The following is a 56647-nucleotide window of genomic DNA, read 5'->3' as shown; positions in this document are numbered from 1 at the left end:
GGCCGTGGCCGTCGAGATCGTGCTGGACGATCTCGACCGCGATATCCGCAAACTCGAGGGTGAGATCGAGGCGGTCCGTAAACGCGAGGACCGCGACCGCGGCGTCCTGGAAGCGGGTTCGGTCGGGGCGAAACAGCTGTCCGAACTACAGCACGAGCTGGCGAGCCTGGAACGGCGCCGCTCGGTGCTCGAGGACGATCTGCTCGAGGTGATGGAACGTCGCGAAGCCTCCGCCGCCGATCACGAACACGCCGGTGCCCGGCTGGACCGCACCGAGACCGAACTCGCCGCCGCCCGTAGTCGCCGCGACGAGGCAGTCGCCGATCTCGACGTCGCCCAGCAGCGCTGCGAAACCGATCGCGCGAAACTGGTCGGCGTGTTCCCGGAGGATCTGCTGGCCGTCTACGACCGGCAGCGCGCCGCGCACGGAATCGGCGCGGCGCTGCTGCAGGCCCGGCGCTGCGGAGCCTGCCGGATCGAACTGGACCGCGGCGAGATCGCCCGGATCACGAAAACCGCGCCCGATCAGGTGGTGCGCTGTCCGGAATGCGGTGCGGTGCTGGTGCGGACCAAAGAATCCGGATTGTGAGACCGCGCCGGACAGCGGGGTCCGAGTAGCGGGAGCGGGAGGCCGAAATGAGCGTGCGCGAGGTCATCGTCGAAGCCGACGGGGGATCCCGGGGTAACCCGGGCCCGGCCGGTTACGGGGCGGTGGTGTTCGACGCCGACCGGGTGCGCGTGCTCGCCGAGCGCCGGGAGGCCCTGGGCGTCACGACCAACAATGTCGCGGAATACCGCGGGCTGATCGCCGGACTGGAAGCGGCCGCCGAACTCGGGGCCCGGGTGGTCGCGGTACGGATGGACTCCAAACTCGTGGTCGAGCAGATGTCGGGCCGCTGGAAGATCAAACACGCGGCGCTGATTCCGCTCGCCGATCGCGCGCGCCGGCTGGCGGCGGACTTCGATCAGGTGAGTTACCGCTGGATCCCGCGCGCGGAGAACTCCCATGCCGACCGGCTGGCCAACGAGGCCATGGACGACGGCAAGCTGGTCGAGGAGGTACACGCCGCCGACCCGGTCGCTACCGCGCGGGCCGCGCCACCCGCCGAGGTCGCCGATCCGGCCGTGGACTCGCAGAGCGCGTCGGCCCGCCTGGCCGGCTCCGGCCCGGGCTGGACCGGCGCGGCCGGTCGCCCGACCCGGCTGCTGCTCCTGCGGCACGGCCAGACCGAATTGTCGGTGCAGCGGCGCTATTCCGGGCGCGGCAACCCGCCGCTCACCGCCGTGGGCCGGGAACAGGCGGCCCGGGCGGCGAAAATGCTGGCCGCCAAGGGCGATATCGCCGCGATCGTGACCTCACCGCTGGGCCGGGCCCGCGAAACCGCCGAGGCGGCCGGCGCGGCGCTCGGTATCGAGGTACGGGTCGTCGAGGGTCTCACCGAAACCGATTTCGGTGACTGGGAGGGGCTGACCTTCCGGGAGGCCGCCGAACGCGATCCGGAACTGCACGCCCGCTGGCTGGGCGATCCGTCGCTGCCGGCCCCCGGCGGCGAGAGCTTCGACGCGGTCCGGGAACGGGTGGAGGCGGTACGCCGCGACCTCGTCGCACGGTATCCCGGGGTGAATGTCGTCGTGGTCAGTCATGTGACACCCATCAAAACGCTGCTCCAGCTGGCGCTCGGTGTCGGCCCGTCGCTGCTGTACCGCCTGCACCTGGATCTGGCATCGCTATCGCTCGCGGAGTTCTATCCCGACGGTGGTTCGTCGGTGCGGCTGGTCAACGATACGAGCTACCTCTGATGTCGGTCGATTTCTGACGCCGGTCGACGGATCGGCTCGCGTATCGGCCGAGAGCGAGTGACTCGTGCGCGCAAGCGGTGCCTGGGCTCAACCGGCCCGCAGGTCACAGGGCGGGCCGGTCCGCGACGGTCAGCGGGCCGGTCTTCTTTCCGCTCCTATTTGTTGCCGTAGTGGTAGCGCGCTTGCATCACGACCACCGTGGTCTCGTCATCGTCGGTGACGATGGCATAGACAAGCCGATGTTCCGCGTCGATACGGCGGGACCAGACATTGGCGGCGAAGTACTTCAACCGTTCGGGTTTGCCGATTCCCCCATAAGGATCGCGCTTGATATCGGTGATCAGATTCCCGATGCGTTTGAGCTGCTTGCGTTCTTTGAGCGCCCAGTACATGAAGTCTTCCCAGCCTTCATCGGTAAAGGCGATCCTCATTGCGGTATTTCTCCTTACAGGTCCAAGTCGAACTCGCTCAGATCCCGTTCGGAGTACTCGCCGCGCTGCACGGCCTCGAGACTGCGCAAGAGGCGAATAGCGTTGGCGGGCGAAGCCATGAGGTATTGGGTTTCGACCATCGCGTCGTAGTCGTCTTTCGACAGAATGACGACATTTCCGCTCTTGCTCACTACCTCGACGGCATCGTGATCGGCAGCGACCCGGCCGACGATATTGAACAGGTTCTTTCGCGCTTCCGTAGTAGTGATTGCTTCCATGGGGTAACTCCTGTGTGGTGGTACCGAATACTGTACCACTTATGTACTGATTCTGGACGCAAGAGTTGGGGAACTGCGTGTGCGCCGGGTCCGGTCGGTGTTATCGCTGCGCCGCACCACGTGCGACGTACTCTCGGCGGTGAGCGATTGCGACGATCCTCGGAGTTGTGGAGGTGGTACGGCCGCGCTTCGGGCGCACTTTCAGTCGAGGCCGCCGGCCGTGAGCGCTCCGGTCCGGTCCCGGAGGAACTGTGCGGTGAACTCGTCGAGCGGGTAGAAGAATTCGACCGCCAGCTCCGACAGGGTCACGTCCGCGGGGGCACCGAAGGTGGCCATGGTGCCGAACAGGGAGAGCTCACCGTGCGGGGTGCGCACCCGGATCGGGACCTGGAACGGACCGGGGTCGGTGCCCGCAATCTCCTCGTGGCCGGAATCGACCGCGGGATAGCCGCTGACCTCGTCGTACAGGTTGCGCAACCGGGGGTCGCCGGTGGCGCCGGCCTGCCGGGCCAGCCGTTCCAGCAGTTGTGCGCGGACCTGCCGTGGGTTGGCGAGCCGGGCGGCCAGGCCCTCGGGATGCAGGACCAGCCGGTAGACATTCGGCCGGTCGGCCAGCAGGCGCGCGGGCACGCCGTCGGTGAGCACCGTCAATGCCGAATTCGCGGTGACCACATCCCACCAGCGATCGACCGCTACCGCCGGATAGGGCTCGTGGGCGGCGAGCATATGCTCCAGCGCCGCCCGCGCCGAGGCGAGGTGGGCGTCGTCGAGACTGCTCTCCTGGTAGGCGGGCGCGTACCCGGCGGCGACCAGCAGTGTATTGCGTTCCCGCAGTGGCACCTCCAATGTCTGTGAGAGGCGCAGCACCATCTCCCGGCTCGGCGCCGCGCGTCCGGTCTCCACACACGACAGATGCCGGGCCGAAGTATCGGCCGCCAGCGCCAGATCCAGCTGGCTCAGCCGCCGCCGTTGCCGCCATTCCCGTACCAGGGCGCCGACCCGCGACGGGCTCCCGTCCGCACGTACCTCCATATCGGGAGCGTATCGGGAGCCGAGACGCGGTGACTATGACCTCGGAGGTCATTGAACCGCTGACCGCGCGGCGGCACAGTCGGGAACGCAACCCGCAGCGCTGATCCGAGAGGCAGACGATCATGACCACCGCGACCCTGTCCGCACCCACGACTTCCGACGACCTGATGCGCCGCACCCTGCGCCTGGACGGCTGGGGCACCGGTGTTTTCGGTGTGCTGATGCTCGCCGGCGCCGTACCGTTGCGAGACCCGTTGGGTTTCCCGACCTCGTGGTCGGTTCCCTTCGGTGTCGCCATGCTCGGTGGCGGGCTGGCGCTGCTGCTCATCGCCGGCTACCCGGTCATCCCGCCGCGGCATGCGGCCGGGGTGGTCGTGTTCAACTCGGTCTGCGTGCTGGGGTTGCTCGCCCTGCCGTTCTCCGGGCTGCTCGAGCTCACCGGTGCCGGGATGGCTTTCGTCTTGATCGGCGCGCTCGTCGTGGCGGTGTTCGCGGCGCTGGAGTACACCGGTCTGCGGCGGATCATCGGGTGACCGTGCGGGCGCGTGTGCACACGAGTACACGCGCCCGGTACTCGTCGGAGTCGGCGCCGAGATCCGTGAGGCGGGTGAGCAGGTCGCGCGGGGCTCCCCGGTCCTCGGCAGGTCAGGCCGGATAGCAGTGGATCTCGGTCGCCTTCAGCGCCGCCCACAGTTCCGATCCCGGCCGGATACGCAGATCCGCCACGGTGGCGGGGGTGATGTCGGCCAGCGCCGGAATCGCCCCGTCGAGCCGGACCCGCACCGTGTAGGCGTGCTGTTCGAGACCGGCCACCGTCACCGGCCAGGTGTTGCGCGGACTGCCGTCGGGCCGCCGCGGGTGCAGGCCGACCGCGGCCGGCGCGAAGGCGAGATGCACCGGGCCGGTCGCCGGTTCGGCGACGGTGAGCTCACCGCCGCCGTCGAGCCGGACCAGGGTCCCCGCCGCGGTGCCGCGGAACAGGTTGAGTCCCACCAGGTCCGCGACATAGTCGGAGCGGGGGCGGCGGGCGACCTCGCCGGGCGGTCCCTGCTGAACCACCACGCCGCCCTCTACGATGACGAGCCGGTCCGCGAGCACCATGGCGTCGAGCGGGTCGTGGGTGACCAGCAGGGTGTGGCCGGGGTAGTCGCCGAGATGGCGGGCCAGTTCGGAGCGCACCCGCACCCGGGTCGCCGCGTCCAGTGCCGCCAGCGGTTCGTCCAGCAGCAGCAGATCCGGTTCGACGGCGAGGGCGCGGGCCAGCGCGACCCGTTGGCCCTGACCCCCGGACAGGGCCCGCGGCCGGGCGCGCGTGTACTCGGCCAGACCCACCCGGTGCAGCCAATGCGCGGCCCGTTCGCGGGCAGCGGCCCGGCGCAGCCCGCGAGCACGCAGCCCGAAGGCGACGTTCTCCAGCGCGTCGAGGTGGGCGAAGAGCAGATAGTCCTGGAAAACGACCCCCGCCGAACGATGCTCGGGCGGGACGAACACTGCCGGCGGCGCATCCCACACCCGGTCGTCGAGCCGAATCGACCCCGCGGTGAGCGGGGTGAGTCCCGCCAGGGCCCGCAGGGCGGTGGTCTTCCCGGCGCCGTTGGGGCCGAGCAGGGCGACGACCTCGCCGGGGGCGAGCCGTAGGTCCAGATCCAGTGCGAAATCACCGCGGGTCACCCGCAGTTCGGCTGTCAGGGTCACAGGACGCCCCGCAGCCAGCGTTCCCGGAGCGCGGCCAGCACCACCACCGAGACCAGCAGCAGCACCAGACTGAGCACGATCGCCGCGGCCGGATCGGTTTCCAGCGCCAGGTACACCGCCAGCGGCATGGTGGTGGTCTTGCCCGGGAAGTTACCGGCGAATGTGATGGTGGCGCCGAATTCGCCCAGCGCCCGAGCCCAGCAGAGCACCGTCCCGGCCACCACACCGGGCAGGATCGAGGGCAGCGTCACGCGGCGGAAGGTCAGCCAGCGGGAGGCGCCGAGCGTGGCGGCGGCCTCCTCGTAGCGGGGATCGGCCCCGCGCAGCGCACCCTCCACGGAGATCACCAGGAACGGCATCGCCACGAACGCCTCCGCCACCACCACCGCCGCGGTGGTGAAAGGCAGCGCCACGCCGAACCAGTCGTAGAGGTACCGGCCGACCAGCCCGCGGCGGCCGAGTACCAGCAGCAGCGCCACCCCGCCGACCACCGGCGGCAGGACCAGCGGCACGGTGACCAGCGCCCGCACCAGGCCGCGGCCGGGTAGATCGCCGCGGGCCAGCAGCCAGGCCAGTGGAATACCCAGCACCAGGCACAGCACGGTGGCCAGGCTCGCGCACACCAGCGAGAGACGCAGCGCCTGTCCCACTTCCGCGGAGACCAACCGCTCCGGCAGATCCCGCCACGGTGCCCGGACCAGCAGCCCGGCCGGCGGCACGATCAGGAACACCAGTGCCAGCAGTGCGGGCGCGACCAGGACGATCGGCCGCCGTCCCCGGACCGCCCGGCGCCGGCGCAGTGCCGTCGCCCGGCGCCGCACCGGGCCGGCGCTCACGGGGTATCGAAACCGGCCGTGGTGAAGACCGTGCGCGCCTGCGGTGACAGGACGAAATCGACGAACGCCGCGGCCGCTACCGGGTTGGGCGCGTGCGCCACCGGCGCGATCGGATAGTCGTTGACCGCCTTCTCCGATTCCGGGAACTCGATCCCGGTGACCTCGTCGCCGGCGGCCCGGATATCGGTCCGGTACACCAGCGCGGCATCGACCTCACCGAGTGTCACTTTGGTCAGGACGGCTTTCACATCGGGTTCGCGGGTATCGGGCCGCGGGGTGACACCGGCCGCGGCGAACACCTTGTCGGCGGCCGCGCCGCAGGGCACTTGTTCGGCGCACAGCGCGATCCGCGGTTCAGGCCGGCCGAAATCGGCGAGGCCGCTGATACTGCCCGGATTACCGACGGGCACCGCGATCTCGAGCCGATTACCGACGAAGGTGACCGGTCCGGCGGTGATATCGCCCGACTCGATCACCTGCTCCATATTGCGCGGTGCGGCGGAGGCGAACACATCGGCCGGTGCGCCCTGCCCGATCTGTTCGGCCAGTGCCGAACTGCCGCCGAAGCTGAACACCACATCGACCCCGGGGTGGATCTGTTCGAACTGGTCACCGAGGGTGGTGAAGGTCTCGGTGAGCGAAGCCGCGGCGAAAACGGTGACGGTCCCGTTGATCCCGTCACCCGAACCGCCGGAGCCGTCCCCGGAGTCCTGGCCGGCGCAGCCCGCCAGCACGGTAATCAGTACGGCTATCGGGGCCATCCGGCGCGCCACGCGCCCTACTGTCGTCGTCATCGTCAACTCTCCGGTATCTCGACCACCACATGCGTCGACTTGACCGACGCGACCGTCACACTGCCCACCTCGATACCGAGTTCGTCCACCGACTCCCGGCTCAACAGGGAGACCAGCCGGAACGGCCCGGCCTGCATCTCCACCTGCGCCATCACGGTGTCGGTGACCACCCGGGTCACGATGCCGCGCATCCGATTGCGGGCCGAGGCCGCCACGGTCACCCCGGGGTCGGGCGCTTCGGCGTGCTGCCGTGCGAATTCGGCCAGATCCCGCCCCCGCACACCTTTGCGCCCGTTCTCCAGCCGGACCGCGGGAAGCCGCCCCTGATCGATCCAGCGCCGCACGGTGTCATCGCTGACCCCGAGCAGCCCGGCGGCTTCCTTGATCCGCAGATACGTCACGATCTGGAGTATATAGCCGGATATGCGGAACAAAAGCGAGAAAAGCGGCGAACCTTTCAACTCGTCGGCAGCGGCAGGATCATCTCGTTCTCCGGGCGGGGGTCGTCCTCGGCGCACGGTCTGCTCGCCCCGGTGGGGGTGAACCCGTTGCGCAGATACAGCTGCTCGGCCGACCGGTTCCCGTCCAGCACCCACAACCGCAGGCTCGGGTGACCGCCCTGTGTCGCCCATTCGACCACGGCGCGGACCAGTCGGTCCGATACTCCGGTCCGGCGTGCCCGTGGCGCGGTCCACATCGACACCAGTTCGGGACCGTCCGGGGTGACGATCGCCCCCGCCGAACCTACGGGTCCAGAACCGGACTCGGCCACGAAGAACGGATATCGCCGTGCGGTCCACTCCCGCCACTGCTGCTCGTCCCATTCGAAGGCGTCGGCATGGGTGGTGGAGAAGGTTCCGGGTGGGGAACCGGCCAGCGCGTCCAAGCGGACCCTGCGGGCGAGCGGCCAGTCGTCCGGGGTTATCGGTCGTATCAGCATCTGTCGATGGTGCGCGATTATCCTGTGCGAAACATATCAACGAGACACCGACAGTCGTCGAGGCTACCGGGGTGTCGTTTCAGTACTGATTTCCCGGGCCGACCCGCTAGCCGTGTGCCAGCGTCTGCTCGGCCCGATCAGCCAAAGCGGTCGTGCGGATGTTTTCGACAACTGCGACGATCCGGTCCACAACTTCCTCCGGGAATATGTCCTCTGGACCCATCGGCGCGACCGTCTTGAACGGCGGCTCATAGAGTGCTCCCACCTCGATCACTCCGTTCTTCGTGATGTAGTCGATGAGCAGCTTCAGGAAGTGGAGTTGGTTCGGGGTGAGAGTGCGGCCGGTGTGGAATTCGTCGAAGGCGGCGGTGGCCGCGGTGGCGTCGAGGCCGCTGAGCGAACGCAGGAACAAGCCGAGCCCGCCGTGGCTTGTTGCTGCGTGTTCGATGTCCTCGACCGTGCCGAAGCCGTTGTCGAGGAAGATCTGTTCCAGTTCGGCGAGGTCGGTCGAGGTGATCTGCTTGTTGCGCAGCAGTTTCTGCACGGCCAGTGTGTCCTCGTGGCTGCGCAGATAGGTGCGGACCTTCGATTCGAAGCGGGCCATACCCTTGCCACCGCCGGGTAGCACCGCCATTTCGATATCGCTGATCTCGCCGAGTTCGTCCCGAAAATCGGTGTACAGGGGATTCTGTGTTCCCTTCGACGGGATCGCCTTGACCAATCCCCGCAGCCGCCGCCGCAGTGTTTCCAGCATCGGCAGCGTGACGTCTTCCCACCAGGCGTCGCCGGCCACGTCTTCGATGAACGCATGGCGTTGCCGGATGGCGGTGATGTTGTTCAGGGCGGGGTCCAGCAGTGCCGTGGCGGTCTCCTGGACCTTTTCCCGCAATGGGTCGAACGTGATGTCGTCGGTCAGCAAGGCCAGTTGCAGGCGGAGAGTGATCAGATCGAACCGTTTGGCGGCCGGGCCGGTGTCGTCGTCGGTGAATTGGGTGGGCAGCCCGGCCAGGTTGCCGACCTCGATCCGGGCCTCCGGTGTCACAATGTCCCAGCTGCGCCGGTCAGCGAACTTCTCGACATGACGAAGCTGTTTGCGGACCTCCACGTTCTGGGTGTTCATACTCGCCACTTCCACCCAGAGCCGTTCGGCGAGCTGCCACCGCATATCCGGCAGACTGGCCGGTTCACCGTCGGGAACAGTCGCGGGCCGCTCACCCGGCGGCTGGAGCTGGTCCATATCGCGCAGCAGGTCGGCGCGGGCCGCGAACACCTTCTCGCTCATGGACGCCTGCACGCGGCCTTCGGCGGTGGGGAGGTCCTGGTTGAAATATTCGACGTTCTGGCACAGGTCGAAGACCAGGAACCGTTCTTTGTCCTTGTTCGGCGCGTACAGGTCCGGGCACAGCCGGGTGCCGCGCCCGATCATCTGCCAGTATTTCGTGCTTGTTCGCACGGCTTTCGCAAATACCAGGTTCGCGACCGCGGGCACGTCGATCCCGGTGTCCAGCATGTCCACCGACACCGCGATTCGCGGTGCTCTGGCCGGGTTCTCGAATTTGTCGATGAGACTCTGCGCGTGGCTGACGCTGTGCGTGATCATCTCTATGAAATCACCCGGCAGGTCAGGGTAGAGCACCCGGAACCGTTTCACGATCAGTTCGGCGTGCCGGTTGTTGCGCGCGAAGATGATGGTTTTGCCGATCCGTTCCCCGTCGTCGACCTTGTCGCCCTGTTCCATGAGTACGAGCAGCATCTGGTCGATAGTGTCGTGGTTGAACAGGAACTGGTTCAGCGCATGCGGATCGACCGATTCGGGGATGTCTTCGTCATCGAGCCACTCCAGCTCATGCCAGCGGTCCTTCTCCTCCTCGGACAGCTCGGCGTAGCGGATACCGGCACGCAGGAACTTCAGCGGAACCGAACGGGCGACCGGCGGCACGAGGTAGCCCTCCTGCACCGCCTGCTCGAGGTCGTAGACATCGGTCGGCACCCCTTCCTCGAGGTGGAACAAGCGGTAGGTGTTGCGGTCGATCTCGTTCTTCGGTGTCGCGGTCAATCCGACCAGCAGCGCGTCGAAGTGGTCGAAGATCGCACCGTATTTCTGATACACCGAGCGGTGGGCCTCGTCGATGACGACGAGATCGAAGAATCCCGGCCCGAACGGACGCTGTTTGGTGTCGTCGATCTGGTTGATGAGGTTCAGCATCGTCGGATACGTCGAGACGTAGACGCGGGCGTTGCTGTCCTTTTCGGTGAGCAGGTTCACCGACGGAACGTTCGGCAGATGGTTCTTGAACGCATTGGCCGCCTGCGCTACCAGCGCTTGCCGGTCGGCCAGGAACAGCACCCGTTTCACCCAGCCTGCCCGGATGAGCTGATCGACGAGCCCGATCACGGTACGGGTTTTGCCGGTCCCGGTGGCCATCACCAGCAGGGCCTGGCGCTGCCTGTCCTTGTCGAATGTTTCCCCGATGCGCCGGATCGCGCGATGCTGGTAATGCCGGTTCACGATGGCATCGGTGATCGGCTCGGTGGCCAGGGGCCGACGTTTGGCGCGTCGCTGCACGAGCGTGCGCAGCTGGTCTTTGGTGTAGAAACCTTGGACCGGGCGGGGGGAGTAGAAGGTGTCGTCCCAGATCTGGGTGTCGTGGCCGTTGGTGTAGAAGATGACCGGCCGCTGCCCGTGCTGCTGTTCCAGCGCGTCGGCGTAGAGTGAGGCCTGGTACTTTCCCGATTCCACACTCTTCGACGTGCGCTTGGCCTCCACCACAGCGAGGGGTTTGCCGTTGTCGTCCCACAGCACGTAGTCGACTTTGCCCTTGCCGCTATCCGTCGGCATCCCAGTGACCGGGTATTCGCGGTCGTCCGGGCCATCCAACGCCCACCCCGCCTCCTGTAGCAGCAGGTCGATCAGCTGGGTGCGGGTCTGCGCCTCGGAGTAATCGTGATGGTCCGGGACCGTGGCGTTGTCCGCCTTGGCCTTCTTCACCTCGGCCCGCAGCCGTTTGACCTCGTCGTCGAGTTCCTTGCGCTGCCGCCGTTCCGCGGCCAGCTCCGCCTGCTGTTTCGCGAACTCGGCCGCCATCTGCTGGACTTCGGCGTACTTCTTGCGCCGCACTTCGGCCGGTTCGGGCCGGGGGATCAGCGAGGCATCGAACCGCTGCCCATCGAAGGGCTTTCCGTCCTCGGTGCGCGCATACGTGCGCCCCAGCCAATACAGCACGTGGAACAGCTCATTGACCGCGCTCACCGCATCCTGGGCGGGTACTTCACCGGTCCGGTGTACGGCGATATTCCCGCGCCGCCGCACCACATCCATCTTCGTGACGATCACCGACCCCGCCACCTGCACGAGCGTCGGCTCCTTGAGCTTGGCGTTCAGGTCGTCGCGGTACGGGATCTGTAGCGAACTATCGGCCCTGTACAGCCAGTTGACGGCCAGCTCCAACGCCCGTCGCGCGAAGAAACAGGCGACGCGGGGATCGCCCACGGCGCTCCGCTCCGCCCGTACGGCCTCGGCGAACAAGTCGGGCCACTCGGCGCGCAGGAAGTCGAAGTTGCTCTGGGCCACGAAAGTTCCTCCCCTTACATGTCTTTCAAGTCATCCTGCCAGAGCTCGCCACGGAAGGCACGGGTTTGGACAGATGTGAAAAGTGTGTCGAGACCTGCGAGATGGGCCATGAGTCGGGGTTTCGTCCGCTCGATTGCTTGCACTCGTGATGCAAACTCTTCCTGAAGCTGAATCGGTGGCGCGAGGATTTGCAGATTAGTTACGTCGGTTTGGTTTATGCTTGCTTGGTTGATCGACTTCTTTGCAGCTCTCAATATTTGCGACTTTATGTGTGCGGTTTGGAGGGAGTTTATTGCGTACACTGCATTTAGTGTCATTTCGTCGAACTTGAATCGCATCATGTTGGACTCGAATACGGTCGGCTCCTGAAGTGGCGGGACCAGCGCGGATTTTCCCAAATGCGAAAGACTGTTTACGCGGTTTATCAAGATGTCATTGGGTTTCAGTCCGTATTTTGATATATCGGATTCATTGACCATGACTCGTTTCAGGTTCGGCAATCCGGATATTACTCCATCGTAGAAAGCGTCAATGCGAACAATCGGGGCGCCGGATCCATAATCGGACGACGGTTTGTAGAGCCCGTTTTGTGGCCTGGATTCCATGGCGTCGCCCAGGGGTATCACTTTCCATTGCCGCTGGTTGGCGGCCGGATCGCCGAACATGTCAAGAAAGATCGATTGGGCGAGTCCGTCGAGGATTGCAATGGACTTCCGCCGCTTCTCTCGCAGCGCATCCAATCGATCCAGTACTTGTGCAATGCGCTGCTGCTCTTGAATGGATGGAAGAGGGATTTTAATGCTTTTCAGATCGCTTAAGATAATGCGCCGTATCGCCGACCCGCTTTTCTTGCGAATTGCATCCGATAACACTTCCGGCGAGCGGAGGGCCCAGCCGAGATACTGGGAAATAACCCGGCGGCTATCTGGCCGAAGGATCGCGATAGAGGACAACACTGCAAATGATCGATCTGAATCGACGACATGCACTTTTCCAACCGTCCCATCTTTTGAGAATAGGACATCGTATTTTCTGGGTGTGGAATTTCCCGCCGCCGCCCGGTGATATTCGGCCTCGGAGATGTGCGAGCATCCTGTAAAGTCGAGCCTGCGTCCGTGCATATCTTTGACGGTCAGGAATGGAATTCCCGTTTCAAGATCCGGTGGCGTGTAGTGTGTTCCATCCGTGATTAAAGTGCATATTTCGAAGAGTGGACGCATATGGGTCATCTCAGCATTCCCTTCAGATCTGAAATTCCCTGCTGTATCTCTGAATCAATTGATTCCAAATCTTCGATTATCTCCAGCGGGGGGCGGTATTCCAAGTGCTCATGGATTATCTCTTTGTACCGGTTGAGGCTAAAATCATAGTCTTGAGCGGCGATATCTGCCTTCGGCACACAGAAACTCTGTTCGGTGCGTGCGCGGTCGCGTTCGCCGTTGGTGCGGTGAGACCACCGGGCGAGGACGTCAGGGAGATTGTTATTGGCGTGCTCGTCGGCGGTAAGCGTGGCTGCGGCGCCGAGCTTATCGTCTGAGAGCAGCGGGTTGCGCTTGTCGTCGAGGCTGAACCCGTCCGCGGTGACCTCGTAGAACCACACATGGTCGGTCTGGTCGTCCTTGGTGAAAAACAGGATTGCCGTCGACACGCCGGCATACGGCTTGAACACCCCGGATGGCAGTTTCACCACCGCATCGAGGCCATGCTCTTCGACGAGCAGCTTGCGCAGATCCTTGTGCGCCTTGGTGGACCCGAACAGCACGCCGTCGGGGACGATCACCGCCGCCCGGCCGCCCGTCTTCAGCAGACGCAGGAACAACGCCAGGAACAGCAGTTCGGTTTTCTTCGTCTTCACCACCTGGAGCAGGTCCTTGGCAGTGGTGTCGAAGTCGAGGCTGCCTGCGAAGGGCGGGTTGGCCAGGATCATCGAGTAGCGGCCCGCCTCGCCGGCCACGGATTCGGCCAGGGAATCGCGGTAGCGGATATCAGGGCGTTCGATCTGGTGCATGAGCATGTTCATGCTGGCGATACGCAGCATGGTGGAGTCGAAATCGAAACCGTGGAACATGCTGCTGTGGAAGTGATCCCGCTGGGCGCGCTCCAGGAGGGCCTCGCTGTGCATGTGCTGGATGTATTCGGCGGCGCCGACGAGGAAGCCCGCCGTACCGCACGCCGGATCGCAGATCTCGTCGTGCGGGCCGGGCGCCATCATCGCGACCATGAGGTCGATGATGTGGCGGGGAGTGCGGAACTGACCGTTCTGCCCTGCGGTGGCAATCTTGGAGAGCATGTACTCGTACAGGTCGCCCTTGATATCGCCGCCCGCGCTGAGCGGCAGCTCGTCGAGCATATCGACGGCCTTGGTGAGCAGGCTCGCAGTCGGGATGGTGAACCTGGCGTCCTTCATATGCTCGCCGTATGTGGACTCCTCGCCGCCGAGCAGCCGCAACCAGGGGAATACGTCGTCGCGTACTGTTCGCAGCAACTGGTCCGGTCCGAGCTCACGGAACCTCGACCACCGCAGCGGCTCGGTATCCGCGTCGTAGATCGGATTCTCGATCGGCTTCCCGCTGCGGTGTGCCTTGCGTTCCGCGGTGGTCTGCAGGTCGTCGAGACGTTTGAGGAACATCAGGTAGGTGATCTGCTCGATCACCTCCAGCGGGTTCGAGATACCGCCCGACCAGAACGCGTCCCACAGCCGGTCGATCTTGCTCCGCAGTTCCCCAGTGATCATGCGATGAGGTTATATGGGAGGCTGTCGACAGGTTGCGCCGATAGCCGAACCCAGGATTCCGAGCTGCTCCGATGCACTCTTGTCGATTCGGATCAGCGAAAGATCGCAGAGGTCAGGGCATTGAATCCGAAGTCATTCCGGCGCCGCGACCTTGCTCACCAGCATCTCGTGAGAACGAGGACCGCCGCATAGAGCAGGTGGCGGGTGTGGCCGATCTGACTGGGGACTTCCAGGGCACCCACGACATGGATGATTGGTCGGAGGTTGTCGGCGGGCGAGGTTGTATGCCGCTCAGCCGACCCGTTTATAGCTCTGCGAATTACTGGAATCCTGCTCCTGCACGCGGTCCAAAGAGGATTGGATGGCCGCACCCATCAGGTTGAGTACCTCGATGTGATCCCGGAGAGCGGTGGCCAGATCCCCGTCTCTACCGGGGTCGACTGCTTTCAGGCCCAGGAGGCGTGCGAGTTCCGTGCCGCATGCGAATTCCCCCAAGCCGCTGACATTGGCCATTGCCTCGATCCCGTCCAGCACCTCGACGTAAACGTCGATTTGGTTGTCGATGGCTGTCCGGCATGCGGTCGCAACAGAGTCTTCCAGGGACAACCGCCCCGCTTCCGCCTCATCGGCAAGAAAACGCCACAACGTGATGTCTTGCTGGGTGGTCAACGGGGCTCCCCCTACTCAGGAAATTGTAAAACCAATGCTTCGGCTGCAGTTCTGGCTGTCTGACACGGGTCGAGATCCGAGTCGGAGGCTGCCGACTTGAATACTGAGACTTCGATGGTCCCTTCTGTGAACGGGAAACCTAAATAGCAAACGGAATTGTAAGTGTCATGAGCTTTCTCGAACTGTGTTCCGTTCTTTCCGGATACCGTGATATCGGCGAATGCGATGTTGTTCGTATCCGCCTTCAGACCTTCGATGGTGTGAGTTGTGGACCAGACTCCGAGGGTGTAGTCCCATCGAGACTTCTTGTTGTGCCAAGAGCACAACTTCCACCCCTCGACGTTCTCCACACCCGAGATCGTGTTGTCGCGGGTTGTCGGGTCGACCCCGATCTGCCGCAGCGAATCCTCATGGATCTGCGTGCACGGGTCCCACAGTGCCTCGCTCGCCGCCCCGTCCGTGGTGATTTCCGGTGCCGCCGGACCTTCGGTGGTCGCGTCGCAGGCCGTTACCAGTAGCAGCGCCCCTGTCAATATCGTTACCGCCGCTGTCCTCCGCTGCCCCACCACTGCTCCTGTCGGTCATCACGAACTTCGCCCGTAAGTATGACGCGCCAGAGCGATGGCTGGTTCCGCTGAGCGCATCAGAAGGCAATGCGCCCGGGCCGTTGCCCTTCGTGCGCTCCCATGGAGATGGCATGAGGGAAGCGAAAAACGGCTACAGCCCGGGCGCCTGACTCTCAGGCAGAGAAAGGTGCACCACCTGATTGCATATCCATGGTGAAGGCTTCCCATACCTCAGGGGCGAAGATCAGCGCAGGGCCTTCCGTGTTCTTCGAGTCCCGGACGCCGACATGGCCATTGTCCAGCCACGCCACCTCGACGCATGCGCTCTGGCTACCACTGCGACTGCTCTTGAACCAGGATGCCCCGGACAGGTCAACGCTTGTCACGCTCAAACTCCCTCGTGGCCCGGCGAATCAGCTCCCGGGTTTGGTCTTCATCCAATGATGCGCTTCTGATGGCCGAAGCAAGCTCACTATAGAGGCGTACTTCGTCTGGTTTCTCGAGGTAGACATCCTGCGCCGGTCCGCCTTCCAAGAAGACGATGGGCGGTTCCCTGTGCTCTCCGCGGCTGTTGACGCCGAAGGACAGGATGGTGAACATGCCGTGCGGCATCCCCCACGCCATACCGGCTCGGTAGGGGTGGAGCCGGAGGACAATGTTGTCGCGCTTCGAAATCTCCGCCAGGTGACTCAGCTGCGCCGCCATGATCCTCGTGTCGCCCACAACCCGATAAAGCGCCGATTCGTGAAGTAGGACTTCCAGCATCGCCGGATTAGTCCTGCGGGTAATGATGGCCTGCCGCTTGAGCCGATGTTCAACTCGACGGTCGATATCGTCTCCACGGTCGAAACCGGGATATGCGCCGATGATTGCGTGTGCGTACGCGGGCGTCTGGAGTAGGCCGGGAACGTGCTCGTGATAGGTCGTCTGTTGCTGTGCTGCGGCTTCAAGTCCTACATACATATTGTACGCATCCGAGTACAAACCCCCGTACGCGTGGTACCAGCTCTGCGTTCGGGCGAGTGCCGCCAGGTCCGTCGCCGCACGGACGTCGTCGGTGCCTACGTCGTAGAGTTCACACAGGGCACGAACATCCTGCTTGCGGACCTTTTGCGTCTGGCCTGCCTCGATTCGCTGTAGCGCCGACGGCGACAAATCCACCAGCTTGGCGGCGGCGGCGATGGTGAAGCCGTTCGCCTCGCGCTGGTCGCGGAGGAATCGGCCGAGTTGCCGTCGGGGTAGCGTCGAGGTCGGCGCTTGCTCGGCGTCGTTGTCGAACATGATGAACCCCCTGGTGCGGAATCGGATCGGATACACGACGCGATCGAATCCGTTGTACCCCACAGCGGACAGCCGCGCGGCATTTCGAATAAATCTTGATCGGGTATCCGGTTCGGCTCGGTGAAGACCGTGCGGGGTGGCGGGAGTTCCGGCGGCTCCGCCTATAACACCAGGTCGGTCAGCTGTGTCCAATCGATGCGGATTCGGATGGGCAGGTCGACAGCGAACCCGGTACCGGGTTTCAAGACCTCGACCGGTCGGTAATGGCCGACGCCGTGGTCCAAACCGAAGGTCTCTATCGACGTCACCTCGGTGTCGGAAACGCTCACCAGCCAATACCATGGAATTCCGGCGGCGGCGTATTCGCTCATCTTCTCCAGCCGGTCGGTCTTGACATGGCTGGGCGAAATGACTTCGACGGCGATTTCGAGATGACGTGCGGGGACCGGACGTATCTCGGCGGGCACGCATTCGAACAGTGCGATATCGGGTCGGCGGATGGTCGCCCGAGGGAACTCCCACAGTACGACATCGAAATCTTGGTTCACGTCTATACAGACCGATGGGTCTTGGGCCATGTGATCGCGGGCCGCTGCCTCGAGCATGCTCATGAGCCGATGGACGGCTTTCTGGTGGGCCCGGGACGGGGATTCGCAGCGCACCGCGTCGCCGTTGACCACTTCGACCAAGCGGCAGAAATCCGCCGGCAGCTGCCGCCAGATCTCGACAGTGATCGGTTCAGGTTGGACATTGTCCGGCCGCGCCCAATCGAAGATGGCTGACATGGGCCGAATCTTAACCCGCTGTGCGGCCCGACCATCTGCTGTCGACCCTTTCGGCTGCACTGTGGCGTGCGGGTGCGACCGGGTAGGCGTAGGAAGGTCAGCAGATGCCCGATTACGACGCACTCGACGCCGCTGCAGGCAAACTTCCCGCCATGCCGGACCGGTTCCGGGTGCTGGTGGATTGCGAATCGCCGTCGAACGACCCGGGGGGTCTGGAACTCTGTGCTGGCGTTGATCCAGCCGTGGTTGTCGGATGCACTCGAGCGCCCAGTCCGGTTGGAGCGCGTAGGCGAGAACGTGCACATTGTGGCCGAAGCCCCTGACCCCAGGGTGCTGGTGCTGAAACATTTCGACACCGTGGGCGGCGGGGCGGCCGGGTCACCGGGCGCTGCCCCGCCGTCGCGGCGCTCAGTCCTTCGGCCCGCCGGCTACATAGATGACCTGCCCCGAAACGAAACCCGCGCCCTCGCTCACCAGGAATGACGCCGTATGGGCGATATCCTCCGGATAGCCGACCCGGTTCACCGGGATCTGCGCGGCGGCGCCCTTCTGGAAGTCCTCGAAATCAACCCCGACCCGGGCGGCGGTGGCGGCGGTCATATCGGTGACGATGAAGCCCGGGGCGATCGCATTGGCGGTGACCCCGTACTTACCCAGTTCGAAGGCGAGGGTTTTGGTGAACCCCTGCATACCGGCCTTCGCGGCCGAGTAGTTCACCTGACCCCGATTGCCCAGCGCCGAGGTGCTGGACATATTGACGATACGGCCCCACTTCTGTTCGACCATGTACTTCTGGGCGGCCCGAGTCAGCAGGAAGGCCCCACGCAGATGCACCCCCAGCACGGTGTCCCAGTCGTCGACGCTCATCTTGAACAGCAGGTTGTCGCGCAGCACGCCGGCATTGTTGACCACGACGGTGGGTGCGCCGAGCTCGCCGGCCAGCCGCTCCACCGCGGCATTCACCGAGTCCTCCTTGCTGACATCGGCGCCGAGCGCGATCGCCTTGCCGCCGGCGTTCTCGATCGCCGATACGGTCTCGGCGCAGGCGGCTTCATCGAGGTCCAGGACCCCGACCTGCAGTCCGTCGGACGCCAGCCGTTTGGCGATGGCCGCCCCGATTCCGCGGGCGGCGCCGGATACTATTGCGATCCTCTCGGCCATCAGTTCGAAGTCCTCTCGTGTGGGCGATAGTTCTTACGCCATCTAACAACGTGTGGGGCCGCGGATCGAGGGGATGGCGGGACAAGATCTTCGCGAGGGCGCTGTGCGTATCGGACAGTGCAGGTCGGCGCGATGCCCGGTGTTCGGCGGAGCGTACTGCGCCGTGCTGCGGGCCGGACCGGACGTATCGCGGGGCGCCGGGGTCGGTGATCCGCGGGGTAGCCGCAGCGGGCGCGTCCGGTGACAGCCGTACGACCCACCGGGTGAGGTCCGGTGCCGGGCCGCAGGTCGCCGCTCTGTCCGTTTATTCACCTAGGTGTGGGTTTTCTGCACTCCCTAAATGGGTATTAGGCCATCTATTCTCGAAACACCCCACTCACCAGGCAGTTTGGAATGTGATGACCACTCCTCAGTCCCCGTACGATCCGACGACGGGTAAACCCTATCCCGCCCAGCCCCCGGCCGGCGCCCAGCAGCCCTACGGCCGGCAGCCCTATGGGGCACCGAATCAGGCGCCGGTCTCGCCGGCCGATGCCAAGCTCTGGGCCGCGCTGGCCCACTTCGGCGGTATCGTGCTCGGGTTCGTCGCCCCGCTCATCGTCTGGGCGATGTACAAGGACCGCGACGAGTTCGTGCGCCGGCATGCGGTGGACGCGTTGAACTTCCAGATCGTGCTGGCGATCGCGTATGTGGTGTCCGCGGTGCTGATGATTCTGCTGATCGGGTTGCTGTTGTTCCCGATCGTGTGGATCGCGGGCATCGTATTCTCGGTGCTGGCCGGGATCGCGGCCAACAACGGCCGGGAGTACAAGTACCCGTTCGATCTCTCGCTGGTGAAGTAGCAGATGTGCCCGGGCCGGCGGTCGTGGCGCCGGCCCGGGCACATGCGCGCGGTACCGAAGGGGCGCAGTTCACCCCGGTACCGGCGATCAGGGACGCAGCACCGAGGTCAGGAACTCGGTCTGGTCGTAGACGGTCTGTTCGAAGAGTTCGTCGAAGTACAGATCGAAATGACCTGCGGGATACCGTTTTATTACGGCGTGCTTGGTCTTCTCGGCAACCCGCAGCGCGGGTCTCACCGGGGTGATCGAATCCTTGTCGCACAGGGCGTACAGCACCGGCATCTTCAATTCCTTCACATGCCGGGCGGGACGGGCGAACAGGATCGACAAGGCCGCGCGCGCCGCGATCTTGGGCCGGTAGTTCGCGCTCTCCTCGGCCAGCCGGCCGAATCCGGCCGGTACATCCGGACCCGTCATCATCGCCGCGGCGCGTTTACGCCCGGCCAGCCGGATCTGCACCGGTTTACGCAAGATCGTGCCGAACACCAGGTCCGACGCCGCCAGGAAGCTCACCTTCACGAAACCGATCAGTCCCTTCGCCAGTGCGGAGGAGAATCCGCTGACGAACGGGACCTGGGCCACCACCGCAGCGATATAGGCGTCGTCCGGGGCGACCGCCAGGGCGTGTCCGCCGCCCAGCGAGGTGCCCCACAGGGCGATACGGGTGGCATCGAAACCGCGCAGCGTCCGGGCATAGGCCACCGCGGCGATCCAATCCTCCCGCTGGCGGGCGAGATTCACCACTTGGCGCGGGTCGCCGTCGCTGTCCCCGAAATGCCGGTAGTCGAAGACCAGCACCCCCATTCCCGCCGCGGCGAACCGCCGTGCGAACCGATCCAGTCCCATTTCCCGGTTGGCCCCCAACCCGTGCCCCATCACGACGATGGGGCGTGGCTTGGGTGGGCCGGCCGGTAGGTACAACCAGCCGGCACATTTCTGACCTCCCGACGGGAAGCCGACCTCGACACGCTCCATGATCACCGACCGTACCGAGTCATCGGCCCGGACGAGTCATCCAGCCTTGGCAGGAGTGCGGCGACTGAGGGTGGGCGGCCGAATGCCACCGAGTATCCTGAGGCGGCGGATGAGTCGGCCGGGCGGTCGCGGCGCCGGGAACGGACACCCCAGTGGTGTCACGCTCGGTGCCGAGGAAAGTCCGGACTCCACAGAGCAGGGCGGTTGCTAACGGCAACCCGGGGTGACCCGCGGGACAGTGCCACAGAAAACAGACCGCCCACGGCCCGCGAGGGCCGTGCGGTAAGGGTGAAACGGTGCGGTAAGAGCGCACCAGCGCCCCGGGTGACCGGGGCGGCTCGGTAAACCCCGCCCGGAGCAAGGTCGAAGATCGCACCTCGCGGTGCGGTTGCGCAGGTGTCCGAGGGCTGCTCGCCCGAGCCTGCGGGTGGACCGCTCGAGGTACCCGGCGACGGTGTGCCCAGATGGATGGCCGCCCCCCGGCGCGAACCGGGGACAGGATCCGGCTTACTGGCCGGCTCGTCCGCACCACGTCCTCCCCCCCGGGGGCCTGCCCGTGCCCAGCCGGTCCTCGCAGACGTTCTCGATGGTGGAGGCGGGGAACTGGACGGAATGGGAACCGGGCGTACGATCTGAGTTTCACAGTGGGGGCCGCCGAGTGCCCCGTGCCGTCACCCGGGGAACACGATGAGAGCCAGACAATTCGCCGCCGTTGCAGCCGGGGCCGCCGTGTGCGCACTGTCGGCCTGCGCCGCCGATGACGCACCGACCGGCCAGGACCCGCCCATGACCGTTGTCGCCGGCGAGGAGACCTCGGCTGCGAGTGTGCCTCCCGCGACGAAAACGCGCGGGCTGTACGACCCGGCCGAGACCGCGGTCGGTCAGTCCGGGTTGGCGGCCTTCATCGTATCGGTGGCGGAAGTGAACTCGCACGTGGGTTCGGTGACTGTGATAACCCTGCAGATCGAGAACCGCACCGGGCAGGCGTGGAGCGGCCGGAACTGGACGACGCCCACCGTGGTGTACGGCGACGACGGCACACCGGCCCAGCACGTCAGGTCGCCGTCGGAGGGGTTCGGGGACGGTGTGCAGGGAACGATCCCGCCCGGCAGCCGCCAGACGGTGAAACATGCGTACAAGGTGAGCAAGGCTCAGCTGAATCCGGCGGTGGTGACCGCGGGCAGTGTGCTGTGGCAGGGCGATTTCTCGAAGTTCCACCGATGAACCCGTCCGGGCGGATGCCGGGCCGATGATCCGCGCAGGTTCAGGACGGAGATGAGTATGGCGATTCTGGTCACCGGTGCCACCGGCAATATCGGCCGCAAGGTCGTCGATCAACTACTGCTGCGCGGCGCGACCGATATCCGCGCGCTCACCATCGATCCGGCGAGGGCGGCGCTGCCGGCCGGCGTCGAAGCGGTTCGCGGATACCTGCGCAGACCCGAGACGCTGCCCGCCGTGCTCGACGGGGTGGACCGGATGTACCTGGCATCGATCCAGGACGGGGTGGGCGAAGTGGTCGAAGCGGCCCGTATCGCGGGGGTGCGCCATATCGTCGATCTATCCGGTGAACCGGACAGCTGGTGGGGTGCGATCGCGAGGGCGGTCGAGGCGAGCGGGGTCGCCTGGACCCATTTGTGGCCCGGGGACTTCATGGAGAACACGGGTATGTGGGCGCAACAGATCCGGCAGACCGGTGTGGTGCGCGAACCCGATCCCGCGGCCGGTAGTACGCCGATCGCGATGGACGATATCGCGGCGGTCGCCGCGGTCGCGCTGACCGAGGACGGTCATCGGGGCCGGGCGTACGCGCTGACCGGTCCGGAGAAACTGAGCCGGGCCGAACTGGTACGGGAGATCGCCGCCGCGCTGGGCCGCACGATCGATTTCCTCCGCGTCACCCCCGCGGAGACCGTACGGGCGCTGCGCCCGGCGATGGGCGACAACGCGCAATGGTATGTCGAAAATGTCCTCATCGGGCTGGAGAGCAACACCTTGCCGCCGAACCGGGTCGTCGAAGAAATAGTCGGTCGCCCCGCGACGACCTTCGCGCAATGGGTCGCGCGATATGCGATCGAATTGTTCGGCGAGGACGACGTCCGCGGGCGGTGATCGGAAAAACCACCGTTTCGCCCGGGCCGCTCGATTCGTGCCACTCGTCCTTTTCCGGTGAATTCGACGACGTGGCACGACTACGAAATTCACCGGGGCGCGGAGCGGCGCTCGGCTACTCGCTCGGGCACATGACGGCGACCATCTGATACACGGCCCGGGTTTCGGCGTTCGTCGCCTCGGTGGCGCCCGCCGCGAGCCGGTCGGATACCGCGGCGACCACCTCCTCCTCCGGTTCGCCGGCCCGGATCTCGGCGCAGGTCTCGGTGAAGATCCCGGTGATCGCCGCATCGTCGCGGCCCTCGGCCAGGCCGGGGAAGGCACCGCGGAAGCCGATAACGAAGGAACCGGCCTTGACCTGGTCTATCTGCGCGGATTCGGGAGTCGCGGCGGCCGTCGTCGCGGCTGCCGCCGGGGCCGGATCGGCGCCGGTGCTCTCACAGGCGGCGACGGCGGGCAGGACCGCGACGAGGAGGGCGGTGAACAAGGGCAGAGGTCTGTACACGGCCGGATGGTAACTCCGCGAGATGGACACCGTCCCCCGCCGGGCGGGGGACGACGTTCATCCAGCGGCCACTCAGGCCGAGGGACCGATCACGAACATCTGCGCGAGGGACGCAGCCTGCTGCGGACCGACGAGGGGGAGCAGATAGTCATAGATGAGAGTGGACATACGTGAGGAAACTCCAGCTCGGATGTAGTCGGACGCTTACGGTTCGCCACAGTATCAGTTGCCCGGCGCGCACGAACTTTTCCGGCGGGATTCGTGCACAACTGGCATAAATGGTGATTGCCGTCATAAAGTATGCGGGGTCGGCAGGCTCGCCCGGTGCCCTGGAGTTCGCGGAACGAGCCGATTCATACCTATCGGAAGACAGGTCACAACACATATGCGGGTAGCACGTACCTTGGCAACCGGAGCTTTGATGGCCGGGGCCGCATCTGTTCTCGCTACCGTGGGCGCCGGCTCGGCCGGTGCCGTCGCGGTGACACCGCTGCCCGGTGGAGTGCGGGTGGACCTCAGCCCGGCGGATACCCGCTGGGTGGATCAGAACAATGTCGGGCAGATGGTGGCGGGTATTCCGCATCCGTCGGCTCCGTCGTTCGGTCAGGCGCTGGACGCGGCCGCGGCCGTTTCCTCGACCTACCCGAACGGCCGGGTGACTTTCACGGTGTTCGGACCGCTGCACGAACTGAGCGGCTCGATGCTGGCATTGCAGTAGTCGGTACGGATTTCCGTACCGCCGGGCCGGTACCGGGGCGACCCGGTGCCGGCCCGGCTGGTTTCCGGCCGGGGCCGCGACGATGGCCCGCTGCGCGGGAGCGGGGAATCTTCGCTGCCGCTTCGCTTTCGGTGTCCGCGGCTCAGGCCGTGTCGATGGCGGCGGCCGCCACCGGATACTTCGCCAGGTGGCGGCCGGCCGCGGTGTCCTCGGCATCGGCGAGTGTCTCGAACAGGGCGGTATCCTCGCCCACCGCACGGGCTTCGGCGGCGCGAGCGCGCAGCGCGTCGTACGATTCGACCGCGTCCCGGTGATCGCCCAGCACGGTCTGCAGGTGTTTGGCGCGTTTGCCCAGATCCGCGGCGGTATCACCGAGCACCGCGGTGGCGGCCTCGCAGGAATACCGTAAACGTTTGGCGCTCTTGCGGATATCGTGCAGTAGCTCGACCCGGTCGGCGGGCGCCACGGTCGGCTCGGACCGCACCAGGCCCCGCACTCGTTTCCGGTCCTTGCGCAGTACCTTCTCGAACATCTCGGCGGCCGGTATCTCGTCCACCGATGCACGCAGTGGCGGCGCCTCGCGCCATTCCTCCAGTTCCCGCCGCATATCGCGGTACCGGTGGCTGTCCAGGGCCGTCAGGACCTCGCCGTGCGCGGCGGCGTACCGGTCGCGTTCGGCACGGACCAGACGGTCGCGGGTGGGGGCGAGCGCGGCCGACGCGGGATCGGCGTAGCGGTCGAGCAGCGCGGCGAAACGTTCGGCGCGGACCTCCGCGTCACGCGCCACTCCCAGCAATCCGGCCAGCCACGCGAGTTCGGTGCGCATCCGGTTGTCGGCGTCCGGGTCGAGCAGTTTCTTGTAGGAGCGCAGCACACTGCGCAGCCGGCGGGTCGCGACCCGCATCTGATGGACCGAATCGTCGGCGTCGGCCCGCACTTCCGGTTCGGCGGTGAGCAGGCGTTCGATATCGGCACGCAGGGCATCGGTGAGGGCGTCGGCCGCCGTGCTCGGTTCCTCAGCCATGGTGTACCACCGCCGCGAACGTATCGGTCGCCTCGATCAGATGGTGGGTGATACCCGGTTCGGTGGCGGAATGCGCGGCGTCGTCGACGATGTGCAGGCGCGATCCGGGCCAGGCACAGTGCAGATCCCACGCGCTGACCGCCGGGCAGACGATATCGTGGCGGCCCTGCACGAGGACGGCGGGAATATGGGTGATCGCGCCGATATCGCGCAGCAGTTGAGCCTCGTCGAGGAAGCCGCCGTGCCGGAAATAGTGGTTCTCGATCCGGGCGAAGGCGAGGGCGAACCGCGTATCGGAGGTTTCGGCCATCCGCTCGGGGTCGGGGCGCAGCGTACTGGTGGCGCTCTCCCAGGCGGTCCACGCGAGGGCCGCCGTGGTGACGACCTCTGGATCCGCGGAATCGAACAACCGGTGGTAGGCCTCCACCAGATCGCCGCCGCGTTCGGCCGCCGGAACCGGGGCCAGGAATTTCGCCCACTCGTCGGGGTAGACGTGGCCGGCGCTGCCGTTGTAATACCAGTCGATTTCCTTGCGGCGCAACAGGAAGATCCCCCGGAGTACCAGTTCGGTGACCCGCTGCGGATACCGCTGCGCGTAGGCGAGCGCGAGGGTCGAACCCCACGAACCACCGAAGACCAGCCACCGCTCGATACCGAGTGCGGTGCGCAGTGCTTCGATATCGGCGATCAGATGCGCGGTGGTGTTGACCGAGAGGTCGGCGCCGTCGGCGATATGTGGGGTCGAGTGGCCGCAGCCGCGCTGATCCAGCAGCACGATCCGGTAGCGGTCCGGGTCGAAGAACCGGCGGTTGTCCGGAGTGGTGCCGCCGCCCGGACCGCCGTGCAGGAACACCGCCGGTTTGCCGTCCGGGTTACCGCTGGTCTCCCAGTACACCGCCTGGCCGTCACCGACTTCGAGCATGCCTCGCTCGTAGGGTTCGATCGGCGGGTACAGCGGGCGCATCAGAACGCCAGGCCGGAGGCCAGATCGGGGAGTTCGAGCGCCTGGACGGCCTCGTCGTGCACATCGGGACAGACCTTGACGGTCACCCGGTCCACCACGGCCTTGTCGGCCAGGACCTGGGCATTGATCCCGCCGTTGGTGAGCGCCCATTCGTGGACCATGGCGTTGAGCCCGATCCGGCCGAGCGTCGGGCCCTGGACCCGCCAGTTGGACAGCTCGGGACGCATCATGTCGCACAGGTTCTGGGCCGCCTTGTCGGAGACCTCGAGCGGGGTGGCGGGTGCGGCGCTACTCGTGGTCGCCGAGGTGGTGGCGGAAGCGGACGAGGCGGCCGGAGAGGTGTCCTCCGAACCCGTCTGCACACCGCCGCACGCGGTGAGCAGTATCGCCCCGCACACTCCCGCCACCGTGAGGGAACCCCGTGTTGTCCAAGCGCGTCGCCGCATCAGTACCTCAGAACTCGAGAGTCGAAACCGTCGACACCGAGTTTGCCATCCCGCGCCGGAGAGGGGGACCCGTCACGAGCCCGGACCGGAGTCAGAAACTGTGTTCCGGACCCGGGAACGTGCCGCGGCGTACCTCCTCGGCGTAGGCGGCGGCCGCCCCGCGCAGTTCGTCGCCGACCGCGGCGAACCGCTTGACGAACTTGGCGGTCTTCCCGCTGGTGAACCCGGCCATGTCCTGCCAGACGAGCACCTGGGCGTCGCAGTCGGCACCGGCGCCGATACCGACGGTGGGGATGGTGAGCTTGCGGGTGACCTGACCCGCCACCTCGGCCGGAACCATTTCCATCACCACGGAGAACGCCCCCGCGGCCTGGACCGCGATCGCGTCGGCGAGCAATCCCTCGGCGCCCTCGCCGCGGCCCTGGACACGGTAGCCACCCAGGGTATTGACGCTCTGCGGGGTGAAACCGATATGCGCCATCACCGGGATCCCGGCGGCGGCGAGCTTCCTGATCTGGTCGGCGACACGTTCCCCGCCCTCCAGTTTCACCGCGTGCGCGCCGCCCTCCTTCATGAACCGGGTGGCGGTGGCGAGGGCCTGCTCGGGGGAGCCCTCGTAGGTACCGAACGGCAGGTCGGCCACCACCAGGGCGTGCGGGGCGCCGCGCACCACACCGCGGACCAGCGGGATCAGCTCGTCGGTGGTGATCGGTACGGTGGTCTCGTACCCGTACACCACATTGGCGGCCGAATCGCCGACCAGTAGTACGGGAATGCCGGCCTCGTCGAAGAGGCGGGCGCTGGAGTAGTCGTAGGCGGTGAGCATCGCCCAGCGTTCACCGGTCGCCTTCATCTGTTGCAGATGTTGGACGCGGGTGGGTCGCCGGGCCGGTTTCGCCGCCGCGGCGGCACCGTAGGCGGGTGTTTCCGATGTGGAATCGGGCGTGCCTGATGAATCGGACATCATCGTCCCTTTCGTCTCCTCGAGGCCCTGATCGGGTCCCCGGGTCTGGTTGACGTCCTCCAGTGTGCACCCCCGGCCGAGCCCGGATTAAGCCCGCGACCAGGTGCGGTTGGTCACATCCCCGGGTCCGGGCCGGATCCGGCTAGCATGGCGGCAGTGCGGAGCGGGTGTGGAGTGCCGGCGGGTGTGCTGGCGGTGCTGGCGGTAGCGACGGTGCTCGTCGCGGGATGCGCGGACGAGGCCCCGGAACAACAACCGGACCCGCCCGCGCCGGTCCCCGCCGAGCTGAGTCGTTTCTACAGTCAGACTCCGGCCTGGGAGCCGTGCACCGGTTACACCGACCCGGGGGAAGCGCTGCCGCCGGCGGCGCAGTGCGCCCGCATCGAGGTCCCCGTCGACTACGGCGACCCGGACGGCCCTACCGCGCAGCTGGCGGTGTCCCGGATGCGCGCGACCGGAGACAGGATCGGTTCGCTGCTGATCAACCCCGGCGGGCCGGGTATGTCCGGGTTGTCGACGGTGATGCTGGCCGGCGGGACCGAGCTGGCCGATCGGTTCGACCGGGTGGGGTTCGATCCGCGCGGGGTCGGCGCCTCCACGCCCGCGGTCGACTGCCTGACCCCGCGGGAAGCCGATGCCGAGCGCGCCGAACTCCCGGAGCCCAATACGCCGGAGGGGATCGCCGAGGCCGAGACCGAGAACCGGGAATACGCCGACCGCTGCGTGGCGCGCACCGGTACGGAATTCCTCGCCCATGTCGGCACCCGCGAGGTGGTCCAGGATATGGATGTCCTGCGGGCGGTATTGGGCGATCGGAAACTGACCTATCTCGGCTACTCCTACGGCACCCGGCTGGGCAGCGCGTACGCCGAGAAGTTCCCGGGCAATATCCGTGCCATGGTCCTCGACGGCGCCATCGATCCCTCGCAGGACCCGGTCGCCGAATCGCTGCGCCAGGCGGCGGGTTTCCAGAAAGCCTTCGACGCGTATGTCGCGGACTGCGTCGGGTCACCGGACTGCCCGCTCGGTACCGATCCGGCGCAGGCCGTGCCGCGGTTCCGGGCGCTGGTGGATCCGCTGTGGAACGCGCCCGCGGCCACCACCGACCCCCGCGGCCTCAGCTACGACGATGCGATAACCGGCGTGCAGCAGACCCTGTACGGTGCCGACTTCTGGCCGGTGCTCACCATCGGGCTCACCGAGTTGGCCCAGGGCCGCGGCGATACGCTGCTACAGCTCGCCGATATGTACAACGGCCGCCGCGACGACGGCACCTACAGCAATCTCACCGACGCCTTCGACGCGATCCGCTGTGTGGACGACCCGCGGGTCACCGATCGCGCGGTCGCCGGCCGGCAGGACACCGAATACCGCCGGGCCGCCCCGTTCCTGGACGACGGCCGCGGCACCGGAGCGGCGCCGCTGGAACTGTGCGCCCAGTGGCCGGTGCCCAACACCAGCCGGCCGCACGACATCTCCGTCGAGGGACTGCCTCCGCTGGTGGTGGTGTCCACCACCGGCGATCCGGCCACGCCGTACCAGGCGGGCGTCGACCTCGCCCACCAGCTCGGTGCGGCACTGATCACCCACGAGGGCGACAGCCACACGGTGGTCTTCAACGGCGGCGCCACCTGCGTCGACGATGCGGTCGTGAGCTACCTGGTGGACCTCGAGACCCCTGCAGAGGGCCTACGCTGTTGATCCGACACACAGCGCAGCGCGTCATGTAACACGGATTTAACGCCGGGTGCCTACTCTCGCGGTCATGGATCGCCAGAAGGAATTCGTGCTGCGGACGCTCGAAGAGCGGGATATCCGCTTCGTACGTCTCTGGTTCACCGACGTACTGGGCTACCTCAAGTCCGTCGCCATCGCGCCCGCCGAGCTCGAGGGAGCTTTCGAGGAGGGCATCGGCTTCGACGGCTCGGCGATCGAAGGGTTCGCCCGGATCTCCGAGGCCGATATGGTGGCCCGGCCCGATCCGTCGACCTTCCAGGTGCTGCCGTGGTCCTCCAGCAAGGGACACCAGCATTCCGCCCGGATGTTCTGCGATATCACCATGCCCGACGGGTCGCCGTCGTGGGCCGATCCGCGCCATGTGCTTCGGCGTCAGCTCAACAAGGCCGGTGATGTCGGATTCAGCTGCTATGTGCATCCGGAGATCGAGTTCTTCCTGCTGAAGAACCAGCCCGACGGGGTGGACCCGGTCCCCGCCGACAACGGCGGCTTCTTCGACCAGGCGGTCCACGATTCCGCGCCGAACTTCCGCCGCCACGCCATCGACGCGCTCGAATCCATGGGTATCTCGGTGGAGTTCAGCCATCACGAGGGCGCGCCCGGCCAGCAGGAGATCGACCTGCGCTACGCCGACGCCCTGTCGATGGCCGACAATGTGATGACCTTCCGCTATCTGATCAAGGAAGTGGCCATCGACGAGGGCGTGCGCGCCACGTTCATGCCCAAGCCGTTCGCCCAGTACCCGGGCTCGGCCATGCATACGCATATGAGCCTGTTCGAGGGTGAGGCGAACGCCTTCTCCGATCCGGACGACCCGGACAACCTGTCCGCGACGGCTCGCGCCTTCATCGCGGGCATCCTCGAACACGCGCACGAGATCAGCGCCATCACCAACCAGTGGGTGAACTCCTACAAGCGGCTCATCCACGGCGGCGAGGCGCCGACCGCGGCCTCGTGGGGCCGGTCCAACCGTTCGGCGCTGGTCCGCGTGCCGATGTACACCCCGAACAAATCGTCGTCGCGGCGCGTCGAGATCCGCAGCCCCGATTCCGCCTGCAACCCGTACCTGAGCTTCGCGGTCCTGCTCGCGGCGGGCCTGCGCGGTGTGGAGAAGGGGTACACGCTGCCGCCGGAGGCCGAGGACGACGTCTGGTCGCTCACCGCTGCCGAACGGCGTGCCATGGGGTTCAAGGAACTGCCCGGCACCCTGGACGAGGCACTGCACGCGATGGAGCGTTCGGAGCTGGTCGCCGAAACGCTCGGTGAGCACGTATTCGACTTCTTCCTGCGCAACAAGCGCCGGGAGTGGTCGGATTACCGTGCCCAGGTGACGCCGTTCGAGCTGCGCGAATACCTCGGTCTCTGATCTCTTCCCCGCGTTCGCCCGGTGCCCCTGGGGCGCCCGGCGGGCGGGGGACCCGTGGCACGCACGGACCGCTGGGTCGACGAGTGCGCCGGTGATTCCGCGGTTCGGTTGTACCGGTCACGGCCTCGATCTTCGGTCCGGTGGCCGATCGGCCCGCCGTCCGGACCGGGCGGTTCGGTGACTCCACGCCGGTGCGGCCGGTGACTGTGCGTGACCGAGGGGCCCGGCGCATCTCGAGCCCTGTTGTCGGTACCTTGAGCTCATGGTCCGTCCACCGTCCGCCCGGTCCGCCGTCCCCGGTGTCGGCCGCCTCGGATTGCTCGAACCGTCGGCTGCCGACTCGCTGAAAACCCTCGGCTGGGACAATATCGAGAGTATTCCGGTGTTGTGGTCGCTGTCGCGGTCACCGGACGCCGACCTCACGCTGAACACGCTGATCAGATTGTCCGAGGCGCTCGGGAACGACTGGGCCGAACTGGATTCGGCGATCCGGGCCGAGACGATGCTGCGCGGCCGGCTGTTCGCGATGCTGGGCTCCTCCACCGCGCTGGCCGATCATTTGGTGGCCGATCCCGGGGCCTGGGTGCTGCTGCGCCGAGAGGAGCTCCCCGACCGCGATGAGCTGATCGCCGATCTGCTCGCGGTCGTCGGCGGCGAACCGGAGTGCGGGCCCAATGCCGCGCCGATGCTGTACCGGGCCACCGAATCCGGACCGGAAGTGGTCGCGGCACTGCGCAAACGGTACCGCGATCAGCTCATGCTGCTGGCCGCCGTGGATCTGGCCGCCACCGTCGAGGACGAGCCGGTGATCCCGTACGAGCTGGTGGGGCGCCAGCTCACCGCGCTCGCCGATGCCGCGCTCACCGCCGCGCTGGCGGTCGCGGTGGCCCGGGTGTGCCGCGATGTTCCGTGCCCGGTGCGGCTGGCCGTGATCGCCATGGGCAAGAGCGGCGCGTGCGAACTCAACTACGTCAGCGATGTCGATATCGTCTTCGTCGCCGAACCCGCCGACCCCGTCGCCACCCGGCTGGCCGCTGAACTGATGACCGTGGGTTCCTCGGCCTTCTTCGAGGTCGACGCCGCGCTGCGGCCCGAGGGCAAGGCCGGCGCCCTGGTGCGCACCCTCGATTCCCATCTGGCCTACTACCAGCGCTGGGCGCGGACCTGGGAGTTCCAGGCGCTGCTCAAGGCCCGGCCGATGACCGGCGATCTGGAACTCGGCGAGCAGTACCGCTCCGCCACCGACGCACTGGTGTGGACGGCTTCCGAACGGCCGGATTTCGTCCCGGATGTGCAGGCGATGCGCCGCCGGGTGGAGGATCTGGTGCCCGCCGAGCTGCGCGAGCGCGAACTCAAACTCGGCAGTGGCAGCCTGCGCGATGTGGAGTTCGCGGTGCAGCTGCTGCAACTGGTGCACGGCCGGGTCGATCCGAAACTGCACGTCCAGGGCACCGTGGAAGCCCTCGCGGCGCTCGCCGCGCGCGGATACGTGGGCCGCGAGGACGCCGCGAACCTCACGGCCTCCTACGAATTCCTGCGGCTGCTCGAGCACCGGCTGCAGTTGCAGCGGCTCAAACGCACCCATACGCTGCCCGCCGACGACGACGAGGAAGGTATGCGCTGGCTGGCCCGCGCCGCGCATATCCGTCCGGACGGGAGACGCGATGCCGCGGGCGTGTTGCGGGCCGAGCTGCGCCGGCAGACGGGCCGGATCCGCCGGCTGCACACCAAACTCTTCTACCGGCCGCTGCTGGAATCGGTGGCCCGGCTGGACTCCGACGCGCTGCGCCTGAGCCCGGACGCCGCCGTCCGGCAGCTCGCCGCGCTCGGATACGGTTCGCCCGAGCACGCGCTCAACCATCTGCGCGCGTTGACCAGCGGTGTCTCGCGTAAGGGCCGGATCCAGGCGGTGCTCCTGCCGACCCTGCTGGAGTGGCTCGGCGAAACCCCCGACCCCGATGCCGGGCTGCTCGCCTACCGGCGGGTGTCGGAAGGGCTGGTGGATCAGGACTGGTATCTGCGGGTCCTACGCGACGAGGGCGCGGTCGGGCAGCGGCTGATGATGGTGCTGGGCTCCTCGGCGTATCTTCCGGATCTGCTGATCAACGCCCCCGAAACCATCCGCATGTACGCCGACGGCCCGCACGGACCGCTACTGCTGCGCACCCAGCCGGTCGAGGTGGCAGGCGGCATCCTCACCGCCGCCGACCGCTACACCGACCCCAAGCGGGCCGTGGCCACCGCCCGCTCCCTGCGCCGGCACGAACTCGCCCGGGTGGCGTCCGCGGATCTGCTGGGCCTACTGGACGTGCCGCAGGTCTGTGCCGCGCTGTCCGCGGTGTGGGTCGCGGTGCTCGAGGCGTCGTTGCGCGCGGTGATCCGGGCCAGCGTCGCCGACCGGGGCGCGCCCGCACCCGCCGATTTCGCGGTGATCGGCATGGGCCGGCTGGGCGGCCGGGAACTCGGTTACGGCTCCGACGCCGATGTGCTGTTCGTCTGCGATCCGCGGCCCGGCGAGGACGAGCACGTCGCCGTGAAATGGGCCAACGGTATCGCCGAGCAGGTGCAGAAACTGCTCGGCGCCCCCAGCACCGACCCGCCGCTGCAGGTCGACGCGGGCCTGCGGCCGGAGGGCCGCAGCGGCGCGCTCGTGCGCACTCTGGCCGCCTACGACGCCTACTACCGCCAGTGGGCGCAGCCGTGGGAGGTGCAGGCGCTGCTGCGCGCCCACCAGGTGGCCGGCGATCAGCAACTGGGCCTGCGCTTCCTGCACACGATCGACGCGGTGCGCTATCCGGCGGGCGGCGTCTCCGCCGACGCGGTCCGCGAGATCCGCCGTATCAAGGCCCGGGTCGATTCCGAACGGCTGCCCCGCGGCGCCGACCCCGCCACCCACACCAAACTGGGTCGCGGTGGTCTCGCCGATATCGAATGGACGGTGCAACTGCTGCAATTGCGGCACGCGCACGAGATCCCGGCCCTGCACAACACATCGACGCTGGAATCGCTCGATGTGATCGAACAGGAGGAACTGCTGAGCCCGGTGGACACCGACCTGCTCCGTCAGTCCTGGCTCACCGCGACCGCGGCCCGCAACGCGCTGGTCCTGGTACGCGGTAAACCCTCCGACCAGTTGCCCGGCCCGGGCACCACGCTGTCGGCGGTGGCCCGGGTGGCGGGCTGGCCCACCGACGACGGTGGCGAGTTCCTCGACAACTATCTGCGGATCACCCGCCGGGCCAGGGCTGTGGTGGAACGGGTCTTCGGTGTCTGACCGGAGGTCAGTGCCCGGAACCGGGTGACCAGATCCTCCAGCGCTCGGCGGTCCTCCAGATCGGCCGGGCGATAGCCGCCCGCCGCGGTGACCGTCACCGGGGTATCCCGTTCGATGCCGAGCGCCGACCAGCACCAGGAACGCGGCAATGAACAGGTTCCACTTCGCGCCTGACCGCCGGCACTACTCTGCGGTGACCCGCGCATCCAGCCACGCCACCACATCGGCGAGTACCTGATCGCGCTCGGGTTCGTTGAAGATCTCGTGGTAGAGCCCGTCGTAGCGGCGGACGGTGAGATCGGTGGTGCCCGCGCGCTGTTCGATCCGGTCCGTACTCACCGGGGCGGCGATGGCGTCGCGGGTGCCGTGCAGCGCGAGCGTCGGAACCCGTAACTCCGGTAGCCGGTCGAGTACGGCGCCGGCCGCCGTGAGGATCTCGGTCGCCGTGCGGGCGGGCAGTTTTCCGCGGAACACCAGCGCGTCGTTGTCATAGGCCGCGACGACCGCAGGGTCCCGGCTGATCTGCGACGAATCGAGTTTCAGCACACCCAGGTTCGGTGCCAGCCGGGTGAGCACCGGGGCGAGCAGCCGCTGCACCGGATTTCCGGCGTCGATGATCAACGGCGGTGCCGAGACCACCACCCCGGCCGCGTCCAGCGGCGCCCTGGTCGCCAGGTACAGGGTGATCAGGGCACCCATGGAATGGCCGATCACGAACGCCGGCACGCCGGGGTGTTGCGCGCGCGCCAGCTCGAGCAGAGCCGCCACATTGTCGGCGGCATTGCCGACCGACCCGATATTGGCCCGCGAGCCCGCGGCGGCGGATTCCCCGTGTCCCACATGGTCGAACGCGTACACCGCGAAACCGGCGGTCGCCAGGGTCCGCGCGACGTACTCGTAGCGACCAGAATGCTCGGCCACTCCGTGGACGAGGACGATCACCCCGCGCGCCGGCGTCGCGGGTGCCCAGGAACGCCGGCTCAGCCGGTGCCCGGCGTGCTCGAACTCCCCGCGCGTCATTCGTATGTCCTGGTCGCTGGTCACCGGATCCTCCCTCGACGCTGTACATGTGGTCCGCGGCGGCCACGGTGAAGGCGCAGGCACCACCTCATCGGAACTCCTTCACGGCCGGCGCCCCCCGGTCGGCGGAAGCCGTGGTGAGGGCACAACTTCATCGCATCTCCTTCGGAGCTGGTCCGTATGGTCGCGGCAGCTGTGGAGGTATCGCCTCAGCCGGCCTGTTCCGGCTCGGCGAGTGCGGTGAGCAGCCGCCGGTTGAAGTCGATGAGCCGAGCGTAGTTCACCCGCGACAGCCGCTCGTCGTTTCCGTGGATCCGTTCCAGATCCGCGGCCGTCAGCCGGATCGGGGCGAAATTGCAGCGCGTGGCGGCGAGATCGTCGTAGTGGCGGGAGTCGGTGGCGCCGGGAACCAGACCGGTGGTCACCGCGGCGCCGGGCACCACCTGTTCGGTGAGGCGCGCGATCAGGTCGAACCGCGGGCCGGGACCGGTCGCGGGGGAGGGCTCGGACGCCATCCCCACCAATTCGATCCGCACCTGCGGGTCGCGGACCGTCCGGCGGCAGTGCGCGAGTACCGAAGCGACCGTGTCGCCGGGCAGGATCCGGAAGTTGATCAGTGCCTCGGCCTGCTGCGGCAGCACATTCGCCTGCACGCCGCCGCGGATCACCGTCGGCGCCGTGGTCGTCCGCACCAGCGCCTCGGTCTGCGGGGTCCCGGCCATGATCCGGGTGATCACCGGCGCCGCCAGCGCCGCGAACCCGAGCAGCTGGCGTTTGGTCGTGGGCAGATGTGGGCGCAGGCGGGCGAGCATATCGGTGACCACGGGCGTCACCCGGAGCGGCATCGGATCGTCCTGGATCCGGCTCACGGCGCGGGCCAGCCGTCCGACCGCGGTCCGCCGGCCGGGCATGGACGAATGCCCGCCCTTCTCCGATACCGACAACCGGACGGTGGCGTAGCCCTTCTCCCCGACCATGATCGTGGCCACCGGAACGGTCACGTCGTTCACGATGCCCTCGGTGACCACCCCGCCCTCATCGAGCAGCAGGTCGGCGTGGACGCCCAGCTCCCGCAGCCGGGCGGCCATCCGCACGGCGCCGCGGTCGCCGAAGACCTCTTCGTCGTGGCCGAACGCCAGGTGAACGGTGTGCCGGGGTCGCCCCCCGGCGGCGAGGGCGGATTCGACCGCCTCCAGGATGGCCAGCACCCGGCTCTTGTCGTCGATCGCGCCGCGACCCCAGATGAACTCCTCGTCCACCACGCCCGCGAACGGGGGATGGGTCCATGGGGCCGGATCGTCCGCGGGCACCACGTCCTGGTGGGCGAGCAGGATGGCGGCTGTCCGGGAGGGATCGACACCCCGCCAGGTGTAGAGCCGGCTGTGCCCGAAGCGCTCGAGTTCCAGTTCGGCATGCACCCGGGGGAACGACTGCTCCAGGTGCTCGGCGAGGCGCCGGAACTCCGCATCGGCCGCCGGGCCGGACCCGTCGCCGCCCGGCTCGGGCTCTTCCCGGGACACCGTGACGCACCGCAGCGCCACGGCCAGCCGCTCCGCCGTCGCGTCGTCGACCGGGGCGCCGGCCGCCGGATCGGCCTCCAGTTCGGTGGACATCCCTGCATTCTCCTCGCCCACACAACCCCCTGCCCGGGCTGTCCGCCGGGGCGGTGCCGGTCCCCGGGCACCGCCGCCCGTGGTCGGAGTCCGTCCCGTGGCCGGAGCGTCGCGGGCCGGGCATTATTCTGGGAGCCATGGCAGCAGGCAAGCCCGACAAAGAGGCGAAGGCCGCGGCGAAAGCGGCGCGCAAAGCACAGTCGAAGGAACGTCGTCAGCAGATCTGGCAGGCGTTCCAGATGCAGCGCAAAGAGGACAAGCTGCTGCTGCCGCTGATGATCGGTGCGGTGGTCGTCACCGCACTGGTGCTGTTCGGTATCGGCTTCCTCTTCGGTGCGCAGTGGTTCCTGCTGCCCTTGGGCCTGCTGCTCGGTCTGTTGTTCGCCTTCATCATCTTCGGTCGCCGTGTGCAGAAATCCGTCTACGGGAAAGCGGAGGGCCAAGCCGGTGCCGCCGCGTGGGTGCTGGACAACCTGCAGGGCAAATGGCGGGTCAGCAACGGTATCGCCGCCACCACCCAGCTCGACGCCGTGCACCGGGTGATCGGCCTGCCCGGGGTGATCTTCGTGGCCGAAGGGTCGCCGCAACGGCTGCGGTCACTGCTGGCCCAGGAGAAGAAGCGCACCGCCCGGCTCATCGGCGACACCCCGATCTACGACGTGGTGGTCGGCAACGAGGAGGGGCAGGTCCCGCTGAAGGAACTTCAGCGTTACCTCACCAAACTCCCGCGCAATATCGACACCAAGCGGATGGACCAGATCGAGGGCCGGCTCAGTGCGCTGAGCTCGCGCAGCGGGGGGCCGGCCATGCCCAAGGGGCCGATGCCGACCAACGCCAAGATGCGGGGTATGCAGCGCACCATCCGCCGCCGCTGACCCGGTGGCTCGGCGCCGCGCGAGCGCGACCTGCCGCCGCCCGTGGTGATCGGTCAGCGAGAACGCACCACCGCGGTGCCGGTCGCCCGGTCGTGCATGCCACGTCCGTCCGCGTCGGTGAACAGCGCGGGGATCACGAACACCAGCAACACTTGGCGGCCGAGCGCCCGCAGGAACCCGACCGGCGCCTCGGCATCGACGCGGGCCACCCGGATGCGCAGGAAATATTGCCCGGGCGTGAACCCGAACAGCGTCACCGCCGCCACCCCGATCACGAACCAGAGCCCCAGGTTCACCGACGAGGCCGGCATACCCTGCGCGATCAGCGCCGAGATACCGACCGCGATGAGCCAGTCCACCAGCATCGCGACCACACGGCGGAACATCCCCGGCAGCGACCCGGCGCCCTCCCTGGGCAGGCCCAGACCGGCCCCGGCGTAATCGTCGTTGCCGGTACCGGGGGCGACGGGGGGGCCGGAGAGCCAGGAACCGGTGATACGTGCCATGCACCCCAGAATAGGCGTAACCTCCACCTGCGCTCCGGCCTGCGCTCCCGCGTACCCCGGCCCGCGCATCCGACCGTGCGCTGTCGGACCCCTCCGCGTTCGCTCCGGTCGTGCGCTGTTCGTATACCCGTGCATCCACTCGCCGGGCGCGGATTGTGGACAGGCTGCGCCTCGACCGCGCATTCGGCGGTATGTGCGGCGCCCGACCGACGGGCGGCCTCCGTAACGTGGGATTCCCGCTGGATTCCGGGCATAAAAGGCAGCCCCGAACCGGTCCGGACCGAGGTCCCCGAACCGAACCCGCAGTTCGTGGCGTGGCCGAGGACACGCCGTCGACCCGACGTGTAACACTGGCGAAACACACTCTTGACTGGCGGGAAACACCCTGTCCATAGCGTCGGGTCGCGACGCCCCGCACTCGATACTGGCTGGGAATCTATCCGTAAGGAGAACCAAGTGACGTTCAGCACGGCCGACGAGGTCATCAAGTACATCGCGGACTCGGAGGTCGAATATGTCGATATCCGCTTCAGCGATCTGCCCGGTGTGCAGCAGCACTTCTCCATCCCGGCGAAGGCCTTCACCGCCGACCTCGCCGAGGAAGGCCTCGCCTTCGACGGTTCTTCGGTACGCGGTTTCCAGTCCATCGACGAGTCCGACATGCTGCTGCTGCCCGACTTCAGCACCGCGCAGCTCGACCCGTTCCGTGCGGCGAAGACGCTCAATATGAACTTCTTCGTACACGACCCCTTCACCCGTGAGGCGTACTCGCGCGACCCGCGCAATATCGCCCGCAAGGCGGAGGAGTACCTGCGCTCGACCGGTATCGCCGATACCGCCTTCTTCGGCGCCGAGGCCGAGTTCTACATCTTCGACTCGGTGCGCTACGACTCGCAGATGAACGGTGCCTTCTACCAGGTCGAGTCCATCTCCGGCTCGTGGAACACCGGTGCGGCCACCAACCCCGACGGCAGCCCCAACCGCGGCTACAAAGTCCGTAACAAGGGCGGGTACTTCCCGGTCGCCCCCTACGACCACTACGTCGACCTGCGCGACAAGATCTCCACCAACCTGCAGAACGCCGGTTTCGAGCTGGAGCGCGGCCACCATGAGGTCGGCACCGCCGGCCAGGCCGAGATCAACTACAAGTTCAACACCCTGCTGGCCGCGGCCGACGATCTGCAGCTGTTCAAGTACATCGTCAAGAACACCGCCTGGGCCGAGGGCAAGACCGTCACTTTCATGCCCAAGCCGCTCTTCGGTGACAACGGTTCGGGCATGCATGCCCACCAGTCGCTGTGGAAGGACGGCAAGCCGCTGTTCCACGACGAGGCCGGCTACGGTGGCCTGTCCGACCTGGCCCGCCACTACATCGGCGGCATCCTGCACCACGCCCCGTCGCTGCTGGCGTTCACCAACCCCACCGTGAACTCCTACCACCGCCTGGTCCCCGGCTACGAGGCCCCGATCAACCTGGTGTACTCGCAGCGCAACCGTTCCGCCGCGGTCCGCATCCCGGTCACCGGGAACAACCCGAAGGCCAAGCGCATCGAGTTCCGCGCGCCGGACTCCTCGGGCAACCCGTACCTGGCCTTCGCCGCCATGCTGATGGCCGGCCTGGACGGCATCAAGAAGAAGATCGAGCCGCTGGCCCCCGTCGACAAGGACCTCTACGAGCTCCCGCCGGAGGAGGCCAAGAACATCCCGCAGGCCCCCACCAGCCTCGCCTCGGTCGTCGATCGCCTCGAGGCCGATCACGAGTACCTCACCGAAGGCAATGTCTTCACCGAGGACCTGATCGAGACCTGGATCAGCATCAAGCGTGAGCAGGAAATCGCCCCGGTGAACCTGCGGCCGCACCCGTACGAGTTCGAGCTCTACTTCGACGTGTAAGCCTGACCTGCGGTTTTACCCCTGATTCCGGCCTGCGGTACGCAGTGGGTACGCAGTAGAAGGTTTCGAGTCCACCCGCTCAGTGATCACAGACGCGATCACTCGGCGGGTGGACTCGTCTGTGTCGGGCCAGAGATGGCCTTAACCCCCAGTGGGCTGACGTCTTCGATCACCGCCACGGTCGGACTCCTTCGGTTCCGCGTGAATGCGCTCTCAGGTACTGGTGCCCGCTATCGCCGCTGCCGCGCACGCGATTCGCCGCGTCGGTCATGTCTGGACTCCTGTCTTCCGGTCTTCCAGAAGGAAGCCACCCGGAATTCATCGGTGCGGTCGAGGTCGCGTACACGCCCCTGCGGACGCCCGGTACTCGCCATGATGGTGTGATCGGCCGGCGTCGGATGCGCACTACTGCTCGTTGATCTTCCGAGGTGCCGCGCCGGCCGGTTCGGTCAGCGCGATCAGCCGCATTGTGGTGCGTTCCGCCGGCTCAGGATCCCTACCGGCCGGGCGGTTACAGGGCGAGCATGGCGGCAGCGACCCGGTCGGCCGCGGTGTGTCGTAGAGCGGTACCCATGTCGTCGAGGATGAGCAGCCGCGCCCCGGGAATCTCAGCGGCGAGGACCTCACCGTTGCCGAGCGGGAAGAACGGGTCGGCGCGACCGTGCACCACGAGCGTGGGCACATCGAGCTCACCGAGCCGCTCCCGCCAGCGCGGGGTGCAGTCGATCCGGGAAAACACCATCCCGAGCTGGTTCGCCTGGTGCACCGCGGGATCGTTCGACGGTGTCCGGTCCCAGATCCGAGTCGCCGTCGCCCGTACCTCCTCCGGATTATTGCCCATGGCCTCGGCACCCCCGGCGGCGAACACCGCGATAGCCTCCCGGTCGGTCCAGTCCGGCAGCGGGCGGGAGAACAGCACGCCCATAACCGCGCGGTCGTGGTCGGGCAGGTCCTCGTCGACCGGGCCCGGCGCCACCGGCCGAGTGCCGGCAAGGGTCAGCGCGGAGAACACGTCCGGGTAGTCCAGTGCGGCGACCTGAGCGACCATCCCACCGACGCCGACCCCACCGAGATGGGCGGTCTCGGCACCGAGTACCCCGACCAGCGCGGCCGTATCGGCGGCGAGATCCCGCAGATCGTAGTCCGGATTGTTCGGGTCGAGAGTCGTTGAAATACCGGAGTCACGCAGGTCGTAGCGGACCACGCGCCGCCCGTCCGACGCGAGCCGCTCGCACAACGCGTCGGGCCAGGACAACATCGTTGTGCCGCCGATCAGCAGGATCAACGGATCGTCCTCGCGGCCGAAACTCTCGATGCCCAGATCCACACCGTTCGCCCGCACCGAGGTCATGCCCAATCGAAACGGTCTCGTCATGCCTGAACTCCTGCCTGTCGGTATATCCAGAGGTATCGACGACATGCTCACCCGAAAGTTATCGGCGCAGCCGAGATCGCGTCCGCACTCCCGATCACCTGGAACCGGCATTACCGCGCGTCAAAATATTTGCTGACGATGTGCCCGACCATGCGAACCGGCGGCCTACGGGGACTCGCATCTGGCTACTTCGACGTGTAAACCCGACCTGCGCGAATGGGCCTGAACAGCCCCTTCGGTAACGCAGTGCTCGGCATCGAGTCCACCCGCTCGGTGATCGCAGACCGAGATCACTCGGCGGGTGGACTCGCCTCTGTCGGGTCACCTTGTGCGTGCGTGATTCGCGAGCTGTTGTCGGCGGATCCGGAAATCGCTCACCTCTGTGTGTCAAACGCCCTGGGCCCGGTTCTCTGCTGCGGTCGGGTAGGTCCCCGCCTGTACAGCGCAGTGCCGATATCGACCTCACGTGACCGCGAGATACCGCTCCGGGCGAGGAACTCCACCGGTAACGAACCTCGAGTGACCTGCGACACATAGTCGGCGCGGGCGATGAGATCTCGACGAGCCCCCCGTCTCACCTACCGAGTTCGTAACCAGCGAGGAGATCGAGAATGGCCACCACACCGAAGGGACCTGCGTCCTACTTCCTGTCCATCGAGGCCAAGTACGGCCGCAGCATCGAGGAGTGGAAGGAGGTTCTCCGTGCCGCCGGGTCGACCTCGCACAAGGAACTCGTCGAATTGCTGAAGTCCGAGCACGGGTTCGGGCACGGGCACGCGAACGCACTCGTCCAGCATCATCTTCATCCCGAGAAATGGGCCGCGGCCTGACCTGATCCGTTCGGGTCCCGGTAGGAGCACCGGTACGTACGAGGGGTGCTGCGGATGTTCCGCATCGTCGTCGAATGCTCCTGCCGGAACGCCCTGTCCGTCGAGCCGTGGGTCGAGGGTCGCTTTCCGGGTGGGGCGGCATGGGCACCGCACCCGGCTACGGTCGTGTCAGGATTCCGGCGGGAGAATCGGCGGGCTGAACACCTCTTCCAGCGGTATGGGTCCGGTGTAGGGGCGGCAGTAGCAGCCGACCCATACGCGCAGTCCGTGAATGTCCTTGCGACGGAGTTCCGCGTGGCATTTACCGGTCTCGCGGTCGTGCATCGCCAGGTCGTGGCCGTGGCCGCAGCGGGCGGTGAGTGCGTTCTTCGATCCGGTCCGTGGCCGCGAGCCGAACCGGCCGCCAATCCAGCCGATTGCGATCAGGCCGGCGCCGACCGCGAAGCTCAGTGGATCCACGGAAAGTGGACGTATACGCATAGATCGGGGCCGATGGTCGCCATGCTCGGGCAGCGCTCGTCGCTGCCGAACGGGGATCGGCCGCGGCTACCTGCTCACCGGGCCCGTGGGCGGTTGCTTGACGAAGCCGACGATATTGCCCGAGCCCGCTTCGTATTCCCTGCGCGCGACCCTATCGCTGGAGTTGCCTTCGATTGTGTAAATGGTTTCGCCGTCTTTTCTCTCCACGATGCCGATATGGTCGGGAGTGCCGTCGCCTTCCCAATCGAAAACGATCAGATCACCGGGTTCGGCCTCGGCGGCGGTCGCCTGTAGTTTCATCGCGTGGGCGTCGTTCCAGATGGCCGGTACATAGTTGGGGTTGGTCCAGTCGACGTCGTAGCCGGCCTCCTTCCACAACCAGCTGGTGAAGGCCGCGCACCAGGGCCCGTTGATGTTGTAGGGCTTGCCCGCCACATAGTTCGTGCCCGACTCGGCGACACCGAGTTCGCCTCTGGCCGCTGACAGGATGGTGCCGGTGGGGTCGTTCGGATCGGTGATCCGGTAGCTGGCGGTACTGGGGGTCGGCCGGTAGACGGGACTCAGCGGCACCCCGCCGCCGGTGCGATAGCGCTCCGGGACCTGCGGGACCGCTCTGTCGACATCGCGGGCACGGTTCTCGATTTCGATCGCCGCTTTCTCGACTTCGTCGTAGACCCGGCCGACGGCAATGAGTAGCGAACGGAGTAAACCGGCTTCGGTGGCGGCGGACAACCGGTACACCCCGTCCTCGCCCTTTGTCGTCGGGTGCGCGCCGTTCAGGGCGTCCTGCAAATCCTCCACGATCGCCACGATGTTCTGGTAGGTCTGGTTCGAGGTGTGGAAGGCCGAGACCTGGGAGTCGTCGACATCCCGGTTCTGTCGTTCGAGTTCGGCCGTCCGGTCCTTCACCTCCTGGCGCCGGTCGGAATAGTCGTCGACCAGCACCGACTCACCATCGGGCTCGTCGAGTCCCTTTTCGCTGAGCAATCCCTTGCCGTCCAGCCAGGCAACGAAATCCAACTGGTCGCCCGGAGTGCCGGAGGCCAGCAGCAGGATCGACCGCTGGATGTATTCCTCGACGGCATCGATGATCGCGTTGAGGCCCGGACTGGCGCCCTCGGGGTGCGGCAGCCTGACCTCGAGCTTTTCCACGGTGGTCGGGCTCATCCGGATCCTTTCTCTGCGTGGCCGGCGAGGCCACGGCAACGAATCGGGGACATACCGCTCTCGGGCCCGCGGCCCACTCCGGTGGACACTCGAGCGCGACATATTGCGGTTAACGGACATTCTCGGCGCCGAGAATTGTTCGCGCCAGTCGGCGGATTCCCGGTAGCGGGTTTATCTCCCGCGGCTACAGGGAGCCGTGGCCCGTGGGCAGGGTCCGCTCGCGCCCCGCCCGCGGCTACGATCGGGCATTCGAACAGGAGGTTTCGTGGAACAGCAGGCGCATTTCCTGACGCTCGCGACGGCCGATCTCGACGCGGCCCGCCGCTTCTATGTCGACGGTCTCGGCTGGGAACCGCTGCTCGACGTCCCCGACGAGATCATCTTCTTCCAGATCGCGCCCGGTCTGGTCCTGGGCTTCTTCGAGGCGGCGAAGTTCGCTGCCGATATCTCCGACGGTTCGGACCGCGCCGCGGTCTCGGGCCTGACCCTCTCGCATAATGTCGGCAGCCGCGATGAGGTGCGCGATACCGTGGACGCCGTGGTCGCCGCCGGTGGCACCGTGCTCAAACAGCCGCGGGACAGCGAATTCGGGGGAATATTCAACGGTCATGTCGCCGACCCCAACGGCGTGGTCTGGGAAATCGCGTACAACCCCGCGTGGCGGATCGACCCGGACGGCTCTGTCGTATTGAGTTGACGCGTGGCAGCAAATCGCCCGGGACGGCATCGGATTCCGGGAGGGGTGACCGGATCGGCTCCGGTGCCGCGCCCCGAAACGTAGTCTTCCGGGTACCGCCGCACCGGCCGCGGTGCGCACCGGCACGAAGAATCGGAGTTGGACACATGGTGATTCGGGAACGACTGGCACCGGCCTCGGTCGATTCCGTGCCCGCCCCGGTCTACGGGGAACCGTTCGAGACAGCGGACGGTGCCATCGTCATCACTGTCTCCCGCCGCGGCTGGCTTCCCGGTTCGGCGATGCGGCCCGCGGGGATCTTCGTGGTACGCGACAGCGTGGCCACCTGGGTTCCGGCGGTGGACGTCAACCGGATAGCGCAGCTTGGTGAATGGATCGGGTTGCTGGCCGCCGTGATCGCCGCGCTGGCGGTGCTGCGGCGTCCGCCGTGGCCGGACCTCTCCTACCACCACGGCTCCTGATCGGCGCGGCATACCCGAGTTCCGGCGCGGGTTCACTTAGGCTGCCCGCCAAATGTGCACACCCCAGATCATTCGAGACCTCCGCGCGACCGCCGACGACGCGCCGCGCTCGGGTCGGCGGGCCTTTCTCCGTGCCGCCGGTGCCGCGGGCGCCCTGGGCGTCGCCGCTCCGGCGATCCCCGCGCGTGCCGCCAACGGCGCAGTGGTGGATCTGACGCATGCGCTCAGCGCCCGGACCCCGACATGGCCCGGCGTGCCACCGTTTTCGATGGTTCCGGTCGCCTGGGAGGCGGCGGGCGGATTCGACCAGAATCTGCTGGCCTACTGGGAGCACACCGGAACACATCTGGACGCGCCGACACATCGTCGCGGCGCGCAGTCCACCGATATGCTCGCGGCGCGTGATCTGGTCGCGCCGCTGGTGGTGATCGATATCAGTGCCCGGGCCGGTTCCGATGCCGACGCGGCGGTGACGCCGGACGATATCGCCGCCTGGGAGACCCGGCACGGCCGGATCCCGGAACGGGCGTTCGTGGCCATGTACTCCGGCTGGGAACGCCGGCTGGAGGCGCCCGGCGCCTTCCTGAATCTCGATGACCAGGGTGTTCCGCACGCGCCGGGATTCGCCGCCGAGACCGCGGAGTTCCTGGTGCGCGAACGCGCGATCGTGGGTGCGGGCGTGGACACCCTGAGCCTCGACCGGGCGGCCGACCCGGATTTCGGAGCCCATACCGAGATCCTCGACTCCGGCCGCTACGGTGTCGAACTGCTGGTCAACCTGGCCGCGGTCCCACCGGCGGGAGGAACCGTGGTGGTGGGTGCGCCCAAACATGTGGGCGGCACCGGCGGCCCGTGCCGCGTGCTCGCCCTGACCTGAGCCGATTCAGGGCAGGGCGATGGAGAGCCGGTGCCGGAAGACATTGTTCGGGTCCCATTCCGCTTTGACCCGTTGCAGCCGCGGGTAGTTGGCACCGTAATACAGTGCGTGCCAGGGAGTGCTGGACCGGTTGAATTCCGGGTCGGCCAGATCGGGGTCGGGGTAGTTGATGTAGCTGCCGCCGTTGCGGTCGTCGGGGACCGGCACACCACCGGTCGCGGAATACAGCTCGCGGTACAACTGCCGGGCGACCCCGATATGGCGTTCGTCGTCGGCGGGTAGCCGCCAGGCGGCGTGGATGAGCATTTTCATGAACGAGTCGCGTGCCGGCATGGCGGTGGCGTCGGGTGTGACCGCGTTGATCGCACCGCCGAAGGGTAGGAACTCCAGGGCCGATTCGCCGACGAAGGCCGGCGAGACGATATGGCGGTAACAGCTGCGCAGTTGGTCGGTGGTGTATGGCCGGCGCAGGTAGGCCGCCTTGGTCTTGACCCGGGGCGGGTCGTCGGTGCCCGCGTAGTAGACATGCGCGACCGTATCGGCGTAGGTCTTCTCGACGGCCGGCGGGACCGTCGCTCCCGGGACCACCCCGGCACAGACCGTCGCCACGAACTCGTCCACCAGCGCCCGGGCGTCCGGCCCGTCGTCGGCCTGGATGATCAGCATCTCGCCGAATCCGGTCAGGGTGGGCCGGAAGCTGATCGGCGCGTACAGGCCCGCGAACCGGTTCCCGGGCTCGCGGTGGCGCGCGTAGAAATCGAGATAGTTGCCCATGAAGCGGACGAACGACTCCTCGGTGGTGACCGGCAGGGTCAGCTCGGTGCTGAGCATCGAACGCGGCGGCCGGGGGAGCGCGGTCGCCGGATCGGCGCCGTCGGATCCGGGGGATCGCAGCAGGTAACGGGTGACGATCCCGAAATTGCCGCCGCCTCCGCCGGTATGGGCCCACCAGAGGTCTTCGTGCGGCCCGTTCCTGGTCGCCGTCGTCAGTGCGACGCTGCCGTCGCGTGCCACGGTGGCCACCTCCACCCCGTACAGGTGGTCGGCCACCAGACCGTGCCGCCGCGACAGCGGGCCGTACCCGCCGCCGCTGATATGCCCGCCGACCCCGACGGCCCGGCAGATACCGCCCGGTACGGTCACGTTCCAGCGCGCCAGCTCCGTGTACAACTGCTCCAGGGTGAGGCCGGGACCCACCGAGAACGCGCGATGTTCGGCGTCCCAGTCGACGTGGTTCAACCCGCGCAGATCGATCAGTGAGCGGGTCTCCGCGCTGTCCACGAAGTCCTCGAAGCAGTGGCCCCCGGAACGGGCGGCCGGACGCAGGCCGTCCCGTACCGAGCTCGCCAGTGCCGCGCGCACTTCCTGCGCGGTCGCCGGGAGATGGATCCGCTGTGGGCGAGCGACGAATCGCCGGTTGTACCCGCGCAGGGTCAGGGCACGGTACGCGCCCTGACCGGGGAGTACGGCGGGGGCGGCCCGGGCTGTTGTGCGCGGCACGCTCACCGCGGCGGCGCCGAGAGCGGTCGCGGCGAAGAGCTTACGGCGTGACAGCATGCGAACCCCCTGCGTTCGATCCGGCGAATCTGCGTGACCACCCTAGTGCCACCAGCGCTTTCTCGGTCGCATTCCGTACCCGGCATCGTCGGTCCGCGACAGCCGGGCGGGTAGACAGTGCGTCGCGGCTTGCGCGGGAAGACCTCCAGGCTCTATGGTTCATTACATGAGTAATGAACCACTCTACCAGGCAAGGTGAGGACCCGTGCTCGCGGACGGTAAGCCGCTCTTTCTCCAGATCGCGGAGATGGTCGAGAACTCGATCATCGACGGATCGCTGTCCGAGGAGAGTCAGGCGCCGTCGTCGAACGAGCTCGCGGCCTTCCACCGGATCAACCCGGCGACCGCGGCCAAAGGCCTGAACCAGCTGGTGTCGGACGGGATTCTGTACAAGAAACGAGGGATCGGCATGTTCGTCACCGCCGGTGCGCGCGGTGCGCTGCGGCTGCGGCGCAGAGAACGCTTCGCGCAGCAATACATCGACCCGCTCATTGCCGAGGCGGACAAGCTCGGCCTGGGTATCGACGAACTCAAGACCCTGCTCGACCAGCGGGAGGGGACCCAATGAACACCACTTTCATCGACCCGGCGCTCGACAACGAGGTACTGGCCCGCGCCCGCGGGGTCACCATGCGGTTCGGCTCGGTCACCGCGCTCGACGATGTGACCTTCGATCTGCGCGAGAACACCATCTACGGGCTGCTCGGCCGTAACGGCGCCGGGAAGACCACTCTCATGCAGGTACTCACCGGACAGCTGTTCCAGACTTCCGGCGAAGTCCGCATCAACGGGGCGGTCCCGCACGAGAACGCCGAAGTGCTGCGCTCGGTGTCCTTCATCAAGGAGAGTCAGGCATACCCGGCCGATTACAAGGTCCGGCATGTGCTCGGCGCGGCACGGCATCTGCTGCCCAACTGGGACGAGGACTTCGCGCGCGAATTGATGCGCGATTTCGATCTGCCCGCCGACCGGAAGGTGAAGAAGCTCTCCCGCGGAATGACCTCCGCGCTCGGGGTCATCGTCGGTCTGGCGTCCCGCGCTCCGCTCACCTTCTTCGACGAACCATATCTCGGCTTGGACGCCGTGGCCCGGCAACTCTTCTACGACCGCCTGCTCGCCGACTACGCCGAGCATCCGCGCACCGTGGTGCTGTCCACCCATCTGATCGACGAGGTCGCTGACCTCCTCGAACACGTCCTGCTCATCGACCGCGGCCGGCTCGTCACCGACGCCTCGGCCGACGAGTTGCGCGATTCGGCCCTCAGCGTCGCCGGACCAACCTCCGATATCGACCGTTTCGTCGCCGGCCGGCCGGAGCTGCGCCGGGAATCACTGGGCACACAGAGCCGGGTCCGGCTGCGCACCGCCGACCACGCCGAGGACACCCGGCACGCGAAAGCGTTGGGCCTGCTGGTGGAACCGGTCTCACTGCAGCAGCTCATCGTCGAAACCACTCCTGTGCACGGCAAGGAACAGTCATGATCGCCCGCGCCCTCAATGTCTCCCGGATCCACACGGTGGCCTGGCCGCTGCTCCTGGCCTGGCCGCTGGGCATCCTCCTCGCGGCCTTCGCGATCCCGTGGGTGATCTTCGCCCTCGTCGACGCCACCGAAGCGAACACCACCGGCAGCATCTACTCCATCCTCGGCGTGACCATGGCGTTCTATATGGGCGCGATGACCCAGACCTTCCCGTTCGCCCTCGGTCTCGGTGTCACCCGCCGCGACTTCTTCAATGCCACCGCCCTGGTCGGCGTGGTGCAGGTGACCGGGACGGCCCTGCTGCTGTGGGTGCTGGCCATTGTCGAGGACCACACCGACGGGTGGGGTGTGCGGATGAGGATGTTCGGGCTGCCGGGCAGTTTCACCGACAACCGGCTGATCCAGTTGGGGACCTACGTGGCGTTCCTGAGCCTGGTCGCCTGCGTGAGCCTGTTGCTCGGCGCGATCTACCAGCGCTGGCGGGTCACCGGGCTGTTCACCACCGGCGCCGCCTTCCTGGTCGTCGGCGGCCTCGCCGCCATCCTGGTGACCTGGCAGCGCGGGTGGCCCGCGGTGGGTTCCTGGTTCGCCGATACACCCCGGGTGGTGCCGATGGTGGTGCTGCCCGCGGTGGTCGCGCTGGCGGCGCTGATCGGGGCGTGGGCCGCGATTCGCCGGGCCACCGCCTGACCGCCACTCGTCTCGAGCCCTGCCCGCGGCGGGCAGGGCTCTGTCGTCCCCGGATCGGTCAATCCGCGCCCGGCCGGTCCACCCGCCGGGCGAACGTGGTTTCGAAATGCCGCCAAGCGGTCCCGGGCGGTATCGGCGTCGACGGATCGGCGACCGCGGTGAGCAAGCCCACCAGTGCCCACGACACCATGGTGACCGTGAGCTCATCGGCGGGCAGGCCCGGCTGCTCGGCGAGATGCTCTCGCAGGATCGTCGCCATACTCTGCCGGTAGCCGCGCAACGCGGTCGCCGACGCCTTCGGGCCCACCAGCGGTCGGTACACCTCGGGATACCCGGCGGCCAGGTCGAGCATCACCCGCACCGGAGCCCACGGCCCCCGATCCGTGGAGTGGGCGATCTCTTTGCGTAGGTGCTCGGCGCAACTCACCACGAGCAGCTCGTCCTTGTCACGGTAGTGGGCGTAGAAGGTCGAGCGGCCGACATCGGCCCGGGCGATCACATCGCTCACGGTGATGCGGTCGTAGGGGCGCCGCATCATCAACTCGATGAGCGCCCGGTGCAGGGCGTCCCGGGTACGGCGGACCCGACGGTCCGGTGTTTCCATGCTCTTCCTCTCGACTTGGACCGTTGCCGGACAGTAGTCCAGGGTCTGTCCGCAAAAGGACACATCCGGCCGGATTGATTCTGGTCGAGGGTCGACCGAGCGGCGACTATCGGTGCATGACCTCAGATCAGCGTGTACGTAATTCCATGTTCGTCGACGAACCGGATACCGGTCTCATACTGTCCGGCCTGCGCCGGTACAAATTGTTCACCGCGGTGTACTTCCTCGGCGGGCAGGGGCGGTTGCTACAGGAAATCGTCGCCCGCAGTGGCCTGCGGGCGGGGGAAGACGCCCTCGATGTGGGTTGTGGTCCCGGGAAGCTCGTCCGCGCACTCGGTCACCGGACGGGACCCGGCGGCAGCGCCACCGGCGTGGACCCCTCTCCGGAGGCCATCGCATACAACCGGCACCACGATCCGCGTCACCGCTACCTCTGTTCTCCGGCACAGGAATTGGTGCTACCCGATGCGGCGTTCGACGTGGTCACCTGCACCTTTGTCATGCATCACATCCCCGAAAGGCATCGAGTGGCGGCACTTGCGGAGATGTGGCGCGTATTGCGGCCGAGTGGGCGGCTCGTGCTCGCCGACGCCCATCCGTCCGCCCTCGTACGGGCAGTCTTCCGAGCGAGCGACAGGGTTCGCCGAACGAGTAACGTCGACCGCTTCGCCGCCGTGGATATCCGGAACTACATGGCTGCTCTGGAAGAGGTGGGTTTCGCCGAATCGGAGTTCGCCGAGTTCGGGTCCGGCACGGGCGCCATCGTGGCCAGGAAACCGGACCGGGCAGGTGACGACTCGCAACGCTGAGGCCCCTGGGAGGAAGCGCCGGCATCGCACGTCGGTACCGAAGCCGGTTCTCATCGCTGGGTAGTCGTGACAATCATTTCGAGGCAGGCGGCGGAGAGAACATGGGAGGACTATGCCCGACAACAGCAATGCCGGTGAGGCCTGCGCGGATCGGCTGGAAAGGCATACCCGAGGCTGTGCTGCAAGGGCGCCCCTCACCGAAGACAGTCGATGATCGACACTGTCCACGCGGTCGGGACCTATCTGATCGATCTCCTGGAACGAATGGAGTTGCCGCATGATCCGGGGTCGGTTCGGGAGGTGCTGGAACATGCTTCCGGGGGGCAACTGAACACGAAGCGCGGTGATGGACGTCAGGCGAGTACGCTCACTCTTTCGGGCCTTCCGTTCGAGGCAAGCGTAACCGGTGGCAGAGGACGCACCACCCGCGCGGTTCGGTACGTCACGGAGCCCGCGACGCAGGAGACGACCTTTGAATCCAGGCTCACCGCCCAGCGGATCGCGGTCGGAGAACTCGTGCGGCGGCTGGCGTCCGGGGGCGACGAGACCACGGGGTTGTTCCGGTCCCTCATCGAGTACGTTCATCCCGAACCGGCCCTGGTCCCGACCTGGTACAGCGGCTCGACCTTCATTGGGGTCGTCTATCGCGATATGGCTGCCCTCCCGGTTTCCGGCATCAAAGTATATTGCGGTCCGCTGAGGTCGCCGGCTGCTCTCGAGGGACTGTGTCGTCAACTGCCAGGTTTCGCGGGGCTGGCTACGGTTCCCGAGGAAGGGCGACCACTCCTCAGGCCCCTTCTCGCTACCTTGGAGGCCAACGCACTCGGTGAGGTCGTATACAAGGTCTATATGAGTGTCCGGCCCCACATTGCCACACCCATGAAACTGGTCAGGTACTTCGGTGATCCGGCGTGGGAGATATTGTCCGAGCTCGTCGCGTGTGGTGCCGATCCCACTGCGCTCCATCGGTACCATTACTTCATTTGCCGGGCCCGTGGGCCCGGTGCCTCTACCCTGACACTCAACCCGCTCGCATTGGGCGATATCGACCTGACCGAGGTCACTCGTGAGCTGGCGACGCGGCACCACGGCTCCACCCATGCGGTGGACGCCATGGCAGCGGCCGCGCGAGCAGTCGGAGCTGCCTGGCATTACTCCGCATTAGGGGTGGGTTTCTCGGCAGACCACGGTATCGACAAACTGAATGTCTATGGTGTGCCGATATGGAGCGCCGGATGACACGGTCCTGTTTCGCGCGAGGGCTCGAGTAGGGCTTCGACGGTGTTGCTCCGGCTGTGGTCGGGACTTTGTACGCTAGTTGCCATATCGGAGTGGGCGCCGCCTTCCCAGGCTTGAGAATTCCTCGGATGGTATGGAACGCTGGATCAGCGCTGTCGACGGGAGGAGGAGTGTTGCGGCAGTTCGTGCGGCCGGCTCGGCGACTCTCTGCAGATGGCCTGGATTCCGAGGAAGAGATCGTGTTGCGGTCCGGTCGCGTGCGGTGCTCTCGACAGGCGCATACCCGGCCAGGGGGCTCATGATGAGGCATCCGAAGACCATCGAGGCCCTCGCCTTGGGGCGCGAATTCGTCCATGCGGCCGATGACATGCTGGAGCGCGTCGACCGCATCCGCGCTCGGCGGCCGTCCCCGAGTGGTCGAGTCATCCCGGAAGTGGATGGAATGTTCCGGTTGACCGACATGTATATCGCGCCCGGTACGATCGCGCACTTCACCGACAGTCGCGAACTGGCGGCCGACATCATGGCCGCCATCAACGAGAGCACTGTGGATGCTGCCCACCAGCACAAGCAGACGATCCAGGAGGCGGCTTGGCCCGATCTGCCGAAGGTGCCATGGGTGCCGCGGCGTCGTTGACCGGACGGGCGCAGTCCCGAGTGGCATCAGCGTCGTGTCGGTTATGAGCGCCGCGGAAGATGGTGAAGCGTCACCGCCCCGCAACCCGGGTCGGCGGATCTATGAGGTCTTCAATGCGGACTATTCGGTTGGCGTAGCCTGCAACACGGCCGGGGTCATAGTTGGTCTGCATCTCGGGGACGAGGTTGTGGACAACACGGACGCATGGCTGGCGGCGGAGGTCGTGCGAGTTGCTCGGCTCGCTCGTATGAAATCCGAGGTCGGCCGGCGGGCAATACTGATCGAGCGTGGGGTTCTACCACACATTGCGGATTCTCTCGGGCTTCCCAGCGAAGCCGATTATCAGCGTGCGGAGAAAGCGGAGTTCAGGAACGGATTCTGAGCCGAGGACATGCGCACGCGTCATTCGGACGTTCCGGCGGGGGAGGGGGCTTCGACCGGCGCTCCCCAAGTGTGGGGATGTACGAGAATCGGTCTGGAAGCCTCATCGGGAAGGGACACCGGCGACATGGACAGCATCTTCAATCAACAACCGGACGATGTCCGTGGTCGCGCGAGTCGAGCCCTCGACGGTGTCGCCCCAATCCGCGATAAGTCCAAGGACGACCCGGAGTGGGAGGCCCAGCTCTACGAAGGGGCGGGTTACGGCGTTCACGCGTATGCGGTCGCTGCCCGCCGGAAGCGGGAAGCCCGGACCAAGGGGTGGACTGCCGCAGCCGACAAACAGCAGGGCGGGGGCAATGTCGGGCAAAGCGCCGCAACGGAGTTCGAGCACATCGACAGGCAGGGCGGGGCCGGTGTGAACGGGGAATCGGAGCAGATCTGACGCGCGGCACATCTCGTTTCGGGTGGGCGGTCGGCCGATGTTGAGAGGTGAAGACCCCGGGCTTGTCGGCTGACTGAGATGTGTGCAGCGGAGTCCTGGATCTCGAGGGAGTGCATATGACCGATTACTTTGTGAACAAGGACGACGGTTCCCTCACAAAAACCGATCATCCACCGGACACGGGCTTCTACTATGCGCAGGACGGACCCGGCGGCGCTGTCACCCTGTACGAGGTGGACCCCTGGGGTGGGGACCCCAGGAGGATCGATCAGTGGGATTCAGGCGACGTCCCCTACGAGATCACCGAAAGCGGCAAAGCATACGGGCAGACCACAGATCATCACGGATTTCTGTGGATGGACAGTACGACTCATGCCGATATGGACGATCGCCGGAAAAATGATGATATTCTCGGCCTCGCAGATACTTTTGGGCCGGACTATGTGCCGAAAGATTCCGACGATCTCATAAAAGACGACGGTACCTACATCTCTCTGAAAAAAGAGGATGGCACATACGATGATTCGTGGCTGAGGATCGAAAAACCCATCGGAACTGACGGGGTGAAACCGTCTCGACAGCTTGTGTTGACAATCGAGCGGGCGAATTTGGAGCTGAACTACCTCACTCACCAGATCGGCACCGGTGACATAAACAAACCGAAGTTCCTCATGGATCCGAAGGGTGACAAAGCGCTGCTGGACGACGGGCTGAACGAGCCTTTCGTAACAAGACTCCACGAGGCGGCGGGGCAATCGTATGAGGCCGAGGGCACGCTGATTACAGAGCTGGCGACCATGAAGGAAGCCTGGATGGAGGTCGACAAGAGCTTCGCTGACGATGTCCTGCTGATCGATGACTACAACCATACGACCTTCAAGAGCATGGTCGACAAGATCTCAGCGGTCAACGAGGGGATCGCGCGGAGCCTGATCGGGGTCAACGAGGAGCTGGAAAAGCCGGTCCAGGATGCCAATGAGGACCTGGATTTATCGGAAGTGGGGATCCAGCATCTGGTCGAAGAGGCGCCCCTGTACAAGATCATCCGCGACGGTGTGGACGGCTGCGTCACTCTCGTCGATGAGTATTGCGACAGGATGGAACAACTCGCCAAGAGTGACAAGGACCGGTACGAACACCTCGTCGACGACGGCGAATGGCATGCCGGCAATGATCCGGCATCGGAAAAGCCGAAGGACGACGACGACAAAGGCGACGACGACAAAGGCGACGACGACAAAGGCGACGACGACAAAGGCGACGACGACAAAGGCGACGGCGGTAATAACGGCAACAACGGTAATGGCGGGAACAACGGCAGCAATAACAATGGAAATTCCGGGAACGACGCGAACTATGGCAACAACGGCGACAACGGCAATAATGGGAACAACAACGAGAGTTCTCAGAAACCCGTCAACTCCGATGATGCGCTGAAGGACCTGGACAAGGAGTTCTCCAATATTCTGGGCGACTCCACTCAGAAGACCGAGGATGAGTCGGACGCGACGGACACCGCGGAAACCGGGAAAGACGAAAAACAGTCGCAGGTCGACGCCATCAAGGAATACCTCCGGGGTGACGGCGAAAGCGGGCAGACGGGCAACACCAACGCTCAGCCCGCTGTGCAGCCGGCGGCGAACACCGGCGGCACCGGCCTGGAATCCATGATCCCGATGATGGGGCTCATGTCGGCGATGGGCGGCCTGGGTGGCAATGGTGGTCCGTTCGGGGGCGGTGACCAGCAGGGCAGAGAAGACAAAGACGACAGGGACGACGATCGGCGCGATCGCGACCGGCAGGCTCCCGGACCGGGTCAGCAGTCTCCCGGTGTGACCACCGCCGCGGCTCCCACCGATCAGGGCGCCGGCGTTCAGCCGGCGGTGACCGCGCCCGACGCCGGTACGCCGCCCGTGATAAGTACCCCGGGCGCAATGGTGGATCCCAAACTCACCGGTCCGGATGGCAAACCGCTGACCGGACCGGGCGGAAAACCGCTGGAGGTGTCCCAGGCCGTTTCGGACGCATTAACGCACCAGAAGGGGAATCCGGCGATCAATGCGAGTACGGCCTATGAGGGGACGCCGGCGGCGCAGACCCCGGAAAGACCATGGGAGATCGTGGACGGCGCACCGCGCACCGGTGATGTGATCGCTTGGGAGAGGCACAGCGCGGTCCTGATCAACAATGGGGCCGGGCTGTTCTACATCGAGAACGGGCAGGTGGTCGCGCTGGACCAGACCAACCTGGACAACGCCCAGTACGGCAAATTCCAGAACTTCCTGCACCCGAGTGGGCTGGACGCCGCCAGTGCGACCCCGGCGGCCCCGGAGTCACCGGGACTGCCGGAACCGAAGGTCACCCAGTCACAGCCGCCGGCGCCTCCCGCGGTGCAGGCGCCCAAGGAACCCCAGGCGACCTGAGTCAATGCCGAACCGCCCGGAGGTTTCCGATCCCGCTCCCAGGGGCCGGAAACCTCCGGCGGTGAATGCTAGTCTCCGCTGAGTTCGCCGGAGGGAGACTGTCATCAACGCGCTGTTGCTCGTCGTGCTGATCATCGTGCTTGTCGGTGCGGGTGTCGCGCTGTATCTGCTCGTCCGGAAGAAGGACGAGCCGGCGGCGCCGACCGGTCCGGTCGACCCGTTCGCCGACAAGGACTCCGATGCGCTGCGCGGTGATCCGCGGGCGCTGAAGGCCGGGGATATCGTCGATATCTTCGGCGAGACCTATACCGTCCGTGGTTCGCTGCGCCTGAAAGAAGGCGGATACCAGTGGAGTGAACATCTGCTGGATACCGCCAAGGGCACGCGCAAATGGCTGTCGGTCGAAGAGGATCCGGATCTGGAACTGGTGCTCTGGACGGAGACGCCGGGGGTTCCGGCGGCCGGGGGGAACGAGATCGAATACGACGGGAAGACCTTCCGGCTCGACGAGTCGGGGCAGGCCCGGTACGTCAGCGAGGCGACCACGGGCCTCACCCCCTCGGGCTCTGTCGCCTATCACGACTACGCCGCCGCGGACGGTACCCGGCTCTCCTTCGAGGATTTCGGCGAATCGGGCAAAAAGGAAGCCGCGATCGGGCAGGTGCTGTACCGGAGTGCGATTATGATCTACCCGCAGTCGTCGAACTGAGCGATAGCTGCGGCACCGGAGGGACTGTGCGCCGGACGGGGGAAGGTTTTGGTGTGAGTCGTAGGTCCTGGCTGTTCGCTGTGTGCGTCGTGATTCTCACGGTGGTGCTGTCCGGATGCGGGTCCGATGACGACGACGCCGGTGTCCGGTCCTATATCGGGTCGCACTACACGCGCGCGCCGCAGCTCGACGAAGCGAACAACGGGGTGGCGTATATGTCCGACAGGTCACCGACGGCGACGGCCGACGACATCACCAAGGGGGTACGCCAGCTGGACCGGCGCACCGCCGGCGCCACCACCTACCTGCAGTACCGGGACGACATCATCGCGATCTCCCCGAACGGTACCGGGGCCAAGGTCCTGCTGGACGACTACC

The 56647-nt window shown here is 66.5% G+C and carries 58 protein-coding genes and 1 other RNA gene (2 of these 59 only partly in view); 27 read left to right on the top strand and 32 right to left on the bottom strand.

What is annotated here, in order from left to right:
* On the top strand, positions 1–589 hold the 3' portion of the coding sequence (locus NGR01S_RS14260) for a zinc ribbon domain-containing protein (RefSeq protein WP_063036940.1). 149 nt of this gene lie to the left of the window's left edge; 589 of the gene's 738 nt are visible here — the last part of the coding sequence; the start codon falls outside the window, past its left edge; it ends in the stop codon at positions 587–589.
* Positions 590–636: 47 nt separating this feature from the next.
* Positions 637–1800 (top strand): bifunctional RNase H/acid phosphatase, encoded by a 1164-nt coding sequence (locus tag NGR01S_RS14255; protein ID WP_063036873.1) that lies wholly within the window; start codon positions 637–639, stop codon positions 1798–1800.
* 155 nt (positions 1801–1955) lie between these two features.
* Here the strand turns inward: NGR01S_RS14255 and NGR01S_RS14250 are convergent, their stop codons facing one another.
* From NGR01S_RS14250 to NGR01S_RS14240, 3 genes are all read right to left on the bottom strand, one after another.
* Complete coding sequence (locus tag NGR01S_RS14250) at positions 1956–2231, bottom strand: Txe/YoeB family addiction module toxin (protein ID WP_063036871.1); 276 nt, start codon at positions 2229–2231, stop codon at positions 1956–1958.
* A gap of 14 nt (positions 2232–2245) precedes the next feature.
* Positions 2246–2509 (bottom strand): type II toxin-antitoxin system Phd/YefM family antitoxin, encoded by a 264-nt coding sequence (locus tag NGR01S_RS14245; RefSeq protein WP_063036869.1) that lies wholly within the window; start codon positions 2507–2509, stop codon positions 2246–2248.
* Between the two features lie 201 nt (positions 2510–2710).
* A complete protein-coding gene (locus NGR01S_RS14240; RefSeq protein WP_063036867.1) occupies positions 2711–3541 on the bottom strand; it encodes a helix-turn-helix domain-containing protein in 831 nt (276 codons plus the stop codon).
* Between the two features lie 122 nt (positions 3542–3663).
* On the opposite strand from NGR01S_RS14240, the gene NGR01S_RS14235 reads away from it, so the two are divergent.
* Complete coding sequence (locus tag NGR01S_RS14235; protein WP_063036865.1) at positions 3664–4074, top strand: hypothetical protein; 411 nt, start codon at positions 3664–3666, stop codon at positions 4072–4074.
* 112 nt (positions 4075–4186) lie between these two features.
* Here NGR01S_RS14235 and NGR01S_RS14230 read toward each other — a convergent pair whose 3' ends face one another.
* From NGR01S_RS14230 to NGR01S_RS14175, 14 genes are all read right to left on the bottom strand, one after another.
* Positions 4187–5236, bottom strand: coding sequence for an ABC transporter ATP-binding protein (locus NGR01S_RS14230; RefSeq protein ID WP_063036863.1), 1050 nt, complete (start codon positions 5234–5236; stop codon positions 4187–4189).
* A complete protein-coding gene (gene modB, locus NGR01S_RS14225) occupies positions 5233–6072 on the bottom strand; it encodes a molybdate ABC transporter permease subunit (protein ID WP_084480956.1) in 840 nt (279 codons plus the stop codon). Before modB ends, NGR01S_RS14230 begins: the two co-directional genes overlap by 4 nt.
* A complete protein-coding gene (gene modA, locus NGR01S_RS14220) occupies positions 6069–6866 on the bottom strand; it encodes a molybdate ABC transporter substrate-binding protein (protein WP_084480953.1) in 798 nt (265 codons plus the stop codon). The genes modB and modA overlap by 4 nt, the downstream gene beginning before the upstream one ends.
* A 2-nt stretch (positions 6867–6868) precedes the next feature.
* The gene (locus NGR01S_RS14215; protein ID WP_063036934.1) at positions 6869–7267 is read right to left on the bottom strand and encodes a TOBE domain-containing protein; all 399 of its coding nucleotides are present in this window, start codon (positions 7265–7267) and stop codon (positions 6869–6871) included.
* 56 nt (positions 7268–7323) lie between these two features.
* On the bottom strand, positions 7324–7806 hold the full coding sequence (locus tag NGR01S_RS14210) for a GNAT family N-acetyltransferase (RefSeq protein WP_063036861.1): 483 nt from the start codon (positions 7804–7806) through the stop codon (positions 7324–7326).
* 106 nt (positions 7807–7912) lie between these two features.
* Positions 7913–11377, bottom strand: a complete 3465-nt coding sequence (locus tag NGR01S_RS14205) for a DEAD/DEAH box helicase family protein (RefSeq protein WP_063036859.1) — start codon at positions 11375–11377, stop codon at positions 7913–7915.
* 14 nt (positions 11378–11391) lie between these two features.
* Positions 11392–12606: a restriction endonuclease subunit S gene (locus NGR01S_RS30250; protein WP_084480946.1), complete on the bottom strand. Its 1215-nt coding sequence runs from the start codon at positions 12604–12606 to the stop codon at positions 11392–11394.
* On the bottom strand, positions 12603–14111 hold the full coding sequence (locus tag NGR01S_RS14200) for a type I restriction-modification system subunit M (RefSeq protein ID WP_063036857.1): 1509 nt from the start codon (positions 14109–14111) through the stop codon (positions 12603–12605). The genes NGR01S_RS30250 and NGR01S_RS14200 overlap by 4 nt, the downstream gene beginning before the upstream one ends.
* Before the next feature lie 291 nt (positions 14112–14402).
* The gene (locus tag NGR01S_RS14195) at positions 14403–14780 is read right to left on the bottom strand and encodes a hypothetical protein (protein ID WP_063036854.1); all 378 of its coding nucleotides are present in this window, start codon (positions 14778–14780) and stop codon (positions 14403–14405) included.
* Positions 14781–14791: 11 nt separating this feature from the next.
* On the bottom strand, positions 14792–15349 hold the full coding sequence (locus NGR01S_RS14190) for a DUF3558 domain-containing protein (RefSeq protein ID WP_084480944.1): 558 nt from the start codon (positions 15347–15349) through the stop codon (positions 14792–14794).
* Positions 15350–15519: 170 nt separating this feature from the next.
* Entirely contained in the window at positions 15520–15732 is a 213-nt protein-coding gene (locus tag NGR01S_RS30245) for a DUF397 domain-containing protein (protein WP_084480942.1), read from the bottom strand.
* Positions 15719–16627 carry a helix-turn-helix domain-containing protein gene (locus tag NGR01S_RS14185; RefSeq protein WP_157107265.1) on the bottom strand — a complete coding sequence of 303 codons (909 nt, stop codon included), beginning with the start codon at positions 16625–16627 and terminating at the stop codon, positions 15719–15721. Before NGR01S_RS14185 ends, NGR01S_RS30245 begins: the two co-directional genes overlap by 14 nt.
* A 161-nt stretch (positions 16628–16788) precedes the next feature.
* Complete coding sequence (locus NGR01S_RS31540) at positions 16789–17412, bottom strand: Uma2 family endonuclease (protein ID WP_063036848.1); 624 nt, start codon at positions 17410–17412, stop codon at positions 16789–16791.
* A 408-nt stretch (positions 17413–17820) separates the two neighbouring features.
* Positions 17821–18573 carry an SDR family oxidoreductase gene (locus NGR01S_RS14175; protein WP_063036846.1) on the bottom strand — a complete coding sequence of 251 codons (753 nt, stop codon included), beginning with the start codon at positions 18571–18573 and terminating at the stop codon, positions 17821–17823.
* A 398-nt stretch (positions 18574–18971) separates the two neighbouring features.
* On the opposite strand from NGR01S_RS14175, the gene NGR01S_RS14170 reads away from it, so the two are divergent.
* The gene (locus NGR01S_RS14170; protein ID WP_063036844.1) at positions 18972–19415 is read left to right on the top strand and encodes a DUF4870 domain-containing protein; all 444 of its coding nucleotides are present in this window, start codon (positions 18972–18974) and stop codon (positions 19413–19415) included.
* An 87-nt stretch (positions 19416–19502) separates the two neighbouring features.
* Here the strand turns inward: NGR01S_RS14170 and NGR01S_RS14165 are convergent, their stop codons facing one another.
* Positions 19503–20390, bottom strand: a complete 888-nt coding sequence (locus tag NGR01S_RS14165) for an alpha/beta hydrolase (protein WP_063036932.1) — start codon at positions 20388–20390, stop codon at positions 19503–19505.
* 110 nt (positions 20391–20500) lie between these two features.
* On the opposite strand from NGR01S_RS14165, the gene rnpB reads away from it, so the two are divergent.
* The 3 genes from rnpB to NGR01S_RS14150 all read left to right on the top strand — a co-directional run bounded on the left by rnpB (position 20501) and on the right by NGR01S_RS14150 (position 22502).
* Positions 20501–20916, top strand: an RNA gene (gene rnpB, locus NGR01S_RS14160) — RNase P RNA component class A.
* Between the two features lie 260 nt (positions 20917–21176).
* Positions 21177–21614, top strand: a complete 438-nt coding sequence (locus NGR01S_RS14155) for a hypothetical protein (protein ID WP_157107263.1) — start codon at positions 21177–21179, stop codon at positions 21612–21614.
* 57 nt (positions 21615–21671) lie between these two features.
* Positions 21672–22502: an SDR family oxidoreductase gene (locus tag NGR01S_RS14150; protein ID WP_063036930.1), complete on the top strand. Its 831-nt coding sequence runs from the start codon at positions 21672–21674 to the stop codon at positions 22500–22502.
* 115 nt (positions 22503–22617) lie between these two features.
* On the opposite strand, the gene NGR01S_RS14145 is transcribed toward NGR01S_RS14150, so the two are convergent.
* Entirely contained in the window at positions 22618–23007 is a 390-nt protein-coding gene (locus tag NGR01S_RS14145; RefSeq protein ID WP_157107262.1) for a hypothetical protein, read from the bottom strand.
* A gap of 421 nt (positions 23008–23428) precedes the next feature.
* Here NGR01S_RS14145 and NGR01S_RS14140 point away from each other — a divergent pair, with 421 nt between their 5' ends.
* A complete protein-coding gene (locus tag NGR01S_RS14140) occupies positions 23429–23725 on the top strand; it encodes a hypothetical protein (RefSeq protein WP_245664590.1) in 297 nt (98 codons plus the stop codon).
* 142 nt (positions 23726–23867) lie between these two features.
* Here NGR01S_RS14140 and NGR01S_RS14135 read toward each other — a convergent pair whose 3' ends face one another.
* The 4 genes from NGR01S_RS14135 to panB form a co-directional block, all read right to left on the bottom strand.
* A complete protein-coding gene (locus NGR01S_RS14135; protein WP_063036838.1) occupies positions 23868–24749 on the bottom strand; it encodes a CHAD domain-containing protein in 882 nt (293 codons plus the stop codon).
* The gene (pip, locus tag NGR01S_RS14130) at positions 24742–25713 is read right to left on the bottom strand and encodes a prolyl aminopeptidase (protein WP_063036836.1); all 972 of its coding nucleotides are present in this window, start codon (positions 25711–25713) and stop codon (positions 24742–24744) included. The genes NGR01S_RS14135 and pip overlap by 8 nt, the downstream gene beginning before the upstream one ends.
* Complete coding sequence (locus NGR01S_RS14125) at positions 25713–26111, bottom strand: hypothetical protein (RefSeq protein WP_245664589.1); 399 nt, start codon at positions 26109–26111, stop codon at positions 25713–25715. The genes pip and NGR01S_RS14125 overlap by 1 nt, the downstream gene beginning before the upstream one ends.
* A gap of 139 nt (positions 26112–26250) precedes the next feature.
* Positions 26251–27123: a 3-methyl-2-oxobutanoate hydroxymethyltransferase gene (gene panB / locus NGR01S_RS14120; RefSeq protein WP_063036929.1), complete on the bottom strand. Its 873-nt coding sequence runs from the start codon at positions 27121–27123 to the stop codon at positions 26251–26253.
* 156 nt (positions 27124–27279) lie between these two features.
* Between panB and NGR01S_RS14115 the strand changes: the two genes are divergently transcribed.
* The 3 genes from NGR01S_RS14115 (at position 27280) to NGR01S_RS14105 (ending at position 33500) form a co-directional block, all read left to right on the top strand.
* On the top strand, positions 27280–28824 hold the full coding sequence (locus NGR01S_RS14115; RefSeq protein ID WP_444979986.1) for an alpha/beta hydrolase: 1545 nt from the start codon (positions 27280–27282) through the stop codon (positions 28822–28824).
* Between the two features lie 64 nt (positions 28825–28888).
* Positions 28889–30226 carry a type I glutamate--ammonia ligase gene (gene glnA, locus NGR01S_RS14110; RefSeq protein ID WP_063036833.1) on the top strand — a complete coding sequence of 446 codons (1338 nt, stop codon included), beginning with the start codon at positions 28889–28891 and terminating at the stop codon, positions 30224–30226.
* Positions 30227–30488: 262 nt separating this feature from the next.
* Entirely contained in the window at positions 30489–33500 is a 3012-nt protein-coding gene (locus NGR01S_RS14105) for a bifunctional [glutamine synthetase] adenylyltransferase/[glutamine synthetase]-adenylyl-L-tyrosine phosphorylase (RefSeq protein ID WP_063036831.1), read from the top strand.
* Here the strand turns inward: NGR01S_RS14105 and NGR01S_RS30960 are convergent.
* From NGR01S_RS30960 to NGR01S_RS14095, 3 genes are all read right to left on the bottom strand, one after another.
* On the bottom strand, positions 33443–33649 hold the full coding sequence (locus NGR01S_RS30960; RefSeq protein WP_157107261.1) for a hypothetical protein: 207 nt from the start codon (positions 33647–33649) through the stop codon (positions 33443–33445). The two genes, NGR01S_RS14105 and NGR01S_RS30960, sit on opposite strands and share 58 nt — an antisense overlap.
* Before the next feature lie 34 nt (positions 33650–33683).
* The gene (locus NGR01S_RS14100; RefSeq protein ID WP_245664588.1) at positions 33684–34544 is read right to left on the bottom strand and encodes an alpha/beta hydrolase; all 861 of its coding nucleotides are present in this window, start codon (positions 34542–34544) and stop codon (positions 33684–33686) included.
* 185 nt (positions 34545–34729) lie between these two features.
* On the bottom strand, positions 34730–36133 hold the full coding sequence (locus NGR01S_RS14095; protein WP_063036827.1) for a M20/M25/M40 family metallo-hydrolase: 1404 nt from the start codon (positions 36131–36133) through the stop codon (positions 34730–34732).
* A 137-nt stretch (positions 36134–36270) separates the two neighbouring features.
* On the opposite strand from NGR01S_RS14095, the gene NGR01S_RS14090 reads away from it, so the two are divergent.
* Positions 36271–37008 (top strand): DUF4191 domain-containing protein, encoded by a 738-nt coding sequence (locus NGR01S_RS14090; RefSeq protein WP_063036825.1) that lies wholly within the window; start codon positions 36271–36273, stop codon positions 37006–37008.
* A 53-nt stretch (positions 37009–37061) separates the two neighbouring features.
* Here NGR01S_RS14090 and NGR01S_RS14085 read toward each other — a convergent pair whose 3' ends face one another.
* Positions 37062–37514 carry an RDD family protein gene (locus NGR01S_RS14085; RefSeq protein WP_063036823.1) on the bottom strand — a complete coding sequence of 151 codons (453 nt, stop codon included), beginning with the start codon at positions 37512–37514 and terminating at the stop codon, positions 37062–37064.
* A gap of 456 nt (positions 37515–37970) precedes the next feature.
* Here NGR01S_RS14085 and glnA (NGR01S_RS14080) point away from each other — a divergent pair, with 456 nt between their 5' ends.
* Complete coding sequence (glnA, locus tag NGR01S_RS14080; protein WP_063036821.1) at positions 37971–39407, top strand: type I glutamate--ammonia ligase; 1437 nt, start codon at positions 37971–37973, stop codon at positions 39405–39407.
* A 511-nt stretch (positions 39408–39918) separates the two neighbouring features.
* On the opposite strand, the gene NGR01S_RS14075 is transcribed toward glnA (NGR01S_RS14080), so the two are convergent.
* Positions 39919–40758, bottom strand: a complete 840-nt coding sequence (locus NGR01S_RS14075; RefSeq protein ID WP_063036819.1) for an alpha/beta fold hydrolase — start codon at positions 40756–40758, stop codon at positions 39919–39921.
* 635 nt (positions 40759–41393) lie between these two features.
* Here NGR01S_RS14075 and NGR01S_RS14070 point away from each other — a divergent pair.
* Complete coding sequence (locus NGR01S_RS14070; protein ID WP_063036817.1) at positions 41394–41612, top strand: DUF4287 domain-containing protein; 219 nt, start codon at positions 41394–41396, stop codon at positions 41610–41612.
* 168 nt (positions 41613–41780) lie between these two features.
* Here NGR01S_RS14070 and NGR01S_RS14065 read toward each other — a convergent pair whose 3' ends face one another.
* Positions 41781–42071: a hypothetical protein gene (locus NGR01S_RS14065; protein WP_063036815.1), complete on the bottom strand. Its 291-nt coding sequence runs from the start codon at positions 42069–42071 to the stop codon at positions 41781–41783.
* An 87-nt stretch (positions 42072–42158) separates the two neighbouring features.
* Positions 42159–43259 carry a C40 family peptidase gene (locus NGR01S_RS14060; protein ID WP_063036813.1) on the bottom strand — a complete coding sequence of 367 codons (1101 nt, stop codon included), beginning with the start codon at positions 43257–43259 and terminating at the stop codon, positions 42159–42161.
* 265 nt (positions 43260–43524) lie between these two features.
* Here NGR01S_RS14060 and NGR01S_RS14055 point away from each other — a divergent pair, with 265 nt between their 5' ends.
* The 3 genes from NGR01S_RS14055 (at position 43525) to NGR01S_RS14045 (ending at position 45294) form a co-directional block, all read left to right on the top strand.
* Positions 43525–43956: a VOC family protein gene (locus NGR01S_RS14055; protein WP_063036812.1), complete on the top strand. Its 432-nt coding sequence runs from the start codon at positions 43525–43527 to the stop codon at positions 43954–43956.
* Between the two features lie 146 nt (positions 43957–44102).
* A complete protein-coding gene (locus tag NGR01S_RS14050; protein ID WP_063036810.1) occupies positions 44103–44417 on the top strand; it encodes a hypothetical protein in 315 nt (104 codons plus the stop codon).
* A gap of 52 nt (positions 44418–44469) precedes the next feature.
* Positions 44470–45294, top strand: a complete 825-nt coding sequence (locus tag NGR01S_RS14045) for a cyclase family protein (RefSeq protein ID WP_063036808.1) — start codon at positions 44470–44472, stop codon at positions 45292–45294.
* 6 nt (positions 45295–45300) lie between these two features.
* On the opposite strand, the gene NGR01S_RS14040 is transcribed toward NGR01S_RS14045, so the two are convergent.
* The gene (locus NGR01S_RS14040) at positions 45301–46851 is read right to left on the bottom strand and encodes an FAD-binding oxidoreductase (RefSeq protein WP_063036806.1); all 1551 of its coding nucleotides are present in this window, start codon (positions 46849–46851) and stop codon (positions 45301–45303) included.
* Positions 46852–47098: 247 nt separating this feature from the next.
* Between NGR01S_RS14040 and NGR01S_RS14035 the strand changes: the two genes are divergently transcribed.
* Genes NGR01S_RS14035 through NGR01S_RS14025 form a run of 3 tightly spaced genes read left to right on the top strand, consistent with a single transcriptional unit; the run spans position 47099 to position 49022 of the window.
* Positions 47099–47419, top strand: a complete 321-nt coding sequence (locus NGR01S_RS14035; RefSeq protein WP_373861422.1) for a GntR family transcriptional regulator — start codon at positions 47099–47101, stop codon at positions 47417–47419.
* Entirely contained in the window at positions 47416–48333 is a 918-nt protein-coding gene (locus tag NGR01S_RS14030; protein WP_063036802.1) for an ABC transporter ATP-binding protein, read from the top strand. Before NGR01S_RS14035 ends, NGR01S_RS14030 begins: the two co-directional genes overlap by 4 nt.
* Positions 48330–49022 (top strand): hypothetical protein, encoded by a 693-nt coding sequence (locus tag NGR01S_RS14025; RefSeq protein WP_063036801.1) that lies wholly within the window; start codon positions 48330–48332, stop codon positions 49020–49022. The genes NGR01S_RS14030 and NGR01S_RS14025 overlap by 4 nt, the downstream gene beginning before the upstream one ends.
* Positions 49023–49080: 58 nt before the next feature.
* On the opposite strand, the gene NGR01S_RS14020 is transcribed toward NGR01S_RS14025, so the two are convergent.
* Positions 49081–49626 (bottom strand): TetR/AcrR family transcriptional regulator, encoded by a 546-nt coding sequence (locus NGR01S_RS14020; RefSeq protein ID WP_063036799.1) that lies wholly within the window; start codon positions 49624–49626, stop codon positions 49081–49083.
* Between the two features lie 116 nt (positions 49627–49742).
* On the opposite strand from NGR01S_RS14020, the gene NGR01S_RS14015 reads away from it, so the two are divergent.
* From NGR01S_RS14015 to NGR01S_RS31535, 7 genes are all read left to right on the top strand, one after another.
* Positions 49743–50435, top strand: coding sequence for a class I SAM-dependent methyltransferase (locus NGR01S_RS14015; protein ID WP_245664587.1), 693 nt, complete (start codon positions 49743–49745; stop codon positions 50433–50435).
* 210 nt (positions 50436–50645) lie between these two features.
* Positions 50646–51674, top strand: a complete 1029-nt coding sequence (locus tag NGR01S_RS14010; RefSeq protein ID WP_063036795.1) for a hypothetical protein — start codon at positions 50646–50648, stop codon at positions 51672–51674.
* Between the two features lie 298 nt (positions 51675–51972).
* Complete coding sequence (locus NGR01S_RS14005; RefSeq protein ID WP_063036793.1) at positions 51973–52311, top strand: hypothetical protein; 339 nt, start codon at positions 51973–51975, stop codon at positions 52309–52311.
* Between the two features lie 508 nt (positions 52312–52819).
* Positions 52820–53137: a hypothetical protein gene (locus NGR01S_RS13995; protein WP_063036789.1), complete on the top strand. Its 318-nt coding sequence runs from the start codon at positions 52820–52822 to the stop codon at positions 53135–53137.
* A gap of 116 nt (positions 53138–53253) precedes the next feature.
* Entirely contained in the window at positions 53254–55560 is a 2307-nt protein-coding gene (locus tag NGR01S_RS13990) for a hypothetical protein (protein WP_157107259.1), read from the top strand.
* Positions 55561–55684: 124 nt separating this feature from the next.
* The gene (locus tag NGR01S_RS13985) at positions 55685–56269 is read left to right on the top strand and encodes a DUF4178 domain-containing protein (RefSeq protein WP_245664594.1); all 585 of its coding nucleotides are present in this window, start codon (positions 55685–55687) and stop codon (positions 56267–56269) included.
* Positions 56270–56322: 53 nt separating this feature from the next.
* Positions 56323–56647, top strand: the 5' portion of a protein-coding gene (locus NGR01S_RS31535; protein ID WP_169811910.1) for a DUF4247 domain-containing protein. Its footprint extends 98 nt past the window's final position; only the first 325 of its 423 coding nucleotides appear in the window; its start codon is at positions 56323–56325; the stop codon falls past the right edge of the window.

This window comes from Nocardia grenadensis NBRC 108939 (assembly GCF_001613445.1).
In the GTDB taxonomy this organism is placed as follows: domain Bacteria; phylum Actinomycetota; class Actinomycetes; order Mycobacteriales; family Mycobacteriaceae; genus Nocardia; species Nocardia grenadensis.
The sequence above is the reverse complement of the archived record's forward strand: the minus strand, read 5'-3'. Positions and strand labels throughout refer to the sequence as shown.

Bases quoted from the DNA above. Each gene is read 5' to 3' on its own strand.
- NGR01S_RS14255 (WP_063036873.1), top strand. From the start codon at position 637: ATGAGCGTGCGCGAGGTCATCGTCGAAGCCGACGGGGGATCCCGGGGT.
- NGR01S_RS14250 (WP_063036871.1), bottom strand. From the start codon at position 2,231: ATGAGGATCGCCTTTACCGATGAAGGCTGGGAAGACTTCATGTACTGG.
- NGR01S_RS14245 (WP_063036869.1), bottom strand. From the start codon at position 2,509: ATGGAAGCAATCACTACTACGGAAGCGCGAAAGAACCTGTTCAATATC.
- NGR01S_RS14240 (WP_063036867.1), bottom strand. From the start codon at position 3,541: ATGGAGGTACGTGCGGACGGGAGCCCGTCGCGGGTCGGCGCCCTGGTA.
- NGR01S_RS14235 (WP_063036865.1), top strand. From the start codon at position 3,664: ATGACCACCGCGACCCTGTCCGCACCCACGACTTCCGACGACCTGATG.
- modA (WP_084480953.1), bottom strand. From the start codon at position 6,866: ATGACGACGACAGTAGGGCGCGTGGCGCGCCGGATGGCCCCGATAGCC.
- NGR01S_RS14210 (WP_063036861.1), bottom strand. From the start codon at position 7,806: ATGCTGATACGACCGATAACCCCGGACGACTGGCCGCTCGCCCGCAGG.
- NGR01S_RS30250 (WP_084480946.1), bottom strand. From the start codon at position 12,606: ATGACCCATATGCGTCCACTCTTCGAAATATGCACTTTAATCACGGAT.
- NGR01S_RS14200 (WP_063036857.1), bottom strand. From the start codon at position 14,111: ATGATCACTGGGGAACTGCGGAGCAAGATCGACCGGCTGTGGGACGCG.
- NGR01S_RS14185 (WP_157107265.1), bottom strand. From the start codon at position 16,627: ATGTTCGACAACGACGCCGAGCAAGCGCCGACCTCGACGCTACCCCGA.
- NGR01S_RS31540 (WP_063036848.1), bottom strand. From the start codon at position 17,412: ATGTCAGCCATCTTCGATTGGGCGCGGCCGGACAATGTCCAACCTGAA.
- NGR01S_RS14175 (WP_063036846.1), bottom strand. From the start codon at position 18,573: ATGGCCGAGAGGATCGCAATAGTATCCGGCGCCGCCCGCGGAATCGGG.
- NGR01S_RS14170 (WP_063036844.1), top strand. From the start codon at position 18,972: ATGACCACTCCTCAGTCCCCGTACGATCCGACGACGGGTAAACCCTAT.
- NGR01S_RS14165 (WP_063036932.1), bottom strand. From the start codon at position 20,390: ATGGAGCGTGTCGAGGTCGGCTTCCCGTCGGGAGGTCAGAAATGTGCC.
- NGR01S_RS14155 (WP_157107263.1), top strand. From the start codon at position 21,177: ATGACCGTTGTCGCCGGCGAGGAGACCTCGGCTGCGAGTGTGCCTCCC.
- NGR01S_RS14150 (WP_063036930.1), top strand. From the start codon at position 21,672: ATGGCGATTCTGGTCACCGGTGCCACCGGCAATATCGGCCGCAAGGTC.
- NGR01S_RS14140 (WP_245664590.1), top strand. From the start codon at position 23,429: ATGGCCGGGGCCGCATCTGTTCTCGCTACCGTGGGCGCCGGCTCGGCC.
- NGR01S_RS14135 (WP_063036838.1), bottom strand. From the start codon at position 24,749: ATGGCTGAGGAACCGAGCACGGCGGCCGACGCCCTCACCGATGCCCTG.
- pip (WP_063036836.1), bottom strand. From the start codon at position 25,713: ATGCGCCCGCTGTACCCGCCGATCGAACCCTACGAGCGAGGCATGCTC.
- panB (WP_063036929.1), bottom strand. From the start codon at position 27,123: ATGTCCGATTCATCAGGCACGCCCGATTCCACATCGGAAACACCCGCC.
- glnA (WP_063036833.1), top strand. From the start codon at position 28,889: ATGGATCGCCAGAAGGAATTCGTGCTGCGGACGCTCGAAGAGCGGGAT.
- NGR01S_RS14105 (WP_063036831.1), top strand. From the start codon at position 30,489: ATGGTCCGTCCACCGTCCGCCCGGTCCGCCGTCCCCGGTGTCGGCCGC.
- NGR01S_RS14095 (WP_063036827.1), bottom strand. From the start codon at position 36,133: ATGTCCACCGAACTGGAGGCCGATCCGGCGGCCGGCGCCCCGGTCGAC.
- NGR01S_RS14090 (WP_063036825.1), top strand. From the start codon at position 36,271: ATGGCAGCAGGCAAGCCCGACAAAGAGGCGAAGGCCGCGGCGAAAGCG.
- NGR01S_RS14085 (WP_063036823.1), bottom strand. From the start codon at position 37,514: ATGGCACGTATCACCGGTTCCTGGCTCTCCGGCCCCCCCGTCGCCCCC.
- NGR01S_RS14075 (WP_063036819.1), bottom strand. From the start codon at position 40,758: ATGACCTCGGTGCGGGCGAACGGTGTGGATCTGGGCATCGAGAGTTTC.
- NGR01S_RS14070 (WP_063036817.1), top strand. From the start codon at position 41,394: ATGGCCACCACACCGAAGGGACCTGCGTCCTACTTCCTGTCCATCGAG.
- NGR01S_RS14060 (WP_063036813.1), bottom strand. From the start codon at position 43,259: ATGAGCCCGACCACCGTGGAAAAGCTCGAGGTCAGGCTGCCGCACCCC.
- NGR01S_RS14050 (WP_063036810.1), top strand. From the start codon at position 44,103: ATGGTGATTCGGGAACGACTGGCACCGGCCTCGGTCGATTCCGTGCCC.
- NGR01S_RS14045 (WP_063036808.1), top strand. From the start codon at position 44,470: ATGTGCACACCCCAGATCATTCGAGACCTCCGCGCGACCGCCGACGAC.
- NGR01S_RS14040 (WP_063036806.1), bottom strand. From the start codon at position 46,851: ATGCTGTCACGCCGTAAGCTCTTCGCCGCGACCGCTCTCGGCGCCGCC.
- NGR01S_RS14035 (WP_373861422.1), top strand. From the start codon at position 47,099: ATGGTCGAGAACTCGATCATCGACGGATCGCTGTCCGAGGAGAGTCAG.
- NGR01S_RS14030 (WP_063036802.1), top strand. From the start codon at position 47,416: ATGAACACCACTTTCATCGACCCGGCGCTCGACAACGAGGTACTGGCC.
- NGR01S_RS14025 (WP_063036801.1), top strand. From the start codon at position 48,330: ATGATCGCCCGCGCCCTCAATGTCTCCCGGATCCACACGGTGGCCTGG.
- NGR01S_RS14020 (WP_063036799.1), bottom strand. From the start codon at position 49,626: ATGGAAACACCGGACCGTCGGGTCCGCCGTACCCGGGACGCCCTGCAC.
- NGR01S_RS14015 (WP_245664587.1), top strand. From the start codon at position 49,743: ATGACCTCAGATCAGCGTGTACGTAATTCCATGTTCGTCGACGAACCG.
- NGR01S_RS14010 (WP_063036795.1), top strand. From the start codon at position 50,646: ATGATCGACACTGTCCACGCGGTCGGGACCTATCTGATCGATCTCCTG.
- NGR01S_RS14005 (WP_063036793.1), top strand. From the start codon at position 51,973: ATGATGAGGCATCCGAAGACCATCGAGGCCCTCGCCTTGGGGCGCGAA.
- NGR01S_RS13995 (WP_063036789.1), top strand. From the start codon at position 52,820: ATGGACAGCATCTTCAATCAACAACCGGACGATGTCCGTGGTCGCGCG.
- NGR01S_RS13990 (WP_157107259.1), top strand. From the start codon at position 53,254: ATGACCGATTACTTTGTGAACAAGGACGACGGTTCCCTCACAAAAACC.